This is a genomic window from Pseudomonas sp. NY15372 (assembly GCF_048068215.1).
Lineage (GTDB): Bacteria > Pseudomonadota > Gammaproteobacteria > Pseudomonadales > Pseudomonadaceae > Aquipseudomonas > Aquipseudomonas guariconensis_A.
In genome coordinates this window covers 1-45,080 of record NZ_JBLUPY010000035.1, presented here as the reverse complement: position 1 = coordinate 45,080, position 45,080 = coordinate 1, and the positions used below count along the sequence as shown (strand labels likewise).

General features: G+C 63.0%; 28 protein-coding genes and 1 pseudogene. 12 read left to right on the top strand and 17 right to left on the bottom strand.

What is annotated here, in order from left to right:
* Nucleotides 1-443: 443 nt before the first annotated feature.
* The gene (locus ACNFG0_RS18945) at nt 444-1,358 is read right to left on the bottom strand and encodes a site-specific integrase (RefSeq protein ID WP_196145359.1); all 915 of its coding nucleotides are present in this window, start codon (nt 1,356-1,358) and stop codon (nt 444-446) included.
* A 619-nt stretch (nt 1,359-1,977) separates the two neighbouring features.
* On the opposite strand from ACNFG0_RS18945, the gene ACNFG0_RS18940 reads away from it, so the two are divergent.
* Nucleotides 1,978-2,238: a DUF1652 domain-containing protein gene (locus ACNFG0_RS18940; RefSeq protein ID WP_196145358.1), complete on the top strand. Its 261-nt coding sequence runs from the start codon at nt 1,978-1,980 to the stop codon at nt 2,236-2,238.
* On the opposite strand, the gene ACNFG0_RS18935 is transcribed toward ACNFG0_RS18940, so the two are convergent.
* The 10 genes from ACNFG0_RS18935 to ggt all read right to left on the bottom strand — a co-directional run bounded on the left by ACNFG0_RS18935 (nt 2,235) and on the right by ggt (nt 26,487).
* A complete protein-coding gene (locus ACNFG0_RS18935) occupies nt 2,235-4,328 on the bottom strand; it encodes a putative bifunctional diguanylate cyclase/phosphodiesterase (protein WP_416765994.1) in 2,094 nt (697 codons plus the stop codon). The two genes, ACNFG0_RS18940 and ACNFG0_RS18935, sit on opposite strands and share 4 nt — an antisense overlap.
* 178 nt (nt 4,329-4,506) lie before the next feature.
* Nucleotides 4,507-11,829, bottom strand: coding sequence for a neuraminidase-like domain-containing protein (locus tag ACNFG0_RS18930; RefSeq protein WP_416765993.1), 7,323 nt, complete (start codon nt 11,827-11,829; stop codon nt 4,507-4,509).
* Nucleotides 11,830-12,268: 439 nt separating this feature from the next.
* Nucleotides 12,269-13,765: an efflux transporter outer membrane subunit gene (locus ACNFG0_RS18925; RefSeq protein ID WP_416765991.1), complete on the bottom strand. Its 1,497-nt coding sequence runs from the start codon at nt 13,763-13,765 to the stop codon at nt 12,269-12,271.
* A complete protein-coding gene (locus ACNFG0_RS18920) occupies nt 13,762-16,869 on the bottom strand; it encodes an efflux RND transporter permease subunit (protein ID WP_196145354.1) in 3,108 nt (1,035 codons plus the stop codon). The genes ACNFG0_RS18925 and ACNFG0_RS18920 overlap by 4 nt, the downstream gene beginning before the upstream one ends.
* Nucleotides 16,866-19,964: an MdtB/MuxB family multidrug efflux RND transporter permease subunit gene (locus ACNFG0_RS18915; protein ID WP_196145353.1), complete on the bottom strand. Its 3,099-nt coding sequence runs from the start codon at nt 19,962-19,964 to the stop codon at nt 16,866-16,868. Before ACNFG0_RS18915 ends, ACNFG0_RS18920 begins: the two co-directional genes overlap by 4 nt.
* Nucleotides 19,961-21,250: an MdtA/MuxA family multidrug efflux RND transporter periplasmic adaptor subunit gene (locus tag ACNFG0_RS18910; RefSeq protein WP_196145352.1), complete on the bottom strand. Its 1,290-nt coding sequence runs from the start codon at nt 21,248-21,250 to the stop codon at nt 19,961-19,963. Before ACNFG0_RS18910 ends, ACNFG0_RS18915 begins: the two co-directional genes overlap by 4 nt.
* 285 nt (nt 21,251-21,535) lie before the next feature.
* Nucleotides 21,536-22,036 carry a thiol peroxidase gene (tpx, locus tag ACNFG0_RS18905; protein WP_196145351.1) on the bottom strand — a complete coding sequence of 167 codons (501 nt, stop codon included), beginning with the start codon at nt 22,034-22,036 and terminating at the stop codon, nt 21,536-21,538.
* Between the two features lie 160 nt (nt 22,037-22,196).
* A complete protein-coding gene (locus ACNFG0_RS18900) occupies nt 22,197-23,486 on the bottom strand; it encodes a serine/threonine transporter (protein WP_196155714.1) in 1,290 nt (429 codons plus the stop codon).
* A gap of 202 nt (nt 23,487-23,688) precedes the next feature.
* Entirely contained in the window at nt 23,689-24,570 is an 882-nt protein-coding gene (locus tag ACNFG0_RS18895; protein ID WP_196145349.1) for a LysR substrate-binding domain-containing protein, read from the bottom strand.
* Between the two features lie 75 nt (nt 24,571-24,645).
* On the bottom strand, nt 24,646-26,487 hold the full coding sequence (gene ggt, locus ACNFG0_RS18890) for a gamma-glutamyltransferase (protein WP_416765988.1): 1,842 nt from the start codon (nt 26,485-26,487) through the stop codon (nt 24,646-24,648).
* Nucleotides 26,488-26,636: 149 nt separating this feature from the next.
* Between ggt and ACNFG0_RS18885 the strand changes: the two genes are divergently transcribed.
* From ACNFG0_RS18885 to ACNFG0_RS18875, 3 genes are all read left to right on the top strand, one after another.
* Nucleotides 26,637-27,287 (top strand): ankyrin repeat domain-containing protein, encoded by a 651-nt coding sequence (locus ACNFG0_RS18885; RefSeq protein ID WP_196145347.1) that lies wholly within the window; start codon nt 26,637-26,639, stop codon nt 27,285-27,287.
* A 173-nt stretch (nt 27,288-27,460) separates the two neighbouring features.
* Nucleotides 27,461-27,868: a MerR family transcriptional regulator gene (locus ACNFG0_RS18880; protein WP_196145346.1), complete on the top strand. Its 408-nt coding sequence runs from the start codon at nt 27,461-27,463 to the stop codon at nt 27,866-27,868.
* A 20-nt stretch (nt 27,869-27,888) separates the two neighbouring features.
* On the top strand, nt 27,889-28,788 hold the full coding sequence (locus ACNFG0_RS18875) for a hydroxymethylglutaryl-CoA lyase (protein ID WP_416765986.1): 900 nt from the start codon (nt 27,889-27,891) through the stop codon (nt 28,786-28,788).
* Nucleotides 28,789-29,324: 536 nt separating this feature from the next.
* Here the strand turns inward: ACNFG0_RS18875 and ACNFG0_RS18870 are convergent.
* Nucleotides 29,325-29,849: an MgtC/SapB family protein gene (locus tag ACNFG0_RS18870; RefSeq protein ID WP_416765985.1), complete on the bottom strand. Its 525-nt coding sequence runs from the start codon at nt 29,847-29,849 to the stop codon at nt 29,325-29,327.
* 194 nt (nt 29,850-30,043) lie between these two features.
* Here ACNFG0_RS18870 and ACNFG0_RS18865 point away from each other — a divergent pair, with 194 nt between their 5' ends.
* From ACNFG0_RS18865 to mapR, 3 genes are all read left to right on the top strand, one after another.
* Nucleotides 30,044-30,283: a DUF3203 family protein gene (locus ACNFG0_RS18865; protein ID WP_196145343.1), complete on the top strand. Its 240-nt coding sequence runs from the start codon at nt 30,044-30,046 to the stop codon at nt 30,281-30,283.
* A gap of 120 nt (nt 30,284-30,403) precedes the next feature.
* On the top strand, nt 30,404-31,810 hold the full coding sequence (ccoG, locus tag ACNFG0_RS18860; protein ID WP_416765983.1) for a cytochrome c oxidase accessory protein CcoG: 1,407 nt from the start codon (nt 30,404-30,406) through the stop codon (nt 31,808-31,810).
* Nucleotides 31,811-31,848: 38 nt separating this feature from the next.
* Nucleotides 31,849-33,258 (top strand): GntR family transcriptional regulator MpaR, encoded by a 1,410-nt coding sequence (mapR, locus tag ACNFG0_RS18855; RefSeq protein WP_196145342.1) that lies wholly within the window; start codon nt 31,849-31,851, stop codon nt 33,256-33,258.
* Between the two features lie 16 nt (nt 33,259-33,274).
* Here the strand turns inward: mapR and ACNFG0_RS18850 are convergent, their stop codons facing one another.
* The 4 genes from ACNFG0_RS18850 to ACNFG0_RS18835 all read right to left on the bottom strand — a co-directional run bounded on the left by ACNFG0_RS18850 (nt 33,275) and on the right by ACNFG0_RS18835 (nt 37,398).
* Nucleotides 33,275-34,021 carry an SDR family oxidoreductase gene (locus ACNFG0_RS18850; RefSeq protein WP_196155707.1) on the bottom strand — a complete coding sequence of 249 codons (747 nt, stop codon included), beginning with the start codon at nt 34,019-34,021 and terminating at the stop codon, nt 33,275-33,277.
* A gap of 146 nt (nt 34,022-34,167) precedes the next feature.
* Complete coding sequence (locus tag ACNFG0_RS18845; RefSeq protein ID WP_196155706.1) at nt 34,168-35,703, bottom strand: DHA2 family efflux MFS transporter permease subunit; 1,536 nt, start codon at nt 35,701-35,703, stop codon at nt 34,168-34,170.
* Nucleotides 35,700-36,893: an efflux RND transporter periplasmic adaptor subunit gene (locus ACNFG0_RS18840; RefSeq protein ID WP_196155705.1), complete on the bottom strand. Its 1,194-nt coding sequence runs from the start codon at nt 36,891-36,893 to the stop codon at nt 35,700-35,702. Before ACNFG0_RS18840 ends, ACNFG0_RS18845 begins: the two co-directional genes overlap by 4 nt.
* A 31-nt stretch (nt 36,894-36,924) precedes the next feature.
* Nucleotides 36,925-37,398, bottom strand: a complete 474-nt coding sequence (locus ACNFG0_RS18835; RefSeq protein WP_416765982.1) for a MarR family winged helix-turn-helix transcriptional regulator — start codon at nt 37,396-37,398, stop codon at nt 36,925-36,927.
* 211 nt (nt 37,399-37,609) lie between these two features.
* Between ACNFG0_RS18835 and ACNFG0_RS18830 the strand changes: the two genes are divergently transcribed.
* Nucleotides 37,610-38,617, top strand: coding sequence for a FecR family protein (locus ACNFG0_RS18830; protein WP_416765981.1), 1,008 nt, complete (start codon nt 37,610-37,612; stop codon nt 38,615-38,617).
* A 353-nt stretch (nt 38,618-38,970) separates the two neighbouring features.
* On the opposite strand, the gene ACNFG0_RS18825 is transcribed toward ACNFG0_RS18830, so the two are convergent.
* Nucleotides 38,971-40,290: a Na+/H+ antiporter family protein gene (locus ACNFG0_RS18825; RefSeq protein ID WP_196145336.1), complete on the bottom strand. Its 1,320-nt coding sequence runs from the start codon at nt 40,288-40,290 to the stop codon at nt 38,971-38,973.
* Between the two features lie 375 nt (nt 40,291-40,665).
* Between ACNFG0_RS18825 and ACNFG0_RS18820 the strand changes: the two are divergent.
* The 4 genes and pseudogenes from ACNFG0_RS18820 to ACNFG0_RS18805 form a co-directional block, all read left to right on the top strand.
* Nucleotides 40,666-41,952 (top strand): annotated as a pseudogene (locus tag ACNFG0_RS18820) (HAMP domain-containing protein); the annotation flags it as partial.
* Nucleotides 41,953-42,054: 102 nt separating this feature from the next.
* Entirely contained in the window at nt 42,055-42,810 is a 756-nt protein-coding gene (locus ACNFG0_RS18815) for a methyl-accepting chemotaxis protein (RefSeq protein WP_416765997.1), read from the top strand.
* A 215-nt stretch (nt 42,811-43,025) separates the two neighbouring features.
* A complete protein-coding gene (locus tag ACNFG0_RS18810) occupies nt 43,026-44,039 on the top strand; it encodes an ABC transporter substrate-binding protein (RefSeq protein WP_416765980.1) in 1,014 nt (337 codons plus the stop codon).
* A complete protein-coding gene (locus ACNFG0_RS18805) occupies nt 44,036-44,887 on the top strand; it encodes an ABC transporter permease (RefSeq protein ID WP_196145333.1) in 852 nt (283 codons plus the stop codon). Before ACNFG0_RS18810 ends, ACNFG0_RS18805 begins: the two co-directional genes overlap by 4 nt.
* The last annotated feature ends 193 nt before the right edge of the window (nt 44,888-45,080 follow it).

Below are 45,080 nucleotides of genomic sequence, written 5' to 3'. Positions count from 1 at the left end.
GGTTGTGGGCAAGCCGGCTCCCACTGGTGCAGCGCCAACCACACCCTGTGGGAGCCGGCTTGCCGGCGATGAAGACAACCCTTTACCCAAAGCCAGATCGCATCCCGGTGTAGGTAATCACCATGCACTCAACCAGCCCTGCTCGCTCAGGATTCATGATGCTGTTGCCCGTTCTGGCCAATCGCCGGCAAGCCGGCTCCCACCCCCCCTTCAAGTATCACCATACAAGATTGTCCCGCGATCGGGCCTGCCCCGATATCACCGTCGCCTGGCAAGGGCTGCGCCCTTGATCGCGGGGCAAGCCCGCTCCCACAAGGCCTGCGCTGTCTTCAGAGATACCGCCGTACCTGCAGGAGCCGGCTTGCCAGCGATAGGACCGGGGCAAGCAACTCAAGACAGTTGGCTCCCACAAGGGGCATCGCTAGCCGCTTGTTCTCTGCGCCTCAGTAGTCGAAGCGGTCCACCGCCCGGCGTCGTTCGTTGTCGTCACGCCGGTCATAGCTGGCGGTGGTCTGGATATTGGCGTGGTGCGCCAGCTTCTGGGCAATCGACAGGTCATGCTCCTCGATCACCCGGGTAATGAAGGCACGGCGGAAATCGTGGGGCATGATCTTCACCCCCACCTGCGACCCTCGCTGACGGGCGATGTAATAGATCGCATGCTTGGTGATGCGCGCCCGGGTGATGTGGCTGCCGCGCCGAATGCGGTTGAACAGGAAGGCATCATCCGCCTCGCCCGCGGGCAGGTGCGCGCGACGCAAGTCCAACCAGGCCTGCAGTTTCTCGAATGCCCAGGCCGGTGCGTATTTGATAAGTTGCCGGTTGCCCTTGCCCACGACCTGCAGGCTGCGCGCCTGGAAGTCGACCTGCGCCAGGTCGATGTCCACCGATTCGGACTTGCGCATACCTGTGCCATACAGCAGCGCGATGATCGCAGCGTCACGTACGCCCTGCGGGCGCGGATCGGCCGCGCACACGTCCATCAGCTCGCGGATCAGGCTGCGCCGCAGGTTGCGCCCCGGCGGCAGGCGGCTGCCGCTGGCCGGCTTGACCTCGCGGATGTGCAGCAGTTTTTCATGGTCGATCAGGCCTTGGCGCCACGCCTCATTCATCACGCCACGCACGGCATTCACGTACAACGACGAGGTATTGGGCGCGTAGCCATCGGCGCGCAGCGCCGCCACCAAGGCGACCACATGGCCAGGCTCGAGCAAGTGCCAGGGTACCTCGGTGATATCGCAGTCGACGAAACCCAGGCGGTCGGCTGCGTCCTGGAGGATGTAGCGCATGGTCAGCTGGCTGGAAGGGGCCAGGCGGGCCAGGTACTGCAGCAGCGGATTGTGCAGGTGATCGGACAAAACATGGATCCTGTAGCGGTAGCTTCGGCAGGCGAAGCATGAAGCGAGTCAATACGACGTGGTTGATAGTCAGAGCGACAATAAAACGGCCAGGTCAATTCGACCCTTCGCGTGCCATCACCCTGATATACAAGGGATTTGCCGCTGGCATGGTTCGGGATGGTACCCCATTAGCGCCCCATTGTTCGAACCAAGGATTGCTCCATGCTTGCCCAGCCGACCATCGCTCGACCGCGGGCGCGAGGGGCCCTGGGTTTCCACTACTTCGCCTTCACCCTCAGCGGGCGGGCTTCGTGTTCAATACCGCGATCCTCGGGTTCACCATCAACATCGCAGCCGGCCTGTTGGGTTGACATACCCGTGAACCGCTGGTCCGAAAGTGCGCTGTTTTTCGACAGTGGCCGGAACCTCCCGGCCCGACCGCTATCGCCCAGAAAAACGTTTGCCCCGGCGGCTGCCGGCACTCGGCCAGGCACCGGTCGCCTGTGACGCACGTCAAGCAATGGCATTTTTGTCATGTTCGACGCGAGACACTGGCGACACAGGTGCTATGGTTAGATTCCCACCGGCCGAGTGAGCGGCCGATCACCGGGTTCAGGATCAGAACAAGGAGGCTGGCATGAACAAGATGACGTTCCCCAACGCCTGCCAGGTGATGCGCTGGCATTTCCACCCATTGGGCTTCGAAGCAAGCATGGATGCCCCGCGCAGCATGGTCGCACGGCTGTTCGACCGCGCCACCGGCGAAACCTTGCTGGCCATCGCCGGCATTCCCTGCGCAGCGATCATGGCTGCTGCGGACGTGGAACGTATCATCGAGGCCGTCGAGGCCGAGATGGAGGCGTTCGAACCTTCCTGTGTGCTGCGAGACGCGGTCTAGCTAGCCCGAACTTCATCGCCAGGCTGGCCCATGGCACCGAGCCGTTCCATGAACTGTTCGGCCGGTACGGGCTGGCCGAGCAGGTACCCCTGCAACGAATCGCAACCCAGGCGGGTGAGGAATTCCTGCTGGCGATTGGTTTCCACCCCTTCGGCGACGATCCGCAGGTCCAGGGCCTGGCCCAAGGCGACGATGGCCGAGACGATTGCCGCATCATCGCTGTCCTGCTCCAGGTCGCGGACAAACCCGCGGTCGATCTTCAACTCATTGGCGGGCAGGCGTTTGAGGTACATCAGGCTGGAATAGCCGGTGCCGAAATCATCGATGGACAGGTCCACCCCCATGTCGGAAAGCCTCTGCAGTACCGCCAGGCTGGCGTCTGCGTCGCGCATGGCGGTGGTTTCGGTGATTTCCAGGGTCAGGCGATTGGCCGGCAGGTCGTTGCCCTGCAGCGCGCGGGCCACGCTGTCGACCAGCCCGGCGTGACAGAACTGGATGGCCGACAGGTTCACCGCGATGCGCCAGTCGCTGCGCCCCTGGTCGAGCCACAGGCGCATCTGCCGACAGGCTTCGCCGAGCACCCAATCACCGATCGGAATGATCAGCCCGGTTTTTTCCGCAAGGCCGATGAAACGGTCCGGCAGCAGCAGACCTTGCTGTGGGTGCTCCCAACGCAACAAGGCCTCGGCACCGATCGGCCGGCAAGCGACCGCATCGAACTTGGGCTGGTAGTGCAGGCGGAACTGACCGTGCTGCAAGGCAGCACGCAGGTCCTGCAGCAACTGCAACTGCTGGCGGGCATTGGTATTCATGGACACGTCGAAGAAACTGTAGCCGTTCTTGCCCGCGCTCTTGGCGTGATACATGGCGGCGTCGGCATTGCGCAGCAGTTCATGCTGGTCCTGGCCGTTGCCAGGGTACAGGACGATGCCCACGCTCGCGGAAAGCTGCAGGTCGTGCTCGGCCACGCGGTAAGGCCGGGCCACCAGGTCCACCTGCTTGACCGCTACGTCCATGGCATCGGCCGGCTCGTCCAGCGCAACCAACAGGACGAACTCGTCGCCACCGATGCGCGCCAGGGTGTCCTGGCTGTGCAAATGGCCACGCAGGCGCGCCGCGACGGCCTTTAGCAACTGATCGCCGACATGGTGGCCAAAGGCATCGTTGACCGGTTTGAAGCCATCCAGGTCGATGAACATCAGGGCAAAGCAACCACCCTGCTCTGCCACCTTGCTGATCGACTGCTCGATGCGTTCGGCCAGCAGGGTGCGGTTGGGCAAGCCGGTCAGGGTGTCATGCAGCGCCAGCTGGGTGAGCTCCTGGTTGGCCAGGGTCAACGAGTGCGCCAGTGCAGCGGTACGCGCCTCCAGGCGTGCATCCAGCACCGAGGTGAGCAAGGCCACCGCCAGCACCGCCAGGGTGGTGATCAGCACCAGGTAATCCAGGCCATCACCGCGCAGGCCATCGGCCAGCGCGCCACAGAAACTGCCTTCCGGGAAATTGGCTGCTGCCATGCCGGTGTAGTGCATACCCACGATGGCGATACCCATCACCACCGCAGCTGCCCCCCGTATGTGGCGCACATAAGGGGTGTGCTGGCGCAGGCGGAAGGCGATCCACAGCGCCGCCGCCGATGCGCCGACGGCAATGCCCAGGGATACGCCGAACAGCGTCGGGTCATAGTCGATACCCGGCAGCATGCGCAGGGCCGCCATACCGGTGTAATGCATGCTGGCGATCCCGCCGCCCATGATCAACGCCCCAAGCGCCAACTGCAGCCAGGGCAGGCTAGGCTGGCTCACCAGCCACAGGGCGAAGGCCGAGGACAGCACGGCGATCAGCAGCGACAGCGCGGTCAGGGTCAGGTCATAGCCAAGCTCGATGGGCAAGCTGAAGGCGAGCATGCCGATGAAGTGCATCGACCAGATGCCTACGCCCAGGGCGAAGGCGCCTCCTCCCATCCACAGGTAGGCCGCACGGCCCTTGGCCGTGGCGATGCGACCGGTCAGGTCCAGGGCGGTGTAGGACGCCAGGATGGCCACGCACAATGAGATCAATACAAGGGAAGAGGAATAACTACCGATCAGCATTTGAATCCCAGCCAGGGCTGAACAAGAACTCGAAAAAAAGCTGGCCATTGTACTGGAGCACGGACGAAACGCACGGGCTTTTTGAGAATGGGAACGGATCCTAAAATAAAAACGCCGCACAAGCTCGATGGCTTGCGCGGCGTGGTCGCAGGGGGAGGCGCGAGCCTCCCTAGCAAGATCAGCGGACGGTGAACTGAACGTGCACGACGATATCGCTCAGGCTTTGCAGCAGGGTCTTCTGCTCACCCAGGACGTCGGTGAAGCTCAACGTCATGGTCGTGTTGCGATATTTGCCGTCCTCGTCCTCGTCCTCGACGATGCGCAGACCTTCGAAAGGCAACCACTGAGCCCCCCAGCGCGGATGGGAATCACCGGCATCGGGCAGGAACAAACCTTTGTCCTGCATGCCATGGGAAATCGCCACTTCCTCGCAGCCAAGCGGCAAGCCTTGGAAGTCCGTGCGCAGACGAGCCCGTACATTCTGGTAAGGGCCGAGCAAGGCTGGCAAGGAAACGGCCAGGCTGCGAACCCTGCATGACCTGTTGGCGAAGTCTTTCGTCAGGCCCAGCTCTCTCAGGCCAAAATGAATCGCCAGATCTTTCGCGTCGGTGATCTCGAACTTGGTCAGCTCGGCGTCCTTGACCGTGACCTTCTGTGACTTGTCGAGCATCAGCTTGATGACATCGTTGAGCGTAAGGTCAGGGTTCACCGTATCCGCTATTTCGAAGCGCCCTTCGAAGAGCTGCGCCAGCGATACGGTGCGGCTGACTTCCAGTTCACGTTTCTGCCATTTCACCCAGGCGTTTTCCATCTGACCCAGGGCCAACATCAGCCCCTCGCCGCACAGCAACCCAGCCCAGGCACCGTTCCAGGTGCCGGTGCGCAGGTAGCGGGTGTCGTCACCCATTTCCCACTGCAACGCCTTCTGCGCCATCATGCAACGCGAGGCAGTGAGGTCGTAGTAGGTATAGAAAATGCTCGCCAGACGCGCTCGCAGCCAGCTGTACATCTTCTTGCCGGTGAACTTGCCACGCAACAAGGCCAGTTGCGCCTGGGCGTGGGCCGACTGGGTCTGCATATGTGCGATCTGCATGTTGGCCGAGGTTTCCCGCACAGTCAGAGCGTCGAGCTGGGCCTGGATGACTTTCATTTCCTGCTCGGCCGATTTGTACTGGATCTCCCACTCCTGGCGACGGCGGCGGTAGGCCTCTTCCTGGCCCATACGCCACGAGGCAATATCGAGCGCATCCGAAGCCAGGCTTGTACCAATGGCCATGGCATTGAATGTCGCCCCCCAGCGACCACCACCATTGGCCAGGCCAAAGATGTTCGGCACAGCGTCGGCGAACGAGGCCGCCATGTGCAGCCCCTTCGCAGCGGCCCTGATGGTCTGAGACGAGGTGGACATGTCCAGTGCCAGGTGTTCGCGGGTATTGATGTCCTGCTCGTAGAGCTGGTGGTAATGGGTATGACGCAGGCTTGCGCTTGCATATGACGCCGTCAGCACCTCACGTTCGGCGACCAGTTCATTGAGCGTCTGCTGCTGCAACTTCACGCTGCTGGTCGCCAACTCCACGCCTTGGGTATTGAGCAACTCAGCCAACGCTTCGGCATCCTGGCGCTCCAGGATATTTTGCATCGTGCTGCCGAACTGAATGAGCTGCGAGGCCATGGTCCGTGCGCCTTCCATCAGGGGAATGAAGCGCAAGGCAGGCACGTGGTCGATTTTTGGCAAGGCACTCGCGTTGCCCGCCTGCGCGGAAACGGCGTCGGCCCACAAGGCCTTCGGATCCGCCGGCGTGGCGTAGAGCGGCAAGCTCAACGGCTGGCCGTCCAGGGTCAGGTTATGCCGCAGGTTGTACAGTCGAATGCGCAGCGCTTCCCAATACCCCAGCAGCATGCGGTTGGCTTCGGGCAGGAACAGCGTTCTGCCCGCCTCGGCGCGGTCTTTACCTACCGCACGCAGGCGCACCACATCGTCGGCACAAACGCCGTCTGCCATCATCGACAGAGCATCCATGCGGTCATCCAGCGCCTTTTGCGATGCGGCATCGCCCAGCGACGGATCATTCCAATCTGTGCTCGGCTCGATCCAGGGTTCGTCGCCCAGCAGGCGCAGGGCACGCTGGTACCATACCTTCGCTTCGCTCAGGGTGTCGCGCTCGAGCTTGCGGTATGCCGCGTCACCACGGCCCAGGGTAATGTCCAGCAAGCGCATGAACGCATTGAGCTTGTAGTGCATCGGGTCATTCTGCGCCACCGCATCCGGGTCCAGCGATTCCAAGGGCTCGTCGTTCCATGAGGTGTCCTCTTCCAGCGGGCGTACGTTCCACATGCGGTACGTGTGAACGCCGTCTACCGTATAGCCGGTCGGGTTGAATACGTATTTGAGCCATTGCTCGGCCAGGTCGAAGCGCTCTTCCTGCAGGAAACGCTGCATCACCATCATCGGCGTGTAATAGAACAACTCCCAGAAGTACAGCGCGTTGGCGCCCCGGAAGTCCATCATCGGGCTGGCGTCGTTGCCTTCGATGACGGGTTCGGGGATCTGCTGGGTGTCATAGCTCAGAATGGTGTCGATGCCCAGGACTGCACGTTCGGTGAGCTGGCGGGCGAACAGCGTATTGAGCCGGGTGACCGATCGGCCACGCTTGAAATATTGGGCGCCTTCGGCGGTTTGACCAATGATGGCGTTTTTCTCGGAAGCGGCTTCGAATCGGGCCACCCATTCTGTACGCTCACCACCGTACGACGAGGTGTCGGGTTTCTTGGTCAGGTCGATCCGCCATGTGCGAGTATTACCCTCGCCAAACTGAAAAACTAATTGATGCGAGGCTTTGTCTTGGCCTTCCCACTCTGACATCTGGCCGACTGCCAATACGCCTGTAAACTTGAACTGTTGCATGCCACGCCCCAGATCAAAGTCACGAGATGCCGTTTCGACGGTACCCTCTCTCCCATTGGCACGATGGACGATACGCTTTACTTCATGGCCGGAAATTTCCCCGGGGATATTCACATATGAATGAGGCGCGACCAAGTCAGGCTCACCCATATGATCCAGTAACGTCATGACATGGATTTCACGGGTAAACGAAAGGTTCGCCAAACCAAACCTTACGCTAATTTCGGATAGCGGACCCTCAGAGTTTATCCTGAACTTAGCAACACGCGCCTGTTCCTCACGCGCCCAGACGAACTTGAGGTCTTCTTTCTCGTTTGGAATCGGATAATCACATACAGTTATAATATTCCTGATGTGGTGAGGGAAAACCTCAGACAGACGTTGCTGAGTGACACAGAAATACGCCCAGAGCTGTTGATTCTCCTCACGTAACAAGAACGCTCCCCAGGGCCCTCGCGCCAGCGCCCTTATCTTTCTGGTTTCCTGTGCAAGCTCCTCATACTCAGTTACCAATACCGATATCCAAGGATTGTCGATCTCCGGACGTTTGCCTTCTACCGACAGCACCGTATCGAGGTACAGACTATAGCTATAGTCATCGCCATCATTCGAAGTTTCGATGGCCCTCACCTTCATATTGGAAATGGTAAACGCCTTGAACCCAGTCGGTACAGGCGAGCCGGTGTCGACAATTTCGCCTTCCATGACCTGCCCTTTCCTATAGAGCACAGCGCATAATCCAGTGTGTTCATCGGTATCCAGCCAATGCATGTTCGCTTCCAAATCGGTAGTGAAGTCCTCCTCACCTATCGCCTTGCTGTTCAGGGCCTCATAGATCTCGATACCGCCATAGCCTATCCTTTTGCCTCGTTCATACATGCCTGCCACAAGCGCATTCAGCCCTGGCATATAAGCGAGGAACAACGATAATTTTTCTATTTCAACCTTATTACTCTCGAGTTCTTTCACGACCGTCGAAGAAATCGGGTAATCCAGTGGCATGCTCCAGGTGCCGTCATAGCGCAGCCAGGCAAGCTTGTAGGACCAACGCCATTCACGATCCTTGGGTTCACCTTTGTCATCGCGGGTGATGATGTGTTCCTGGCGCTCTACCCACATCAGATATAGACGTTCACGGTAGACCACCGGCCGGATAAGACGGCCTTGCACTTGGGCCGCCAGTTCGATCTTCGTCCAAGCCGTCCAGGCATTGGCCGGCAGTACGCCATCGGTCCCACGCTTGCTTTCATCAACCATCCGCCACCAGTATTCGCGAGGCTCGCCACGTGTGCTGCCGATGAACCAGGTTTTGCCCAGCGCATGCTGGCTATCGGCGTCTGGATCGCGTCCATCGTGATAACCGCTGATGGTCTCCAGGTTCGCCACTTCCTCGAACGCACTGAGGTAGCCATGGAACGCATCGCTCACGGTATCGCCGTTGATCTGCGCCTGCCCCAGCACCTGCAGCATGTCGTCCATCGCCTTGGTCTGGCCCAGGCGCACGGTCGGGTCGATGTAGTTTTCCGGGTAGTACATCAGCATCTGCCCGGCCGACCAGGTGGCATAGCGGGCGTTCCAGCGGGTCCAGTCGCGGAAGAACTGTCGGTCCAGTGCCGCAGTGTTCAGGGCATGCTTGTCTTCCGGCTCGGACAGGGTGCGATGGATGAACATCTGCAGTGCCGCCATGGCTTCGGCGATACGCGAAGTCATCACTTGCGCACCATTGAGGCTGTCGAGCAGCAGGTGCTGGTTCAACTGCTCAACGCCGAAGTTCATGCGCCCTGCCAGCACGCCAGCCAGGGCACTGCTGAGCGGCGCCTCGACCGCTACCTGCGCCCGCTTGACCTGCGAAGCGTCCAGACCACCCTCGAAGGCGTCCGCCAGCGTTCGCCAATCGTTCCAGGTCTGCTCTGGCAGCAGCATCGCCGCGACGGTGTCCGGTTGTACGCCGAAGGCGCCTGCCAGGTCGAGCCATTGCCGTACAACCGCGATTTCGTGCGCACTGACAAGGCTCGAGGCGTCTTTTACATCCCCCTTCCAATCGGCTTGTTTGGCCGCCTGGGCGATCAGCCTTTCGGCCTGCCCCGTGGCTTGGGCCAGCAATGCGGGCGAGACCCCCTTGGCGTTAAGCGCGGCAAGCAGGGCGCCGCTTGCGCCCGCGGCGTCCGGCAGCTCTTTCAGCCAGGCACTGAAGTCCGTCAGTGCCACCACCATGTCCATGGAGCGCTTGAGGGTTGCGCGGCTCGCCTCGCCTTCCACGGCCTCGTCGGCCAGCAGATGGGGTTGCTCCACCAGCAGCGCAAGCAGGTCGGCGGTGACACCGCTGGCGTGCACGATCAGCGCCATCTGCGCCAGACCATAGGCGAAGGCTATCGCTGGATCGCTCACCGGCTCCTGCAGTTTGAGCATCTCGCCCAGTTCCACCAGCGAGAGCCCCCCCGGCGCCGCTCGGTCCGCCCAGATGAGCAATGCCTGCGCAGTTGTTTCCCCGCTCAGGCCAAAGACCGAGGCGATCAGCGGGGTCAGCACGCGAAGGTAGTCTTCCGTGACGGGGTCCTCGGGAAGCTCTGCATTGGCGATCGCTGCCTGCATCTCCTTGATCAGATTGGTAATTTCGGTGCTGGCAGGGATTTCATTCACGTCGCGGGACATCAGGACCAAGTCCTGGACTGTCCAACCACGTTTCTGCAGCCAGCTGGACAGCCCCGTCAAGCGCTCCAGCAAGGCCAGCCATTGATCCGGCCGTGCCTGCCCCAGCTCTCGCGGCGCGCCAAAAGTCTCCAACAACAACGTCAGCTCGACCGGTGCCAAGCCATGCGACCGTGCCCACAGGCTCAAGGTGTAGAGACCGGACAGGTAGTCCACCGTGGTGGGAAACAACCACCTGTCATTCGATTTGACCAGAAGGAACCGACCCAGCTGGTATAACCCCTCGTCATCCGTCTGGCAGGCACGCTTGAGCGTGGCCTTGATGTCAGCGTGCTCGCTAGCCTTGCTGGGATCCAGGTCGAGCATGGAATACTCTGCCTCCGGATCCAGCCCACCTTCGATCAGCGGTGGGTCGTTGAACAGGCGGTCGAACTGGCTCATCTGGCCAGCAGGGGCAGCCACGTCGATCAACTGCCGTGCCATGACCAGGGCGCTCTCATGGGAAATGGCGTAGCGCTTGGCCAGCCGTACCGCATGCGACAGCACCGTTAGGGTCTGTGCACTGATCTGGGTCGGATCCACGCTGCGGATGATACTATCCAGCGTCTGCGCATCGAGCCCTGTGGCCTTGTGCAGTCTGATCGTCTTGTTGAGCTTGAGCAGGAAGTGCGCCGGCGAAAGCTTCGGCGTGGCGAAACGGGCACTCAGGACACGGCCGCGGTCGGTGTCGCTTTCGAACTTCACCGTGTAGGACGCATAGGAACGGTACCCGCTTGGCCCGTTCCACTCGAACGCGTAGCGGTATTCTTTACCCGGTTCGAAGGCCTTGACCTTGAGCATCTGCGGCGACAACCTGAGGCTATGCACGTCCTCCAGGATGAACTCGATCGCCCCGGCTTGCTTGAGGCTGAAGCTGAGCTCCCAGCGATCGCCGCCCAGGAAGAACAGGTACGCGTAGTGGATCGCCGTGCTGGCCGAGCCGACGCCTAACTGGTAGATGACCCCGCCGTTATTGATCAGCTCCGAGACGTCCGTCTGGGGGCCCTTGCGCTCGTCCTCGATCTTGACCCCACCGTTGATGAACGCCATCAGCGCCTTGTCGGTCAGGCCGAACCATTCGCGCAACCGGGCAGGACGCAGCATTTCCTCTGGCACGGTACCAGGGAAATAGGTCGCGAACTTGGCATCCACGTTTTCATCGGTGATTTCATCAACCAGCAGTGCATACAGGGCGGGCGAGATATCGTGACGAAACCCGGCCATCGAGGCATCGCCGAGATGCTTGGAGACATGAGGCGCACCCTCCATGTGCTCGAATGCCGGATCCTTCAGGCGCCGAGCCTGGCTGAAGCGGTTGTAGTGATGATGGTAAGGCGTGACCCCGTATCCCACATGGGCCGACAGCCCCTCAAGGGTCTCGCCCGCTTCGTCCAGGCGCTTCATCAAGATGGTGTTGGACAGGCTCAACGCGCTCACTGGCGTATCCAGGTTCACCTGGCTCAGTGTCAGGTCCTTGAGGTCAGGACGGCGCACATCGATATGCCAGGGATTGTCCTCGGGATAGAGTTTTTGGGCTTCGCGGTACAGCGTCACCAGATAGGCCGCCGGTGAAAACATCGAAGCAACGTCGCCCGGGGCGGCAAATTTCAATGCGCGCCCCCCGAACCAGTCTTGGTAGTCCTGCAACGAAACACCGGGGTGCTTGATACCCAACTTGATCGCCTGGGGCAGCAAGGGCGAGGCATGGGTCAATATTTTCTTTTCGAGCAGCATTGCATCGTCGCGGGTTCTCGTCGCAACTTTGTGCAGCACCCGCATATCGTGCGATGTCAGGCTGTTATCCAGGCATTGCAGTTCTGCACAAGAGCGTAACCCAGCCGAAGCGAGGGAGTTGATACCGGCCTTTGCGCATAGCGCAGCCTGAGCATCATGATTTACTTGTATCACGATAGATCCTCAATAGTTTGCCGTGCGGCACTGAACTGAGCGAGACGAGAAACCGTCGAACGCTTCTAAAACCAAAAACAAGCCCAAGGCTCTGACGTAGGCGCCCTGCTGCATGGACGCGCAGGAGCCGTGCAGGTCAGAACAATTCCAAGGTGCGTTGGATAGAGAAGTCTATTGAGCCGCTCAGCAGCGGATAACCATCAGAAGTACAAGGTTGTAAGTCGTTATGATCCACGCTCTATTAAGAGCGTGTATGAGTCCGACATAATGACCTGGCAATTTTCGCAAGAAGATCTGATCGTGTTCGATCAAGAGGCGGGGCATTCGCCCTCACATGAAGAGGGCGAATTCGAGGAAAGAAGTCAAAGATTCGAGATCTGACGCAACGCGCGTCCATACCTCATCAAGATGAAACCGACCGGCGAGGTCCAGCAAGGCGTTACCGGTCGCCTTCGGCCTCGGCGAATGCCTGCTGTGCATCCCAACCGCCGCCCAATGCCGCAATCAGCTGCACGCTGGCGACCAACCTGCCCTGCAGCAGGTTCAGCACGCTGCGCTCGTTGCTCAGCGCTGTGGTCTGCACGTTGACCACGTCCAAGTAGCTGATCAGGCCGGCGCGGTATTGGTTCTCGGTCAGGCGCAACGACTCGCGGGCAGCATCCAGCGCCTCCTGGCGCACCAGCGCTTCGTCGCCGTACACCTTCAACTGCACCAGGTAGTTCTCCACTTCCTTGAAGCCATCGAGCACGGTTTGCCGATACTGGGCCACGGTCTGGTCGTATACTGCGACGGTGCGGTCGACCTCGGCACTGCGCCTGCCGGCATCGAACAGGGTCATGGCCAGCGAGGGCCCCACCGACCAGTAGCGGTTGGGCAGCTCGATCCAGTTGCTGAAACTGCTGCTGGAATAGCCACCGCTCATGCTCAGGCTCAGGTCCGGGAAATAGGCCGCGCGGGCCACGCCGATATTGGCGTTGGCCGCCATCACGTTGCGCTCGGCCGAGGCGATGTCAGGGCGGCGTTCCAACAACTGCGAAGGCAATGCCAGCGGAATCTGCGGCAGCGCCGGAATAGCCTTGCTGTCGGCCAGGGCAAAATCAGCCGGGGCCTTGCCCAGCAAGACGGCAATGGCGTTTTCGTACTGGGCACGCTGCCAGGCCAGGTCGATGAGGTCGGCCTGGGTACTCTTGAGCTGGGTGCGCGCCTGGGCGACGGCATCCGGCCCGGCGACGCCTGCCCGGTATTGGTTCTCGTTCATCCGCAACGAACGCTCGTAGGCCGCCACGGTGGCCTCCAGCAGACGCTTTTGCTCGTCGATGACCCGCAACTGCAGGTAGTTCTGCACCAGCTCCGACTGCAGGCTAAGACGAATACCGGCCAGGTCCGCCAGGCTCGCCTGGGCACTGGCCTCGTTGGCATTCAAGGTTTCGCGCAGCTTGCCCCACAGGTCGATCTCCCAGCTCACGCCAAGCTGGGCGTTGTAGGTATTGCGAATACCGCTGCTGTTGTTGGACAGGCTAGAACTACTGCTGCCGGTGCCCTGGGCCGAGCGGGTCTTGCCCACCGACAGGTCGAGGCTGGGGAACAGCGCGCCCCGGCTGCTGCGCACCAGAGCCTGGGCCTGACGGTACTGGGCCTCGTACTGGGCAACGGTCTGGTTGCTGCGGTTGAGCTCATCGACCAGCGCGTTGAGGCCGCTGTCACCGTAGATTTCCCACCACGCCCCTCGCGCGATGGCATCGGAGGGATTGGCCTGGGTCCAGCCTTCGGCCTGCTTGAACTGTGCCGGGGTTGCGAGCTCTGGGCGGTGATAGTCCGGGCTCAGCGTACAGGCACTGAGCAGCGCGGCGCAAAGGCCCGCGCCGACCAGGCGCGAGCCACGCCCGCGGGTCAGCATCTGCAGGGCGCGGTGAAGTGGGGTCTGGGCGAAATTCATAGCGGGGTATCCAGTGCGGCGTCGGTGCGCACGCCGCGCCAACGGTTGAATCGGTGGCGCAGGCGGTCGAGGTACAGGTAGACCACGGGCGTGGTGTAGAGGGTCAGGACCTGGCTGAACACCAGGCCACCGATGATGGTCAGGCCCAAGGGCTGGCGCATTTCGGCGCCCTCGGCACGGCTGAGCAGCAGCGGCAGCGCGCCGAGAATGGCCGCCAAAGTGGTCATCAGGATCGGCCGCAGGCGCAGCAGGCACGCCCGACGGATGGACTCCTCGGGGCTCAGGCCATCGTGGCGCTCCAGCTGCAAGGCCAGGTCGATCATCAAGATGGCGTTCTTCTTCACCACCCCGATCAACAGGAACAGCCCCAGCAGCGAGATCAGGCTGAACTCCCCGCCCGTGGCATAGAGCGCGAGCAAGGCGCCGACACCGGCCGACGGCAAGGTGGAGAGGATGGTCAGCGGGTGGATATAGCTCTCGTAGAGGATACCCAGTACCAAGTACACCAGCACCAGGGCACCGAGGATCATCAGGGGCTGGCCCTGGGTCGTCTGGGCGAAGACATCGGCGCTACCGCCGAGCTTGGCGATCACTTCTTCCGGCAAACCAAGCTTGGCCACTGCACGCTCCACCGCAGCCATCGCCTGGTCCGGGCTGTAGCCCTCAGCGATATCGAACGCGATGTTCTCGGACGCGAACTGGCCTTCATGGCTGACGCGGTCATTGGCCAGGCTGTTTTCGTAATGAGCGAATGTGGACAGCGGCACGCGGGCGCCATCGGCGGTGATCACCTGCACCTGCTCCAGGGTGCTGGGGTCCCAGGCGTATTTCGGGTTGATCTCCAGCACCACCTGGTACTGGTTGAGGCTGTCGTAGATGGTCGAGATCTGCCGTTGGCTGTAGGCGTTGTTCAGCACCGTGGTGACCATGTCCATGTCGATGCCCAGGCGCTTGGCCTGGTCACGGTCGACCACCAGCGTCACCTGCTGGGTGCCGGCTCCGTCACGGGCATCGATCGCCGTCAATTGAGGCAGGGCGCGCAGGGCCGCGACCACCTTGGGGAACCACTCGCGCAACGCAACCAGGTCACCGCTCTGCAGCGTATAGAGGTACTGGGAGGTAGACTGGTCGCGCCCGGCGCTGCCCAGTTGCAGGTCCTGGTCGGCCATCAGGAACAGACGCCCGCCGGGTACCTTGGGCATTTCCTTGCGCAAGCGCTCGATCACCTGCTGGGCCGACAGCTTACGCTCGCTGATGGGCTTGAGGCGCACCAACACGAAGGCATTGTTGGTGCCACTGTTGCCACCGATGAAGCCGGCCACGCTCTGCACCGCTGGGTCTGCCAGCAAGGCGCGGCGGTAGATCTCCATCTTCGGCTGCATCACGCTGAACGACAGGCCATCATCGCCGCGGATGAAGCCCTGCAGCTGGCCGGTGTCCTGTTGCGGCAGGAGGGTCTTGGGCACCACGACGTACAGGGCGATGTTGACGCCGATGGTCACCAGCAGGCTGAGCAAGGTCAGGCGCTTGTGCCGCAGCGCCCAACCGAGGCTGCGGTCGTAGGCCGCGACCATGCGCTGGTGCACATGCTCGCTCCACTGCTGCAGGCGGTTCTGCTCCTGGGTGCTGGGCTTCAGCCAGCGGGAACAGAGCATCGGTGTCAACGTCAGCGACACCAGCAGCGAGACCAGGATCGCCGCTGCCAAGGTGATGGAGAACTCCAGGAACAAGCCGCGGACGATGCCCCCCATGAACAGGATCGAGACGAACACCGCCACCAGCGAGACGTTCATCGACAGCAGGGTGAAGCCAACCTCCCTGGCCCCCAGGAAGGCAGCACGCATGGGCGGCTGGCCGTTCTCGATGTGGCGGGAGATGTTCTCCAGCACGACGATGGCATCGTCGACCACCAGGCCGGTGGCGAGGATCAGCGCCATCAGCGACAGGTTGTTCAGGGAAAAGCCGCACAGGTACATGACCGCGAAGGTGCCGACCAGCGACACCGGCACGGCCAGGCTGGGGATCAGTGACGCGCGCAAGTTACCCAGGAACAGGTAGACCACCAGGATCACCAGCACCACGGCGATCAACAAGGTGTGCTCGGCTTCCTTCAGCGTCGCCTTGATCACTGGCGAGCGGTCCATGGCCACGTCCAGCTTGACGCTGGCCGGCAGCAACGACTGCAGGGCAGGCAACTGGGCCTTGATCTGCTCGACCGTCTGGATGATGTTGGCACCGGACTGGCGGTTGACCACCAGTAGCACGGCGCTCTGGTCGTTGAAGAAGCCGCTGTTGTAGCGGTTCTCCACACCATCGGTGATGGTAGCGACGTCGGACAGGCGCAGGATCGAACCATCCTGCTGGCGGATCACCACCGGCTTGTAGTCGTCGGCTTTTTCCAGCTGGTCGTTGGCCCGCACCTGCCAGTTGCGCTCGGCATCTTCGACAAAGCCCATGGGCCGGCGCTGGTTGGCATTGGCCACCGCCGTGCGCACCTCGTCCAGAGACAGGCCATACTGGTTGAGCAGCTGTGGCTCCACGGCGATGCGCACCGCCGGCAGCGAACTGCCGCCGATCTGCACTTCCCCTACCCCGCTGACCTGGGACAGGCTCTGGGCCAGAATGGTATCGGCCAAGTCGTAGAGCTGGCCTTTCTGCAGTACGTCCGAGGTCAGTGACAGCACCATGATCGGCGCCTGCGACGGGTTGATCTTGCGGTAGGTGGGCATGCTGCGCATACCGCTGGGCAAAAGGTTGCGAGTAGCGTTGATCGCCGCCTGCACCTCACGCGCCGCACCATCGATGTCGCGGCCCATCTCGAAGCCGATGATCACGCGGGTCGAGCCCTGGTTGGAACTGCTGGTCAGCGTGGTGACCCCGGCGATACTGCCCAGCTTGCGCTCGAGCGGCGTGGCCACAGTGGCAGCCATCACTTCGGGGCTGGCCCCCGGCAGGTTGGCTTGCACCACGATCACCGGGAAGTCCATTTGCGGCAAGGGCGACACGGGCAACAGGCCGAAGCTCACGCCACCGAGCAGCATGATCGCCAGGCTCAGCAGCATGGTTGCCACCGGCCTGCGGATGAACGGACCGGACAGATTCATGCCTCAGCCTGCTGCGCGTCAGTGGCTGGGCGCCAGCGGCGAGCCAGGCGGTCGAAGTACAGGTAGATGACGGGCGTGGTGAACAGCGTCAATACCTGGCTGACCAACAGGCCACCGACCATCACCAACCCCAGCGGTTGGCGTAGCTCAGCGCCGGAGCCGGTGGCGAGCATCAGTGGCACAGCCCCGAACAGCGCGGCTAGGGTGGTCATCAGGATCGGCCGGAAGCGCAGCAGCGCTGCCTGGTAGATCGCATCCTGCGGGGTCATGCCCTGGTGGCGCTCGGCCTCCAGGGCGAAGTCGATCATCATGATGGCGTTTTTCTTGACGATGCCGATCAGCAGGATGATGCCGATGATGGCGATCATGCCCAGGTCATTGCCGCTCAACAGCAAGGCCAGCAACGCGCCGACCGCTGCCGACGGCAATGTCGAGAGGATGGTCACCGGATGGATGTAGCTCTCGTAGAGTACGCCCAGCACGATGTACATGGTCACCACCGCCGCCAGGATCAGCAGCAAGGTGCTCGACAGCGAGGCCTGGAACGCCTCGGCGGCGCCTTGGAAGCGCGTCTGCACGCCCAGCGGCATGCCGATCTCCTGCTGCACCTGCTCGATGACCTTGACCGCCTCGCCCAGGGATGCGCCATGGGCCAGGTTGAACGACATCATCACTGCAGGGAATTGGCCGATGTGGGAAATCGCCAGCTGTGCCTGGCGCTGCTCGATGCGGGCGAGCGCCGAGAGGCGTACCTGGCCACCGTCGCTGGCCTTGACATGGATCGACTCCAGCGCCTGTGGGCCGATGCTCGACGCCGCCTGGGACTGCAGCACCACGCGGTACTGGCTGGCCTGGGTGTAGATGGTGGAGATCTGTCGCTGGCCGAATGCGTCGTACAAGGCGTTGGTGATCTGCGAAACGCTGATGCCCAGGCGGCTGGCCATGTCACGGTCGATCACCAGGTACACCTGCAGGCCCTTGTCCTGCAGGTCGCTGGCCACGTCCTGGAGCTCCGGGCGTTGCTGCAGGGCCTGGACCAGCTTGCCGCTCCATTCGGCGAGCAGGTCGGCATCCGGGGACGACAGGCTGAACTGGTACTGGGTGCGGCTGACCCGGTCCTCGATGCTCAGGTCCTGCACCGGCTGCATGAACAGGCGGATGCCCACCAGCTTGTCCAGTTGCGGTTGCAGGCGACCGATGACCTCGCTGGCGGTGACATCGCGCTCGGCATGGGGCTTGAGGTTGATCAGCAGGCGGCCGCTGTTGAGGGTGGCATTGTCGCCGTCCACACCGATGTAGGACGACAGGCTCTGCACCGCCGGGTCCTGCAGGATCACTTTGCTCAGGGCTTGCTGGCGCTCGCTCATGGCGGCGAACGAGGTGGATTGCGGCGCCTCGGAAATGCCTTGGATCACCCCGGTGTCCTGCACCGGGAAGAACCCCTTGGGCACGATGATATAGAGAAACACCGTCAATGCCAGGCTGGCGACAGCGACCAGTAGGGTCAGCGGCTGATGCTTGAGCACCCATTGCAGGCCACGGCCATAGCGCTCGATCAGCCAGTCGATCCAGGCGCCGCTGGCACGGTAAAAACGCCCCTGCTCCTCTTCCTTGGGCTCGCGCTTGAGCAGGCGTGCGCACATCATCGGCGTGAGGGTCAGGGACACCACCAGGGAAATCAGGATCGCCACCGCCAGGGTGATGGCGAACTCGCGGAACAGTCGGCCGACCACATCGGCCATGAACAGCAGCGGGATCAGCACCGCAATCAGCGAGAACGTCAGCGATACCAAGGTGAAGCCGATCTGCCGGGCGCCCTTGAGCGCCGCCTGCATCGGCGTCTCGCCCTCCTCGATGTGCCGGGAGATGTTCTCCAGCATGACGATGGCGTCGTCGACCACAAAACCGGTGGCGATGGTCAGGGCCATCAGGGTCAGGTTGTTGACCGAGAAGCCGGCCAGGTACATCACGCCGAAGGTGCCGATCAGCGACAGCGGCACGGCAATCGACGGGATGATGGTAGCGCTGAAGCGGCGCAGGAAGACGAAGGTGACCATGACCACCAAGGCGATGGCGATCAGCAATTCGTGCTGCACGTCCTTGACCGCGGCGCGGATGGTCTGGGTACGGTCGGTCAGGACCATCACGTCCAGGCCAGCGGGCAGGTTGTCGGTGATCGACGGGAGCATGGCCTTGATCAGGTCGACCACTTCGATGACGTTGGCCCCAGGCTGGCGCTGGATGTTCAGCAGCACGGCCTGGTTCTCGTTGGCCCATGCCGCCAGGCGCTCGTTCTCGGCGCCATCGACGATCTCGGCGACATCCTTCAGGCGCAGGGGCGCACCGTTGTTGTACGCCAGGATCAGGTTGGCGTATTCCTCGGGCGAACGCAGCTGGTCGTTGGCATCGAGCATCGACACCCGTGTCGGGCCATCGAAGTTGCCCTTGGGCTGGTTGACATTGGATGCGCCGATGAGCGTGCGTACGTCCTCGAGGTTAAGGCCGTTGGCCGCCAGGGCGTCGACGTTGACCTTGATGCGCACCGCCTGGCGCTGGCCACCGGCGATGCTGACCATGCCCACGCCGCTGATCTGCGCAAGCTTCTGCGCCACGCGGGTATCGACCAGGTCGTTGAGCTTGGGCAGCGGCATGGTCTTGGAAGAAATGGCCAGGGTCAGCACCGGGGTGTCGGCCGGATTGACCTTGTTGTACACCGGCGGCGCCGGCAGGTCGCTGGGCAGCAGGTTGGTGGCAGCGTTGATCGCGGCCTGTACCTGCTGTTCGGCGACGTCCATGTTCATGTCGAGGTTGAAGCGCAGGGTCAGTACCGATGCGCCGCCGGAGCTGGTCGAGGCCATCTGGGTCAGGCCGGGCATCTGGCCGAACTGGCGTTCCAGCGGCGCGGTGACCGCGCTGGTCATGACCTGTGGGCTGGCACCGGGGTACAGGGTCATGACGCGGATGGTCGGGTAGTCCACCTGGGGTAGCGCTGAGACCGGCAGCAGCTTGTAGGCGATCAGGCCGGCCAGGACGATGGCCAGCATGCTCAGCGTGGTGGCGACCGGCCGCAGGATGAACAGGCGCGAGAGGTTCATGCGCCCGCCTTGCCCGATTCACCGGCCTGGGCCGAGCCCTTGGCATCCTGGCCCTGCAGGTGTTGGCCGGGGGTGGTCGGCACTTGGGAGCTGTCCTCCACCACTTCGACCTTGCTGCCCTCGCGCAGGCGGTCGGTGCCTTCGAGCACCAATCGATCGCCTGCGGCCAGGCCATCGAGGATCACGCTCTGCTCACCGTCGCTGGCGCCGACCTTGACCTTACGGATATTGACTTTGCTTTCGGCATTCACCACGTAGGCGAAGGTGCCGTCGTTGCCGAACTGGATCGCCGCGGCCGGGGCCAGCACCACCTGCTTGAGCGTATCGGCCAGCAGGCGCACATTGACGAACTGGTTGGGGAACAGCGCCTGGTCCTGGTTATCGAACCTGGCCTTGAACTTCAGGGTGCCGGTGGTGGTATCGATCTGGTTGTCGAGACTGCCCAGCACACCGGTGGACTGCAATTTGCTATCCCCACGATCCCACGCTTCGACCGGCAGGCTGGCACCACTGCGGTAGCGCGCGAGCACCGTGGAGAGTTCGGTTTCCGGCAGGGTGAAGGCCACGCTGATCGGCTCGGTCTGCGTGATGACCACCAGGGCGGTGGTGTCGTTGGCCGCCACCAAATTGCCCAGGTCAAGCTGGCGCAGGCCTACACGGCCGCTGATCGGAGCACGGATCTGGGTGAAGTCCAGGTTCAGGCGGGCGTCGGCGACCGCGGCCTGGTTGGTCTTGACCAACCCCTGGAACTGCGCGACCTGGGCCTCGGCGGTGTCGAGTGTCTGTTTGGCGATGCTATCTTCGGCATACAGGCCCTTGTAGCGCGCCAGGTCGACCTGGGCGTTCTTCAACTGGGCCTGGTTCTGCGCCAAGGTGCCTTCGGCCTGCTGCAACGCGATGCGGTACGGGCGCGGGTCGATCTCGGCGAGCAGCTCGCCGGCCTTGACCTGTTGGCCCTCCTTGAAGTGGATCTTGACCAGCTCTCCGGCCACGCGGCTGCGCACATTGACGGTATTGGTCGCGGTAACGGTGCCCAGGGCCTTGTAGTACAGCGGGAAGTCACCGACCTGCACCGGCTCCACACGCACCGGCACCGGGTCGCTGGAGGCACCGAAGCCTGGGCGCCCGCCCATCCCCATGCCCATGCCTTTCCCCGGGCGGCCGCTGGGCTGCGCCTGATGGGTCGGCGTCGCGGGCCACAGCCACCAGGCCAGCAAGGCCACCAGCAGCAGGATCAGCAGGCCGAAGAGCCAGCGACGAGGGGAACGAGAGACGGAAGCTTGCATGGGTTGAACGAACCTTGTTCGGTGATAACGACTTGGGGAGATTGAACGATAAGCACTGACTTGGTGTTAGCAAAGAACCTTTACCAGGCATTTACCTTCGCCTTACGTTGCCAAGATGCTGAACTTTAAATGAAAACGGCCTGGAAATCGTTCCAGGCCGTCCGTTTTGAATGCGTAGAGCCCTGTGAGAGCAACCCAGCCTTCGGGCTGCCCCCGTGGGAACGGCCTGATGGGCTGAGCTTCCCCGCAGAATCAACGATGGGGCGCGAAGCGCCCCTGCTGCGCTTACTTCAGGGCAGCCAGCGCCGCGTCGTAGTTCGGCTCGTCGGCGATTTCGCCAACCAGCTCGCTGTGCAGGACCTTGTCGTTCTCGTCCAGCACCACCACCGCACGGGCGGCCAGGCCAGCCAGCGGGCCGTCGGCGATGGCCACGCCGTAGTTCTCCAGGAACTCACGACCACGCAGGGTCGACAGGTTCTGCACGTTTTCCAGGCCTTCGGCACCGCAGAAGCGGGCCTGGGCGAACGGCAGGTCGGCGGAGATGCACAGCACGACGGTGTTGGCCAGATCGTTGGCCTGGGCATTGAACTTGCGCACGGAAGTCGCGCAGGTCGGGGTGTCGACGCTTGGGAAAATGTTCAGCACCTTGCGCTTGCCGGCATAGTCCTTCAGCGACTTGTCGGCCAGACCATCACCCACCAGGGAGAAAGCCGGTGCCTGGGCGCCCGCCTGTGGCAGGTTGCCGTTGACCTGAACTGGGTTGCCTTTGAGGGTCACTTGAGCCATGACGAAATCCTTATACGGGGTTTGAAAAGGAGCCTGAGTTAAGCATGAAGGCGCGCAGGTGCCTATCGGAAAAGTTAAATTGTTCTATTTCCTGGATTTTTTTGTGGACAAAAAAATACCCAGACAGCAACAAACTGCCTAGGTATTTTTATTCGCAGGGTCAGCCCAACAGGCTGCTGACCACCGAATAGACCACCGAAGACATGGCGATCAGGCCAAGCACCACGACGAAGACGTTGGACATCGCGCCGCTGTACTTGCGCATCGAAGGCACACGGCGGATAGCGTACATCGGCATCAGGAACAGCAGCGCTGCGATGATCGGCCCGCCCAGGGACTCGATCATGCCCAGGATGCTAGGGTTGAGCGTGGCGACGATCCAGCACACCACCAGCATCAGCGCGGCGACCATGCGATCCAGGGCCTTGGCACCGGGGCGCAGACCAGCCTTGGCGATGATGCCCTTGAGGCCCTCGCTGGCACCGATGTAGTGGCCCAGGAACGACTTGGCAATAGCGATGAAGGCGATCACCGGTGCCGCAAAGGCAATGGTCGGGTTGCTGAAGTGGTTGGCCAGGTACGACAGGATCGACAGGTTCTGCGCCTTGGCCTCGGCCAGCTGAGCGCTGCTGAGGGTCAGCACGCAACTGAAGACGAAGAACAGCACCATGGCCACCATCAGCAGGTGGGCACGGGCCAGAATCTGACCGCTGCGCTGGTCGGCATGTTCGCCGTAGCGGCGCTTCTGGTCGACCGCGAAGGCCGAGATGATCGGCGAGTGGTTGAAGGAGAACACCATCACCGGGATCGCCAGCCACAGGGTATGCAGGAAAGCCGAGCCGGTCGGCAGCGCGGTGGCGCTGTCCAGGATGCCGCCGTTCCAGTGGGGTACCAGATACAGGGCCAGCAACGCCAGGGCGACGATGAACGGGTACACCAGCAGGCTCATGACCTTGACCGTGGCCTGCTCGCCGCAGCGCACGATCGCCAACAGGCCCAGGATCAATACGAACGACAGGATCGCCCGCGGCGGCGGGGTCATGTGCAGTTGGTGCTCCATGAAGCTGCTGACCGTATTGGTCAGGGCCACACTGTAGATCAGCAGGATGGGGAAGATGGCGAAGAAGTACAGTACGGTGATCAAGGCGCCGGCCTTGAGCCCGAAGTGTTCTTCCACCACTTCGGTGATGTCGCCACTGCGCCCGGAAAGGACGAAACGGGTCAGGCCACGGTGGGCATAGTAGGTCATCGGGAAGGCCAGCACGGCCAGGATCAGCAGCGGCCAGAAACCGCCGAGGCCGGCATTGATCGGCAGGAACAAGGTCCCTGCACCGATCGCCGTGCCGAACAGGCCCAGCATCCAGGTGGTATCTTGTCGTGACCAGCTGCCAAGGGTGGCGGGGGTCGATTCTTCGAAGCGCTGTTCGACGCTTGGGGCCTGCTCATTCATTCCGGGTGCAACTCCACTCGCAAGACTGCAACAGGCTGAGAGTGGCGAAACACGGGGCTTCGCGCACCTCAACCGAAAAAGAGGGGCGCGATTGTGCGCCGATCAGGTTGCACTTGCATAGCCCTGACCGAGGAGTGGTTGCACCTTTTGTGTAGGAATTGCCTGAAAAAGCACCACCCAATGAACACAGAAAGTTGCACCTTCAGATTTCATGGGCCGCGAGAAGCTCCGTCAGTACGTCACCCAATGCCCGCACCATGGCATCCGCAGTGGGCCGGTGTACGACCACGATCTCGTAGCTGTCCACTTCCGGCAGCCCTTGCCCTGCTCCCAACACCCTGTGCTCGGCCGTCGCCGCGCGCGGCGGCAGCAGGCTGATGCCCATGCCATCGGCCACTGCAGCCTGTATCCCGCTCAGGCTGGAGCTGGTGAAACTGATGCGCCATCGCCGGCCCATCCCCTCAATGGCAGTGATCATGTCGTCCCGGTACAGCCCCCGGGGTGGGAACGTCACCAAGGGAATAGGGTCCAGCTCGAAGGCCGGGGTCCGCACGCTGTCGATCCACTGCAGGCGTTCCGGCCAGCAGGCCACGCCCTCGCGAGCGTTGCGGCGCTGCTTGAGCAGCACCAGGTCCAGCTCACCGTTGTCGTAGGCCTGGCTGAGGTCGCGGCACAGCCCGCTGGTCACTTCCAGCTTGACCTCAGGATGGCGTCGGCTGAATGCCGACAAGGCATTGGTGGTGCGCCCACCCACGAAGTCCTCGGGGACGCCTAGGCGCACCGTCACGCCCACCATGGCGCCAGCCAGGGCTTCGAGCATCTGGTCATTGAGCGCGAGCATGTGGCGGGCATAGCCGAGCAGTGTCTGCCCCGCATCGGTGGGCAGCACATCGCGGTTACCTCGCACCAGCAGGCGATGGCCGACCATGTCTTCCAGCCGACGCACTTTCTGGCTGATGGTGGACTGAGTCGAGTGCAGGCGTGCCGCGGCGGTGGTGAAACTGCCGCAGTCGGCCACCACGACAATGGCACGCAACAGGTCCAGGTCGAACAGAGCCCTATTCGATTTAACGCTAATAGACATAGAGCTATTCAACTTATGAATGACAGGCCCGATTTCTAGCACGCCTACCCATGGCGGGCAACAGCGCCCAAAGGATCAGTCGCCCAGCGCCACCCCTTCGCGACGCGGGTCGGCGCCGGCCGACCAGCCATCGACCGTGCGTAGGATGACCTGGGTGCCGCTGGTCATCGTCATGGGCGTAACGTCGTGCCCGCGGAGCTCGAGTTCGTGCACCAACCCGGGGCTGACCAACCCGGCCTCTACCTCGGTGCCCAGGTTGCGGCTGCCGAAATTGGGCAGGTTGATGGCTTGCTGGGGGTCGAGCTGCCAATCCAGCAGGCCGATCAATGCCTTGTTCACGTAACCGATGATCTGCGAACCACCGGGCGAGCCGAGGCTGGCCACCAGCTCGCCGCTCTGGCGGGAAAACACCAAGGTTGGCGACATGGACGACAATGGCCGCTTGCCCGGCTCGACGCGATTAGCGACCAACCTGCCACCTTCGCTCGGCACGAAGGAGAAGTCGGTAAGGTGGTTGTTCAGAACGAACCCCTTGACGAACAGATGCGAGCCGAACGCGGCTTCCACCGAGGTGGTCATGGCGATGGCCCCACCCTGCTCGTCGACGGCCGAAACATGGGACGTGGCGATTCGCAACGGCGAGCGATCCGGGGCCAGCGACAGGTCCACGCCAGGCGGAGAACCGGCCGATGCGTGCTTCATGCTCTGCGCCCCGATCAACCTGGCGCGCTTGGCCAGGTAGGCCTTGTCGAGCAGGCCCTGGGTATTGACCGGAACATAGTCGCTGTCGCCCAGGTATTGGGCGCGGTCGGCGTAGGCCAGACGCTCTGCCTCGGCAATCAGGTGAACCGCCATGGGGGTCGGCTCCAGCCCCGCCACCGAGGGCACCGGCACGGGCGGCATGTTTGCAAGGTCCAGCCGAGGCGTCGCCGTTTGCACTGCTTCGAGGATGCCGAGGGTCTGCAGCACGGCGACCGCGCCGGAAGACGGCGGCGGCATGCCGCAGATACGCCAGGCCTTGTACGGGCCGCATAAGGCAGTACGCGATTTGGCTTGGTATTGCCGCAGATCTTCGAGCGACAGGTAGCCGGGATTGGCGTGATCACGCACAGCCGCCACCATCGCCTCTGCGATCTCCCCGGTGTAGAACCCATCGGGCCCCTGGGCTGCGATCAGTTCCAGTGTATGGGCAAGCTCGGGGTTCTTCAGCAGCGCGCCGACTGCCAGTGGCTTGCCCTGGGCATCAAGAAAATACCGGGCCATGCTCGGCGAATCGGCAATGAAGGCATCGGAGGCCAGCAATGCATGCAGGCGGCTGGAAACCGGAAAGCCCGTTCGTGCCAGCTCGATGGCCGGCGCGAACAGGTCGCGCCACGGCAACCGGCCATGCTGCTCATGGGCTAGCTTCAATGCTCGCAGCACACCCGGCACTGCGACCGAACGCCCGCCGATCTGGGCCTCTCTGAAGCCCATTGGTTTGCCGTTGGGCTTGAGGAACAGGTTTGGGGTAACACCACTCGGGGCGCTTTCGCGACCATCGAAAGCCTGCACGTGCCGGCCATCCCAATACAGGATGAACGCCCCGCCGCCGATACCGCTGGACTGCGGCTCGACCAGGGTGAGTACCGCCTGCATGGCGATGGCCGCATCGATGGCGCTGCCACCGGCCCGCAACATGGCCCGCCCCGCCTCGCTGGCCAGCGGGTTGGCCGCCGCCGCCATATGGCGGCTGGCATACGTAGGTACCAGGCCTGCGCGATAGCCGGATGCAAGTTCCGGTGCAGGTGGCAGGGAGGGCTGCCCTGCCCGTCCGCCCAAGCCGCAACCGGTCAGGGCCAGGAAGCCGCAGAGGATAAGCAACAGTGTGTGCGAAGGCCTTTTCAAGCGTGACGTCCTGTAATCCGATGGGCAACGCATGCCAAAAACAGCGATTTTAGTCGAGCCTGCGTAAAAAACCGCAAAACGACTCGCATCAACAAATGCACTGCATGCCATGCGGATAATTAACTTCCAAGCCTGTATGTGGTTTTCCTAGGATGAAAGCCGGTCAATCAGGAGCCCAGCCCATGCGCTTGCCGTTCGCCACTGCACTGTTCGCCTTGTTCACCAGCTTTGCCGTCCACGCCGAGACCTCTGCCATGGATATCCGATTGCTCGATGCCGCCCAACGTGGCGATGCCACCGCTGTACGCCAATTGCTCGACCAAGGGGCCGCCGTGGATGCCCGCGACAGCCAGGACCGCACGGCCCTTTTGGTCGCCACCCACGCCAACCGTGTGGAGGCGGCAAAGGTACTGATCGAAGCCGGTGCCGACGTCAACGCCAAGGACCACATCCAGGACAGCCCTTACCTGTATGCCGGTGCCCGCGGCCTGAACGACATCCTGCGCCTGACCCTGGATCACGGGGCCGACCTCAAGAGCACCAACCGCTACGGCGGCACGGCATTGATTCCCGCTGCCGAGCGCGGGCATGTCGAGACCGTGCAGATGCTGATCGATGCCGGTGTCGACGTGGACCACCTCAACCGGCTGCACTGGACCGCCCTGCTCGAAGCGGTGATTCTCGGCGACGGCGGACCACGTCACGTGGAGATCGTGCGTCGTCTGCTGGCGGCCGGAGCGGACCCGACGATCGCCGACAAGGATGGCGTGACGGCGCTGGAACATGCGCGCCAGCGTGGTTATCGGGAGATGGTGTCCCTGCTGGATAGATAGTATTCCCCGCCCCGCACCTGGAGCGGGCTTGCCCCGCGAACAAGGGCGAAGCCCTTGCCAGGCGACGGTGATATCTGGTCCGGCCCAATCGCGGGACAAGCCCGGGACGGCTCGCTTGACGTAAACGTCAACCTGCCTTTAGCTTACGGCTATCCACTCTTCCGAGCCCGAGCATGAGCAGCCAGACCTACAGCATCTCCGACCTGTCCCGCGAACTGGACATCACCACCCGCGCGATCCGCTTCTACGAGGAACAAGGCCTGCTCAGCCCTGAGCGCAGAGGGCTGGAGCGCATCTATTCAGCGCGTGACAAGGTCACCCTGAAGCTGATCCTGCGCGGCAAGCGCATCGGTTTTTCCCTGGCCGAGTGTCGCGAGCTGATCGAGCTGTACGACCCCAGCGGCGGCAACCTCAAGCAACTGACCAGCATGCTCGCCAAGATCGCCGAACGTCGTGCCCAGCTGGAACAGCAGATGCTCGACATCCAACAAATGCACCTGGAGCTGGATACCGCCCAGGAGCGCTGTGAACAGGCCCTGGCCGCCACCCTGAACAAACAGAACCACAACAACAGCCATTGATCCGCCACGGGAATCCCACCATGTCATTGCCCCAGAAAGTCCGCCTGGTCGAAGTCGGCCCACGCGACGGCCTGCAGAACGAAGCCCAGCCCATCAGCGTCGCCGACAAGGTTCGCCTGGTGGACGACCTGACCGATGCTGGGTTGTCCTATATCGAAGTGGGCAGTTTCGTCTCGCCCAAGTGGGTGCCGCAGATGGCCGGCTCGGCCGAGGTATTCGCCGCGATCAGGCAGCGTGCAGGGGTGACCTATGCCGCGCTCGCACCCAACCTGCGAGGGTTCGAAGATGCCCTGGCGGCCGGCGTCAAGGAGGTAGCGGTATTTGCGGCCGCCTCCGAGGCGTTCTCCCAACGCAACATCAACTGCTCGATCAGCGACAGCCTCAAGCGCTTCGAGCCGATCATGGACGCAGCGCGCAACCACGGGGTACGCGTGCGCGGCTATGTCTCTTGCGTGCTGGGCTGCCCCTATGAAGGCAAGGTCAGTGTCGAGCAGGTCGCCCCAGTGGCACGAGCACTCCACGAGATGGGCTGCTACGAGGTTTCCCTGGGCGATACCATCGGCACGGGTACCGCTGGCGACACCCGCCGGTTGTTCGAGGTGGTTTCGGCCCAAGTGCCGCGCGAACAGCTGGCCGGGCATTTCCACGATACTTATGGCCAGGCCCTGGCCAATGTCTATGCCAGCCTGCTCGAAGGCATCCAGGTGTTCGACAGCTCGGTCGCGGGGCTGGGCGGCTGCCCCTATGCCAAGGGCGCTACCGGCAACATCGCCACCGAGGACGTGGTGTATCTGATGCAGGGCCTTGGCATCGAGACTGGCATCGACCTTGCGCAACTGATCGCTGCCGGGCAGCGTATCAGCACAGTCCTGGGCCGCGACAATGGGTCGCGGGTGGCGCGTGCCCGTAGCGCACAATAGGTCATCGAGGTGTCACATTCGTGTGGGTGGAGTGTTACCTCCCCCACGTTTGCCAGCGAAAAATCGGGTAACAGGGAAACAAATCGGCATATTTTCAGGTGCCCTGTTTTTTTCATTTTCACCTAAGCCATTGATTTTAAAGGATTTTAAAAAGTTGGCACGCCATCTGCTTTATCTCTGGCATAACAAGAACAAAAACGTGACACCCAATAAAAACAACAGGTAACGGCTCTGACATAACAAGAACAACACGGCAGAGGCGTAGCAAGCAGATTTTTTTGGAGTAAACACGCTTTTCAGGGGTTCGCCCCGCGGTCTGACACAGAACAATAAAACTACCTTCAGGTAGCGGCAGCCAGGATCGGATCAGCAATGATGAAGGCAGGTCGGCGCTCAAAAAAATACGTTTGCTCTTGTGCCCCGAGTGGGGGCCACCCGCAGTACAGAGGCGAAGGCTGACAAAAACAACAACAGGCCAGTCTCCAATAATAAAAAAGAGCAAGCAACAACGCTTATGAGGGGAGCTTCGGCTCCCCTCAGTGCTTCCTGTCATCCCCCTCCTGCTTCTCCTCCTCGCCCTCGATCTTCTCCACCAGCACCGGCATGCTGCCCAGCACCAACAGGGCCAGCACCGTGCTGATCACTGCCGTGGCCTCGCGCCCCGTGCCGGCGGCGGTACCGATGGCAGCGGTCATCCACAACCCGGCTGCGGTGGTCAGGCCTTTCACATGGCTGGTGTCCGTGCCGTTTCCCTTGAGAATGGTACCGGCACCGAGAAAGCCGATGCCCGCGACGATACCCTGGATCACCCGGCTCAATGCCTGCTCGTCCGCCCCGGCCATGCTAGGCGCCAGCACGAACAGCGCTGCCCCCAGGGAGACCAGCATATGCGTGCGCACGCCGGCCGATTTGCCCTTGTGCTCACGCTCGAAACCCAGCACCGCGCCCAGAAGCGCCGCCATGATCAGGCGCACCAGAACCTGAGTAACCTCGCGCTGATCGGCGATATCCGCGAACTCGGCCTGTATGGCCTGCCATATCGTGTGCCACCAGGGTTCCATGCTATGCCTCCCAGGTTCTGCAACGCCCCAACAGGGGCAGCCCAGCGCAACGCGTGCCAGGCGCCTGCCGCTGCGCTCACAACGATGGACCGTTGCGCCTGCTCGGAGTGCGATCGGCCCCGCCGAGCGGAACGATGCAGCAACCGCGAACCTGGCGCGGTCACAACCGATGACCGCCATAAGAGGAATTCGCCATGCCCATTGAAATCGATGAAACCACCCGCCGCTGCACGCTGATCGGCGAGGACCTGCGCATCGAGGCCGAAGGCCCGGACATCGAGATCATTACCGATGAACAGCTGCGCATGTCCGTGGCGCTGCTCGCCGGCCAACGCGTCCCCATCACCGAGGCCGAAGCCGACGCGCTTACCGTGGCCGGTGCGATAGATAGCCGCAGGCACCTGAAGAGCAGTGCGCCAGGCTCCGTTATCTAGGGGCTGTGTGACAATCCACGGCCATCTGATACGGTTTTTATCGTTTTACCTGAGCCTGTGCTGAAAACAGATCACGTCTCATAGTGGTTGGGCCTGATCGAGCCAGAAGAGCACCGCGCCATGAGCGATAGAATCCCTTGCCAGGTCATCGAGGTTGCCGCGCCAGTAAAAAAGCGCAAAGCCCTGGATGACAGCGGCATCCACACCCGCAGTTTTACCGGCCTGTACCGCAACCTGCGCATCGGCTTTGCCGGTGCGCTATTCGTGCTGTTCTTCGGTACGGCCTGGATGAACTGGAATGGCCGCCAGGCGGTGCTCTGGGACTTGTCCGAGAGCAAGTTCCATATCTTCGGCGCCACGTTCTGGCCGCAGGACTTTATCCTACTGTCGGCGCTACTGATCATCTGCGCCTTCGGCCTGTTCGCCATCACCGTGTTCGCCGGCCGCGTGTGGTGCGGCTACAGCTGCCCACAAAGCGTCTGGACCTGGCTGTTCATGTGGTGCGAAAAAGTCAGCGAAGGCGATCGCAACCAACGCATCAAGCTCGCCGCGGCCCCCTGGAGCCTCGAGAAAGTCGCCCGTCGCAGCCTCAAGCATGGCCTGTGGTTGGCTATTGGCGTGGTCACCGGCTTGACCTTCGTCGGTTACTTCACCCCTATTCGCCCCTTGGCCGCCGAACTCTTCACCTTGCAACTGGGCGGCGTGGCACTGTTCTGGGTGGCGTTCTTCACCGCAGCCACCTACCTCAACGCCGGCTGGTTGCGCGAAGCCGTATGCCTGCACATGTGCCCTTACGCGCGCTTCCAGAGCGTGATGTTCGACAAGGACACCCTGGCGGTAGCCTACGATCCGCGCCGTGGCGAAGCCCGTGGCTCGCGCAAGAAAGGCAGCGACCTAGAGGCCCGGGGCCTAGGCGACTGTATCGACTGCACCTTGTGCGTACAGGTTTGCCCCACCGGAATCGATATCCGCGATGGGCTGCAGATGGCCTGTATCGGCTGCGCCGCCTGCATCGATGCCTGCGACGGCGTGATGGACAAGATGGGCTACCCCCGCGGCCTGGTCGGCTACAAGTCCGAACACAAGCTGCAAGGTGGCGAGACCCATTGGCTGCGCCCGCGCTTGCTCGGCTACGCCAGCGCCCTGCTGCTGATGGTCGGCGCTCTGGGCATAGCCTTGCACATGCGCCCGATGGTGTCGCTGGATGTGATCAAGGACCGCGGCCTGTTCCGCGAAAACGCCCAGGGCCGGATCGAGAACATCTACCTGCTCAAGATCATCAATAAGACCCAACAGCCGCGGCAGTACCACCTGCGCTTGGTACATGCCGAGGGCTTCGAGCTGAACGCTAAAACCGTATTCTCTATTCCCGCTAGCGAAATGCACGAACTGCCGGTGTCGGTCGCCATGCTCACCGACCGCCCGGCCAACAGCACCCAGGAGCTGACCTTCGAAGTCTGCGCAACTGGCGCGCCATCGGCCTGCAGCCAGGCCCATAGCCGGTTCGTCGCCCCGCTGAACCGCTGATCCCTTACACTGATGTGTCACCTGCCTGCCGAGCCACGATGAAACGCTACGAACGATTCGCCGACGACATTGCCGAACTGATCCGCTCCGGCGTGCTCGCCCCTGGCCAGCGGGTACCCTCGGTGCGCTACGCGAGCCAGACCCACGGCGTAAGCCCGTCCACGGTGTTCCAGGCCTACTACCTGCTCGAGCGTCGCGGCTTGATCCGTGCCCGGCCGCGCTCGGGCTATTTCGTCAATGCCCATGCGCCACGCCAGTTCAGCGAGCCCCTGAGTCAGGCATCGGTCAGCGAGTCCACCGATGTGGATGTCAGTGCGTTGGTGTTTTCCATCCTCGACTCGATCAAGGACCCGCACACCGTGCCGTTCGGGTCGGCCTTCCCCAGCCCCGAGCTGTTCCCGCTGCAACGCCTGTCGCGCTCCCTGGCCAGCGCCAGCCGCACCATGGACCCGCACATGGTGGTCACCGACCTGTCACCGGGCAACCCGCAGTTGCGTCGGCAGATCGCCCTGCGCTACATGGTCGGCGGCCTGATGTTACCGATGGAGGAACTACTGATCACCAACGGCGCGCTGGAAGCGCTGAACCTTTGTTTGCAGGCGGTGACCCAGCCCGGCGACCTGGTGGCCATCGAAGCCCCGGCTTTCTATGCCTGCCTGCAGGTCCTGGAACGGCTCAAGCTCAAAGCCGTGGAGATTCCGGTCCATCCACGCGAAGGCATGGACCTGGGAGCGTTGGCACAGACTCTGGACAAACATCCGATCAAGGCCGTGTGGTGCATGACCAACTTCCAGAACCCGGTGGGAGCCAGCATGCCCGAAGCGAAGAAGCAGGCGCTGGTCGACCTGTTGCGCCGCCACCAGGTGCCACTGATCGAGGATGATGTCTACGCCGAACTCTATTACTCGCAGCAAGCGCCCAAGCCGGCCAAGGCGTACGACACCGACGGGCTGGTGATGCATTGCGGCTCATTTTCCAAGAGCCTGGCACCCGGCTACCGCATCGGCTGGGTGGCGGCCGGGCGCTTCGCTCAGAAGATCGAACGGCTCAAGCTGATGACCTCGTTGTGCGCCTCGATGCCGGCCCAGGCGGCCATTGCCGATTACCTGCAGCACGGCGGCTACGACCGGCATTTGCGCAAGCTCCGCTATGCCTTGGAGGGCCAGCAACTGAGCATGCTCGCCGCAATCGCCCGGCACTTCCCGGCCCAGACACGGGTCAGCCACCCCACCGGCGGTTACTTCCTGTGGTTGGAACTGCCCGAGCAGATGGACGCCCTCAAGCTGTTCCACTTGGCCCTGGCCCAGGGCATCAGCATTGCCCCAGGGCCGATCTTCTCGCCGACCCGACGCTTTGGAAATTGCATTCGCCTGAACTATGGCAGCCCTTGGCACGACACGGCAGAACAGGCCATGGAGACGCTGGGGAAAATCATCAGGTCATTCTGACCGACCTGCCAGGACACTAGCGTCCTCCCCCAAGGTCGATGAAGCTGCCCGTCGAATAGGACGCCTTGTCCGACAGCAGCCACATGATCGCCTCGGCCACTTCCTCTGGCCGCCCGCCTCGTCCCATGGGCAGGCCAGGCTCGAGCTTGGCCACGCGGTCCGGGTCACCGCTCAGGGCATGAAAGCCCGTATGGATATACCCAGGGCGTACGCCATTGACCCGTACGCCCTCGCCCGCCACTTCCTTGGCCAGCCCCAGCGTGAAGGTATCCAGCGCGCCCTTGGAGGCCGCATAGTCGACATATTCATTGGGCGAACCCAGACGTGCCGCGACCGACGACACGTTGACGATCGACCCGCCTTGCCCGCCATGGCGCCGAGCCATGCGCAACAGGGCATGCTTGGCGCACAGCATCGGCCCGACCACGTTGGTCTTCATCACCTTGAGCAGGCGGAATTCTGACATTTCCTCGACCCGGCTCTGCTGGCCGATGGTCCCGGCGTTGTTGACCAGCGCGGTAACCGGGCCAAGCTCCTGGTCGACGCGATGGAACAGCTGGGACACTTCGTCCTCGACGCTGGCATCGGCCCTCACGGCGATGGCCGTAGCGCCCAACGCGCGCACTTGGGCCAGCACCTGTTCGGCGGCCTGGTCGTCGGCGTGGTAGTTGATGCAGATGCGGTAGCCCTGTTGTGCCGCCAGCAGCGCCGTGGCAGCGCCGATGCCACGGCTGGCACCGGTGATGACGATGACCTTCTCCATGAATCCGCCAATTGCTTTGGGAATGGATTCCCGACAATAGGGGAAAAGGCAATGCTTGTGAATGCCCTTGAGAAGCGCATGGGAAAAGCGGCTGACGCAGGGCCTACGGGAGCGGGCCTACCCGCTCCACACAGTTCGCGCAGCCGTCAATGCCCAGCCGAGGCCGGCGCCGCCTTGGCGGTGAACGGTGGTCGCGCCAGCCATACCAGCAAGATCAGGCCGGCGAACACCCAGGTCATCAAGGTGAAGTAGTCCACCGTCGACATCATGTAGGCCTGGCCATTGAGGATACGCTCCAGTTGCGCATAGCTCTGCGGGTTGGCCCCACCCAGCTGCCCCAGGGCATGCTGGGTGGCCGGGTCGTACTCGCTGATGTGCTCGCTCAGGTAGGCATGGTGCTGCTCGGCGCGACGGATCCATATCCAGGTGGTCAGCGACGCGGCGAAGCTGCCGCCCAAAGTACGCAGGAAGGTCGCAAGCCCCGAGCCGTCGGCGATCTGGTGCGGCGGCAGGTCCGACAGCAGGATGCTCAAGGTCGGCATGAAGAACAGCGCCACGCCGATACCCATGAACAGTTGCACCAGGGCCACGTGCTGGAAGTCCACCTCGTTGGTGAAGCCAGCACGCATGTAGCAGCTGGCACCGATCGCCAGGAAGGCCAGGCCGGCCAGCAGGCGCAGGTCGACCCGATGCGCATACTTGCCGACGAAGGGCGACAGGACCACCGGCAACAGGCCGATCGGCGCCACCGCAAGGCCCGCCCAGGTGGCGGTGTAGCCCATCTGCGTCTGCAACCATTGCGGCAGGATCAGGTTGATGCCGAAGAACCCAGCGTAGCCACCGACCATCACCAAGGTGCCCACGCGAAAGTTGCGGTGCACGAACAGCCGCAGGTTGACCACCGGGTGGCGATCGGTCAGCTCCCAGATCACGAAAATCGCCAGGAATATCACCGAGACCAGGCTGCCCACGATGATGAACGACGACTCGAACCAGTCCAGGTCGTTGCCCTTGTCCAATACCACCTGCAGGGCGCCAACGCCGATGATCAGCGTCAGCAGGCCGATGTAGTCCATCGGCTGGCGGCTGGTGGTGACCGGCCGCGTACGCATCTGCTGGCGCACCACGGCGGCGGCGAACAGGCCGATAGGCACGTTGATGAAAAAGATCCACGGCCAGCTGTAGCTGTCGGTGATCCAGCCGCCGAGGATCGGCCCGGCAATCGGCGCCACCACCGTGACCATGGCCAGCAAGGCCAGCGCCATGCCGCGTTTGGCGGGCGGGTACACGGCGATCAGCAAGGTCTGGGTCATGGGGTACAGCGGGCCTGCGACCACCCCCTGGAGCACACGAAACGCCACCAGCTCCGGCATCGACTGGGCGATACCGCACAGGAATGACGCCAGCACGAACAACAAGGTGGCCCAGATGAACAGCTTCACTTCACCAAAGCGTCGGCTCAGCCAGCCAGTCAGCGGCAAGGCAATGGCGTTGCTCACGGCGAACGAGGTGATCACCCAGGTGCCCTGCTCGTAGCTCACGCCGAGGTTGCCAGAGATGGTCGGCAGGGCCACGTTGGCAATGGTGGTGTCGAGCACCTGCATGAAGGTGGCCAGCGACAGCCCGATGGTGGTCAGCAGCAGGCTCGGCGGAGTGAACTGTGCGGGCGCGTTGTTGCTCATCGCTGGGCCGTCTTGCCGCTGGCGCTGTTTTCGTGGATCAGCCGGGCGATCAGGTCGTCCGCCTCGACGAGCTGGCGGTCATACACTTGGGTGGCATAGCTGGCCTGCTGCGGGGGTTGTTGGGCCAAGGCTGGGCCGCTCTGGTCATGCAGGTCGACCTCGACCACCGTGGACAGGCCGATACGCAGCGGGTGTTGCTTGAGCTGCTCAGGGTTCAGGTGGATACGCACCGGTACCCGCTGGACGATCTTGATCCAGTTGCCGGTGGCATTCTGTGCCGGCAGCAGGGCAAACGCGCTGCCGGTACCGGCACCTAGGCTGTCGACCGTGCCGCTGTACTTCACGTCGCTGCCGTACAGGTCGGCGGAAATCTCCACCGGCTGGCCGATGCGCATGTCGCGCAACTGGGTTTCCTTGAAGTTGGCATCGATCCATACCTGGTCCAGGGGAATCACCGCCATGGTCGCCACACCCGGCTGCAGGCGCTGACCCAATTGCACGGTACGCTTGGCCACGTAGCCGGTGACCGGCGCCACCAGTGTGGTACGGGCATGGTCGAGGTAGGCCTGGCGCAGGTCCGCGGCGGCAGCCATGACTTCAGGGTGGGAAGACACCACGGTGTCGTCGACCAGCGCGGCGCTGGTATTGAGCTGCTGACGAGCACTGTTCAAGGCACTCTGGGCGACGCTCAGATCGTCCCTGGCATGGGAAATCTCCTCGGCCGCGATCGCCCCGCTGTCGGCCAGCACCTTGCGCCGCCGGTAGTTGTCCTGGGCTTTTTGCAACTCGGCCTGGCGGGTTTGCAATTGCGCCTTGAGGGCATCGACATTGCTATACAGCCCGCGCACCTGGCGCACGGTGCGCGCCAGCTTGGCCTCGGCGGCCTGCAGCGCCACCTCGCTGTCGGCGGGGTCGAAACGCAACAGCACCTGGCCTTCGTGCACCAGATCGCCATCGTCGGCGCCGATGCTGGTAACGGTCCCAGTCACCAGCGGCGTGATTTCCACCACGTTGCCGTTGACGTAGGCGTCGTCGGTGCTTTCATGCCAGCGCCCGACCAGGGCATACCATGCCCAGGTAGCGGCGCCTGCCAGAATCAGCACCAGTAGCAGGCCCAGCAGCCAGGCCTTGCGCTTGCGCGTGTTGTCCGGCGCAGGTGCTGGGGTGGAAGTATCAGCGGAAGAGGCCATGACAATAACCTTGGGAAGAGTCGTTACAGGGTCAACGGTCGCCGAAACGGCGAATCGTCAGGGGGTCGCCGGCGCTCAGCAGCACCTTGGCCAGCAGGCTTTCGAGGGTCTTGAGCTCCTCAGGCTGCAATGCGCCGACCAGCTCGTTCATTGCCGCCGCTCCGATCTCCGGCAGCCGGTCGGCCAGGCGCTGGCCATCGTCGGTCAACGCCAGGCGGACCTGGCGGCGGTCCTCGGGGCAACGGTTGCGCAGGATGAGGCCCTTCTGCTCGAGACGATCGAGCATGCGCGTCATCGAACCGCTGTCCAGGCCGAGGTAGCGGCACAGTTCGGCTGGGGTATCCACCTCGTACTGGGTGACGATGATCAGCACCTTGAACTGCGCGGCGGTGACGCCGTCTGCTTCCAGGTGCCAATCGAGGATGCGGTCCTTGAGCAACGCGGCGCGGCCCAGGAGCATGCCGATGGTGCAGGTCTGGAAGTTTTCCGGAGAGAAATGAGACATGGCGAAGGCCCGAGCAATATGTGTAGAAATATTACTGCCTAGGCAGTGAATGTCAAAGCCTTGATTAGCGTGCTATGTAAATTTTCGTCAATACGCTGTATCAATCCGCCGGAATCGCGATGAAAAAACGGGCATCTGATAGTCGTTTGCCATTATCTCGGTTCTCGACACTCCCCGGTCGAGGGTAGAATGCGCAAAACCGGGAGCCGCAATGAACCACGATCGCTTGACCCCCAACCCCGACGATGCCCTCGCCGACGCAGCCGCACACTGGTGCATGCGGCTGCATGCCGACGACTGCACGGCAGCCGAGCGCGAGGCATTCCAGCGCTGGCTGGCGGCCGATCCGCGGCATCGGGAGGAGTACCTGGCGATGCAGGACATCTGGCACACCGCCGAGCTCTTGCCCGCTACCGCCACGGTGGTGGACTTCAACCCGGGTGCCCGGCCTGTGGTGCGCCAGCGCTCCTGGCGCCCGCTGGCCTCGGCCGCAGCGGTGTTTCTGCTCGCCCTGCCCCTGGCTGGCTGGGTCGGCTGGGAACAAGGCTGGTTGCCTAGCCGCTACCAGCACTTCGAAAGCGATGGCCGGCTACGGCAAGTGACCCTGAGCGACGGCAGCGTGGTCGAGCTCAACCTGCACACCGAGTTGCGCTACCTGAACTATAAGAACCGGCGTCAGGTCACCTTGGTCAAGGGCGAGGCGTTCTTCAAGGTCAAGCACGACAGCCGTCACCCGTTCATCGTCCGGGCAGGCAGCGGCCAGACCCGGGTCACCGGGACCCAGTTCAATGTCTGGAAACATGAAGATCAGGTCAAGGTGACGCTGGTGGAAGGCTCGGTGCTGGTCACCAGCCATGGCGCCGATGACGGCTACCGCCTTGGCCCTGGCATGCAGGCCAGCTACCGCACCGGCGACTTCGAGCCTGCACTGGCGCAAAGCGACGAGGCTGGCAACAGCCTGGCCTGGCGCAGCGGCAAGTTGATCCTGGACAACCTTACCTTGGCCGAAGCCCTGCCGGTGATCAACCGCTACCTGGACAACCCCTTGCGCCTGGCTGACGAAGGCACGGGCAAGATCCGCATCAGCGGGGTGTACAGCATCGACGAGGTGGAACGCCTGGTGGACAACCTGCCCAAAGTGCTGCCGGTCTATCTGACGCGTAGCCAGGATGGCAGCATCGTGCTCAATCGCATCTCGCCACCGCCCAGCCGTGGCTGAGCAGCGCAAACCGATCCAGAAACCGTAGAGCTTCACACTCCGCAAGACAATTGCCCATCAGGCCCTGTGGGAGATAACCCAGCCCTTCGGGCTGCGCTGTCGCACAAAGGACAAGCGGCTAGCGCCGCCCCCTGTGGTAGCGGGCTTGTCCCGCGATTGGGCCGGGCCCGATATCACCGTCGCCTGGCAAGGGCTTCGCCCTTGATCGCGGGCAAGCCCGCTCCCACAAGGCCTGCGCTGTCTTCAGAGATACCGCCGTACCTGTGGGAGCTGGCTTGCCAGCGATAGGACCGGGGCAAGCAACTCAAGACAGCTCGCTGCCACAAGGGGCGAGCTAGCTATCAGCCGCGGGCTCAGAGCACCATCGCCGCCAACCAGCCAAACGCCAGCAGCGGCAGATTGTAGTGGATGAAGGTCGGTACCACGGTGTCCCAGATATGGTGATGCTGGCCATCCACGTTCAGCCCTGACGTCGGGCCGAGGGTGGAGTCCGATGCAGGCGAGCCGGCATCGCCCAACGCTCCGGCGGTGCCCACGATGCACACGGTGGCCAGCGGGTCGAAGCCCAGTTGCACGCACAGCGGCACGAAGATCGCCGCCAGGATCGGCACGGTGGAGAACGACGAGCCGATGCCCATGGTCACCAGCAGCCCTACCAGCAACATGAGCAAGGCGCCGACAGCCTTGCTGTGGTCGATCCACTGTGCCGAAGCCTCGACCAGGCCGTTCACTTCACCCGTGGCCTTCATCACCTCGGCGAAGCCCGAAGCGGCGATCATGATGAAACCGATCATGGCCATCATCTTCATGCCTTCGGTGAACAGGTCGTCGGTGTCTTTCCAGCGCACGATGCCCGACAGCGAGAAGATCAGAAAGCCCACCATGGCCCCGATGATCATCGAGTCCAGCCACAGCTGGATGATGAACGCCGCAGCGATCGCGGCACCGGCCACCAGCAGGGTCAAGGGGTTGTAGCGCACGCTGACCTGCTCGACCTGTTCGATGCGGCCCAGGTCGTAGTCGCGCTTCTTGCGGTAGCTGACGAACACGGCCAGCAACAAGCCGGCGAGCATGCCCGCTGCCGGAATGGCCATGGCATGGGTGACGTTGACGCCACTGACGTCCACACCCGCACGCGCAACGTTGGCCAGCAGGATCTCGTTGAGGAAGATATTGCCAAAGCCTACCGGCAGGAACATGTACGGGGTGATCAAGCCGAAGGTGATCACGCAGGCGATCAGCCGCCGGTCGATGCGCAGGCGGGTCAGCACGTACAGCAGCGGCGGTACCAACAGCGGGATGAAGGCGATATGGATGGGCAGGATGTTCTGCGAGCAGACAGCCACCACCAGCATCAGGCCGACCAGCACCCACTTGAGCGCACCATTGTCGGCATGCCCTTGCCGATCGACCATCGCCAAGGCGCGGTCGGCCAGGGCATGGGCCAGGCCTGACTTGGCAATAGCGACGGCAAAGGCGCCGAGCAGCGCGTAGGACAGCGCCACCGTGGCACCACCGCCCAAGCCACTGTTGAAGGCCTTCAGCGTACCTTCGGTACCCAGGCCGCCGACCAGGCCACCGGTCAGGGCACCGACGATCAGGGCGATGACCACATGCACGCGGGACAGGCTCAAGACAAGCATGACACCGACCGCGGCAATGACTGCATTCATGGTGTGGTTTACCTCGTTACGACAGACGAAAAGCGAGTGCGCCGGCGACAGGCTGCCTGCGGGCAGTGGCCGGGCCAGGGGATGTTGTTATGAAGGGCGCACACTCTGAAGCACACCTGGGCGCTTGTCAAAGCGGTCAAACCCGCGACGCGTGTCAGAAGCGCCTGAAAATACAGCTTTTTTATTGAACGCTTGGATAAAGAAAGGGATCGATTCGCCGACATAAAGGGCAGCCCCAGGCCCTGCTGCCGATCGGCCGGGCTGCTGTGCGGTCATCTCGGGACAAGCCCGCTCCTAGGCCTGCGATGGAAGGGTCACAGCAGCCACGACAAGACCGGCTGGCATAGGCCAAGACCTCTTACAAGGGATCCCCAAATGCCTTTGCGTCAACTTTCCATCCAGTGGAAGATCACTCTGTTGGCCGGCTTGTGCCTGGCGACCATCGTCACGGTGCTGATCGGTCTGTCGTTGTACCGCATGGATCACAATTCGGACCTGGTCAAGGCCAGCAGCATGCAGATGCTCACCGAGTCGGCCCAGGCGCGCATCGAGTCCCAGGGCGAGGTGCAGGCCCTGGATATCCGCCGCCAGTTCATGGATGCCTACCAGTACGGCGCCGGTTTCGCCCGCCAGGTATTGTTCCTGCGTGAACAGGCCGAGAAACGCTTTCTCGACGCCTATGACCTGCGCGAGGACATGACCCGGCAGGTGCGCGCTGCGCTGCAGGCCAACCCGGACCTGCTCGGCCTGTCGCTGGTCTTCGAGCCTAACGCGCTGGATGGCAAGGACAGCCTGTTCAACGGCCAGGCCGAGCTGGGCAGTAACGAAACCGGGCGCTTTGCCTTGTACTGGTCGCAGCCGCGCGCCGGTCAGCTGACGTCCATGGCGTTGCCGGAACAGGACATGGCCAACACCGAGATCGGCCCCAGCGGCGAGCCGGCCAACACGTGGTGGGTATGCCCGCGTAGCACCCGCAAGGTGTGCGTGAGCGAGCCGTACTTCTATACCATCGATGGCCAGCAGGTGCTGATGACCAGCATCGTGTTCCCGTTGATCGTGGCAGACAAAGTCATCGCCACCCTGTCCATCGACATCAACCTCAACAGCCTTCAAGCCCTGAGTGAGCGCGCCAGCCGTAGTCTCTACGAAGGCCGTACCACGGTCGGCATTCTCAGCCCCGCTGGCCTTCTGGCCGGCTACAGCGCCGACGCCGGCAAGCTGGCCCAGCGCCTGGACCAGGTCGACCCGGCCCAGGGCGGTGAACTGGTGCGCAAGCTGCCAGGCGGCAAGCTGCAGGTCATGCACCACGAACAGCGCCTGAAGGTGCTGGCTGCCTTCGAGCCGATCCCGGGCGGCAAGCCCTGGGGGGTGCTGCTGGATGTGCCGCAGAGCGCCCTGACCGGCCCGGCCGAAGCGCTCAAACAGGAACTCGATGCCCTCAATACCAGCGGCACCTTGCTCGAGCTAGGCCTTGGTTTGGCCGTGGCGATCGTGGGGCTGTTGCTGGTATGGCTGATGGCCCGCGGTGTCACCCGGCCGATTCTCGGTGTTGCCGCCATGCTCAAGGACATCGCCAGCGGCGAAGGCGACCTGACCCGCCGCCTGGCCTACGACAAGCGCGACGAGCTGGGTGAGTTGGCCGGCTGGTTCAACCGCTTCCTCGATAAGCTGCAACCGACCATCGCTGAGGTCAAACGCTCGGTGCAGGCCGCCCGAGGCACGGCCGACCAGTCCGCGTCCATCGCCGCCCAGACCAGCGCCGGCATGGAACAGCAGTACCGCCAGGTCGACCAGGTAGCCACCGCCTCCCATGAAATGAGCGCCACCGCCCAGGACGTAGCGCGTAGCGCCGCCCAGGCCGCCCAAGCCGCGCGAGAGGCCGACCAGGCTACCCGCGAAGGCCTGGCGGTGATAGACCGCACCACCACCCGCATCGATGCGCTGGCCGCCGACATGAGCGGCGCCATGGCCCAGGTCGAAGGCCTGGCCCAGAACAGCGAGAAGATCGGCTCGGTGCTGGAGGTGATTCGCTCGATAGCCGAGCAGACCAACCTGCTGGCCCTCAATGCTGCCATCGAGGCCGCCCGGGCGGGTGAGGCCGGGCGCGGCTTTGCGGTGGTCGCCGACGAGGTACGCAACCTGGCCCGGCGCACCCAGGAGTCGGTGGAAGAGACCCGCCAGGTGATCGAAGCACTGCAGGCCGGCACCCAGGAAGTGGTCGGCGCCATGGACAACAGCCACCGCCAGGCCCAGGGCGGCGTCGAGCAGGTCGGGCAGGCAGTCACCGCACTGCAACGCATCGGCCAGGCAGTGACCGTCATTACCGACATGAACCTGCAGATCGCCTCGGCCGCCGAAGAGCAGAGCGCGGTAGCCGAAGAGATCAACCACAATGTCGCGACCATTCGCGATGTCACCGAATCGCTGTCGGGCCAGGCCAACGAGTCGGCACGTGTCAGCCAGTCGCTCAATGATCTAGCCAACCAGCAACAAGGGCTGATGGACCAGTTCCGCGTCTGAGTGCTCACTCAGCCTTCTTCAGCAACGGTTGTCCTGCTATCGGGGCGCAAAGCGCCCCAACCTTTTACAGCTCATCGGGTGCCGAGTAGAACCGCCCTCCCCTCAGCATCCAACCGCACCAAGGCTCCATGGACATTGAGCCGCGCCAGCCAAGGTGTCGAACCTTCGTCGTCTACACTTGCCCCAACCCAAGGACTGGCAACCTAGAGGCAAACATGAAGAAGATTCCTGCGCTGCTGGCCGGCCTGTTACTCACTTTCGGCCTGACCAGCACCGACAGTGCCGCAGCCGACGAACGCACGCCCATCCACTTCGGCGCCATAGGCTGGGAAAGTGGCGCGTTGACCACCGAGATCCTGCGGCTGATCGTCGAGCACGGTTACGGCTACCCCACCGATACGTTGCCGGGCAGCACCGTCAGCATGGAGGTTGCCCTGGCACGCAACGACCTGCAGGTGATCGCCGAGGAATGGGCCGGGCGCAGCCCTGCCTGGGTCAAGGCCGAGCAAGCGGGCCAGGTATTCGCCCTCGGCGACACGGTAAAAAATGCCGAGGAAGGCTGGTGGGTGCCGGCCTATGTGATCAAGGGCGACCCAGAGCGCAACCTGGCACCGCTGGCCCCAGACCTGCGTACCGTCGAGGACCTCAAGCGCTACCCGCAGGTATTTCGTGATCCCGAAAACCCGGGCAAAGGCCGCTTCCTCAACAGCCCCAGCGGCTGGACGTCCGAGACGGTCAACAGCCAGAAGCTCAAGGCCTATGGCCTCGACACCCTCTATAACAACTTTCGCAGCGGTTCGGGCGCGGCCCTGGATGCGGAGATCGGCTCGGCGATCCGGCGCGGCCAGCCGGTGCTGTTCTATTACTGGAGCCCGACGCCGCTGATGGGGCGCTACGACCTGGTCCGCCTGGAGGAGCCGCCTTTCGACGCCGCGGCCTGGGCCACGCTGACCGATGCCAAGCATCCGGCGCCCAAGGGCAGCCGCTCATTGCCGGCGAAGCTGTCGATCGGCGTGTCGGCGCCCTTCCGCCAGCAATACCCGGACCTGGTCGCGGTATTCGAGAAGGTCGACCTGCCGATCGAGCGCCTGAACAAGGCCCTGGCGTGGATGAGCGAAACCCGCCAGCCGCCGCGTGACGCGGCCCTGTCGTTCCTGCGAGACAACCCGGCGGTGTGGAAGGCCTGGCTGCCTGCCGAGGCCGCAGCGAAGGTCGAGGGCGCGCTGTGAGCGCAGGCTTTCCCGAAGCGCTGCAATTTTCTTTCGCCGAATGGGTCAACCGCTTGGTCGATTGGCTGGTGCTGCATTACGGCAACCAGCTGCGTCACCTCTCGGACCACCTATTGCAGGTGCTGGTAGGCCTGGAGAACGGCTTGCGCCTGCTGCCGTGGTGGCTGTTGCTGCTGATGGTGGGCCTGCTCGCCTGGCATGCCAGCCGTAGCCTGGTGCGAGCGGTGGTGCTGTGCGCCTTGCTGGCCCTGATCGGCATGCTCGGGCTTTGGGACAAGCTGCTGCAGACGCTGGCTCTGGTACTGGTCAGCACGGGCCTGTGTGTACTGGTGGGCGTGCCGCTGGGAATCGTCCTGGCGACCCGGCCACTGGCTCGACGCCTGCTGTTGCCGGTGCTCGACGTGATGCAGACCCTGCCGGCATTCGTCTACCTGATCCCGGTGCTGATGCTGTTCGGCCTGGGCAAGGTGCCCGCCGTGTTCGCCACCCTGGTGTATGCCTTGCCGCCCTTGGTGCGCCTGACCCAGCTGGGCCTGGCGCAGATCGACCCCTCGTTGCTGCAGGCCGCCCATGGCCTGGGTGCCAACCGCTGGCAGCGACTGCGGCGCATTGCCCTGCCCCTGGCCTTGCCGAGCATCATGGCTGGGCTGAACCAGTCGGTGATGATGGCACTGTCGATGGTGGTGGTAGCCTCGATGATCGGAGCCCGGGGGTTGGGCGAAGATGTGTTGGCCGGCATCCAGACGCTGAATGTCGGCCAAGGGGTCGAGGCCGGGCTGGCGATCGTCGCACTGGCGATGGTCATCGACCGGATCAGCCAGGCGTATGGGCAACCGAGGCGTTCCTGAACCCTCGCCGGCAAGCCCCCACCAGCCCTGAGGAAGATCGCCCAGCCCTTCGGGCTGCACTGGCTTCAGAAATGTAGACGCGCTGTGGGAGATTCTATGGTTGTGGGCAAGCCGGCTCCCACTGGTGCAGCGCCAACCACACCCTGTGGGAGCCGGCTTGCCGGCGATGAAGACAACCCTTTACCCAAAGCCA

Coding starts and splice junctions, on each gene's coding strand:
- ACNFG0_RS18940 (WP_196145358.1), top strand. CDS start 1,978: ATGAACAAGATGACGTTCCCCAACGCCTGCCAGGTGATGCGCTGGCAT.
- ACNFG0_RS18935 (WP_416765994.1), bottom strand. CDS start 4,328: ATGCTGATCGGTAGTTATTCCTCTTCCCTTGTATTGATCTCATTGTGC.
- ACNFG0_RS18925 (WP_416765991.1), bottom strand. CDS start 13,765: ATGAATTTCGCCCAGACCCCACTTCACCGCGCCCTGCAGATGCTGACC.
- ACNFG0_RS18920 (WP_196145354.1), bottom strand. CDS start 16,869: ATGAATCTGTCCGGTCCGTTCATCCGCAGGCCGGTGGCAACCATGCTG.
- ACNFG0_RS18915 (WP_196145353.1), bottom strand. CDS start 19,964: ATGAACCTCTCGCGCCTGTTCATCCTGCGGCCGGTCGCCACCACGCTG.
- ACNFG0_RS18910 (WP_196145352.1), bottom strand. CDS start 21,250: ATGCAAGCTTCCGTCTCTCGTTCCCCTCGTCGCTGGCTCTTCGGCCTG.
- tpx (WP_196145351.1), bottom strand. CDS start 22,036: ATGGCTCAAGTGACCCTCAAAGGCAACCCAGTTCAGGTCAACGGCAAC.
- ACNFG0_RS18900 (WP_196155714.1), bottom strand. CDS start 23,486: ATGAATGAGCAGGCCCCAAGCGTCGAACAGCGCTTCGAAGAATCGACC.
- ACNFG0_RS18895 (WP_196145349.1), bottom strand. CDS start 24,570: ATGTCTATTAGCGTTAAATCGAATAGGGCTCTGTTCGACCTGGACCTG.
- ggt (WP_416765988.1), bottom strand. CDS start 26,487: ATGCGTTGCCCATCGGATTACAGGACGTCACGCTTGAAAAGGCCTTCG.
- ACNFG0_RS18885 (WP_196145347.1), top strand. CDS start 26,637: ATGCGCTTGCCGTTCGCCACTGCACTGTTCGCCTTGTTCACCAGCTTT.
- ACNFG0_RS18880 (WP_196145346.1), top strand. CDS start 27,461: ATGAGCAGCCAGACCTACAGCATCTCCGACCTGTCCCGCGAACTGGAC.
- ACNFG0_RS18875 (WP_416765986.1), top strand. CDS start 27,889: ATGTCATTGCCCCAGAAAGTCCGCCTGGTCGAAGTCGGCCCACGCGAC.
- ACNFG0_RS18870 (WP_416765985.1), bottom strand. CDS start 29,849: ATGGAACCCTGGTGGCACACGATATGGCAGGCCATACAGGCCGAGTTC.
- ACNFG0_RS18865 (WP_196145343.1), top strand. CDS start 30,044: ATGCCCATTGAAATCGATGAAACCACCCGCCGCTGCACGCTGATCGGC.
- ccoG (WP_416765983.1), top strand. CDS start 30,404: ATGAGCGATAGAATCCCTTGCCAGGTCATCGAGGTTGCCGCGCCAGTA.
- mapR (WP_196145342.1), top strand. CDS start 31,849: ATGAAACGCTACGAACGATTCGCCGACGACATTGCCGAACTGATCCGC.
- ACNFG0_RS18850 (WP_196155707.1), bottom strand. CDS start 34,021: ATGGAGAAGGTCATCGTCATCACCGGTGCCAGCCGTGGCATCGGCGCT.
- ACNFG0_RS18845 (WP_196155706.1), bottom strand. CDS start 35,703: ATGAGCAACAACGCGCCCGCACAGTTCACTCCGCCGAGCCTGCTGCTG.
- ACNFG0_RS18840 (WP_196155705.1), bottom strand. CDS start 36,893: ATGGCCTCTTCCGCTGATACTTCCACCCCAGCACCTGCGCCGGACAAC.
- ACNFG0_RS18835 (WP_416765982.1), bottom strand. CDS start 37,398: ATGTCTCATTTCTCTCCGGAAAACTTCCAGACCTGCACCATCGGCATG.
- ACNFG0_RS18830 (WP_416765981.1), top strand. CDS start 37,610: ATGAACCACGATCGCTTGACCCCCAACCCCGACGATGCCCTCGCCGAC.
- ACNFG0_RS18825 (WP_196145336.1), bottom strand. CDS start 40,290: ATGAATGCAGTCATTGCCGCGGTCGGTGTCATGCTTGTCTTGAGCCTG.
- ACNFG0_RS18815 (WP_416765997.1), top strand. CDS start 42,055: ATGGAACAGCAGTACCGCCAGGTCGACCAGGTAGCCACCGCCTCCCAT.
- ACNFG0_RS18810 (WP_416765980.1), top strand. CDS start 43,026: ATGAAGAAGATTCCTGCGCTGCTGGCCGGCCTGTTACTCACTTTCGGC.